The sequence below is a fragment of the Delftia sp. WSY_22 genome (genome assembly GCF_043104185.1).
Lineage (GTDB): Bacteria > Pseudomonadota > Gammaproteobacteria > Burkholderiales > Burkholderiaceae_C > Comamonas > Comamonas tsuruhatensis.
Map to the genome: position 1 here is coordinate 112,226 of NZ_JBICKN010000059.1, position 56,732 is coordinate 168,957.

Consider the following 56,732-nt stretch of genomic DNA (forward strand, 5'->3'; position numbering starts at 1 on the left):
GTTTTTACTCCAACACGACATTGGCCTTCTTGACCAGGCGCGCAAAGCGCTCCTGCTCGGAGCGCAGGAACTGGGCTGCTGCCTCGGGGCTGTTGAGCACGGTGTATTCGTCGCGCCGTGCAAAGCCGGCCTTGACCTCGGGGTCGGCAAAGGCAGAGGCGATGCCGTCGTGCAGGCGCCGCACCTGGGCGGGCGGCATGCCCTTGGGGCCTATGGCGGCCACCCAGCCGGCGATGTCCACGCCGGGAAAGCCCTGCTCGGCGACGGTGGGCACATCGGGCAGCGATGCCACGCGCTCGCGGCCCATGATGCCGATGGCACGCAGCGCGCCGGATTTGAGGTGCGCCTGCGCCGTGCCCACGGCGATCACGCCGAAGTCCACCTGCCCGCTGAGCAGGTCCACCACCATCTGGCCGACGCCCTTGTAGGGAATGTGGCGCGCCGTGGTGCCGGCCGCGTCCAGAAAGACTTCGGCCGCGAGGTGGAAGATGGTGCCGTTGCCGGACGAGGCGTAGTTGAGGTCGCCGGGCCGCGCCTTCATGAGCGCCTGCAGTTCGCGCGCATTGCGCGCCGCCACCTTGGGGTGGACGACCAGCACGAAGGGCGAGCCGCCGACGATGGACAGCGGCGTGATGTCGGCCAGGCTGTCGTAGGGCAGCTTCTTGAAGACGCTGGGGTTGACGGCGTGGTTGTTGGAGATGAAGGCGATGGTGTTGCCATCGGCCGGCGCCTTGACCAGGGCCTGCGTTCCCGTGATGCCGCCCGCGCCCGGCAGGTTCTCCATGACCACGGGCTGGCCGCCCAGCGAGCGCACCAGCGCAGTCTGGGCCGAGCGCACGATGGTGTCGGCGCCCGAGCCTGCCCCCACGGGCAGGATGACGCGCAGCGGCGTGCCATTTTGGGCGCGCACGCCCAGGGCAGCGGCCCCCAGCGATGCGCCGGCCAGGGCCAGCAGGGTGCGGCGGCGGAAGGGATGGGACGAGTGCATGGGGTTGTCTCCTTTTTGTGTTGTCTCATGCGCGCCGGGGTGGTTTTTCTGCGGCCTTCGGCGCCCGGGGATGGCTGTCAGGTCCGTGATGCAAGGGCTCCGAGGATTTCTTCGGTGTGCTCGCCAATCCCGGCCAGCGGCATGCGCACGCCGGGACGGTGGCCGTTCATGAGCAGGGGCAGCAGCACCACGTCGGTCTGGCCGCCGTCTTCGGTCTGCATGGAAGCCAGGCCGCCGCTTTGGCGCAGGTGCGGGTCGTCCACCAGTTGCTCGGGCCGCGTGATGGGCGCGTAGGGAATGCCTGCGGCCTCCAGCTGCGGCGCAAGCCGGGCCGATTCATGGCCGGCCAGGATGGCGCCCAGCTCGGCCAGCAGTTGGGGGCGCACGGCCACGCGGGCGGCGTTGTCGGCGTATTCGGGGCGCTGCAGCAGGTCGGCGCGGTCCAGCACGCGGCACAGGGTGGCGAACTGCTTGTCGCTGACGGCGCCGATGAACAGTTGCTCGCCACCGGCCAGGGTGAACACGTCGTAGACGCTCCAGGCCGACACGCGCGAGGGCATGGGCGGCGGTGCCTCTCCCGTCATCAGGTACTGCTGCATGTGCTGGGAGGACAGGAAGACGCAGTTCTCGAAAAGCGCGCTTTGCACCTCCTGGCCGCGCCCGGTGCGCTCACGCTCGCGCAGGGCCGCGAGCACGCCGATGGCGCCGAACATGCCGCCCATGATGTCGTTGACGCTGGTGCCCGCGCGCAGCGGCCGGCCCACGGGGCCGGTCATGTACGACAGGCCGCCCATCATCTGCACCACCTCGTCCAGCGCCAGGCGCTTCTCGTAGGGGCCGGGCAGAAAGCCCTTGTGGCTGACGTAGATGAGGCCGGGCGCGCGCTGCGACAGCGTGGCGTAGTCCAGGCCCAGGGACTGCATGAGGCCGGGGCGGAAGTTCTCCAGTACCACATCGCTGCCAGCGGCCAGCTCGGCAGCGGTGGCGCGGCCCGCTTCGGTGGTGATGTCCAGCACCACGCTTTTCTTGTTGCGGTTGAAGCTGCGGAAAAAGCCGATGCCCAGGCCGGGTAGCGTGCGCGTTTTGTCGCCACCCGGCGGCTCGACCTTGATGACTTCGGCGCCCAGGTCGGCCAGGATCATGCCGCAGGTGGGGCCCATGACCATGTGGGTGAATTCGATGACGCGGATGCCGGACAGCGGCAGCTGGGGTTCGGTGGCCATACAGGTGTGCTCGTGGGAAGGTAAGGGGTTCATGGGTTCATGCAGCGGCGGTGGCTGCGTCGGCGGTGACGCTGCGCGGCAGGCCCGCGCGCCACAGTGCGCCATGCAGGCTTTCGCCATCCAGCCAGGCGGCCACCTTGGCGCGCAGGCGCAGCAGGGCCTCGATGTCCAGGCCCGTGTCGATGTCCATGGTGGCCAGCATGAAGGCCAGGTCTTCGGTGGAGGCATTGCCGCTGGCGCCGGGCGCATGGGGGCAGCCGCCGATGCCGGCCAGCGTGGCGTCGAAGCGCGTGACGCCGGTTTGCAGTGCGGCATGCACATTGGCCAGCGCCAGGCCACGCGTGTCGTGGAAGTGGCCGCACCAAAAGCGTTCGCCCGCAATGCGCCGCGCCTGCTCGAACAGCGATTGCACCTGGCCCGGCCCGCCATGGCCCACGGTGTCGGCCAGGCTGACGCGGTCGGCCCCCGCGTCCAGCAGGGCCTGCATGCAGCGCAGCACCTCGGCCGGCTCCACCCTGCCCTGCAGCGTGCAGCCGAAGGCCGTGCCAATGCCGCCTTCGATCAGCATCTTCGAACCTGCGGCATCGCGTGCGGCACGCATGCGGGCCACCTCGGCCACGACCTCATCGGGCGTCTTGCGCAGGTTGGCCAGGCTGTGGGCATGGCTGGCCGACAGCGGCACCAGCATCAGGTCGGCCCCGCTGGCGATGGCGCTTTCGGCACCGCGCAGATTGGGCACCAGCACGGAGACGAACAGGCCCGGCAGCGTTCGGGCATAGGCCACCAGCTCGGCCGTGTCGGCCAGTTGGGGCAGCAGGCGCGCAGGGACGAAGGAGCCGACTTCGATCTCGCGCTGGCCGGCAGCATAGGCATCGCGTATCCATTCCTTCTTGCGCTCGGTGGACAGCACGGTCTGGATGCTTTGCAGGCCATCGCGCAGGCCGACCTCGCGGATGACGGCGGACTGCGGGGCACGGATGGGTTCTGGCATGGGAAGGTTCGCGTGGGGTGGTTTGTCTTGAATGGCACTTTAGACATTCCCAACAGCTTGCAGAAGCGATAATTTTTCGGCTCAGAGTTTCCCGAATGGAAATCCATAACCGCCATGAAAGACCTGGACCTGACCACCCTGCGGCTCTTTGTCGCGGCCTGCGACCTGGGCAACATCGCCCGCGCGGGCGAGCAGCAGCACATCGGCTCATCGGCCATCAGCAAGCGCATGGCGCTGCTGGAAGAGCAGGTGCAGGCCCCGCTGCTGGAGCGCCACCGCCGGGGCGTGGTGCCCACCGCAGCCGGGCTGATGCTGCTGGAGCATGCACGCGCCATGCTGGCCAGCGCCGACCGCGCGGCCCGCGACATGGCGGCCTACCAGCATGGCGTGAAGGGACAGGTGCGGATACTGGCCTCGGTCTCGTCGATTGCCGAGTCGCTGCCCGATGACATTGCGGCCTTTCTGCAAAAGCCCGAGCACGCGCAGATCCGCGTGGACATCGAGGAGCTGACCAGCAGCGAAATCATCCGGTCCATCCGCGAAGGCCTGGCCCTGGTGGGCGTGTGCTGGAACGCGGCCGATCTGGAGGGCCTGCAGACCCTGCCCTACCGCTGCGACACCCTGGCCGTGGCCGTGCCGGCCGGCCACCCGCTGGCCTTGCGCGACCGCTGCAGCTTCAGCGAAACGCTGGATTGCGAGCATGTGGGCCTGCCCGCCTCCACGGCCGTCTACACCATGCTGGCGCGGGCGGCGGCCATCATCGGCCGGCCCCTCAATTACCGCGCCGTGGTCAGCTCCTTCGACGCCACGATCCGCTGCGTGAGCGCCGGCCTGGGCGTGGCCATCATGCCCAGGGAGATCCTGGGCATGGCGGGCTCCGGTCAGGGCGGGCAAGGTGTGCAAGGCGTTCACATGGTGCCGCTCACCGATGCCTGGGCGCGGCGCCAGTTCGCCATCTGCTTCAGGGACGGCAGCCGGCTATCGCCTGCGGCGCGCACGCTGGTGGACTATCTGGCCGGGTGCGCCCAGGCGGGCTGAACAGGCCTTGGGAGTTATCACGATTAATTGAAGTTTGCGTGATACATCCGCTACAGGGTCCCTCCAACAATGGGACCCATGAACACCGCCCTCATCACCCCCCAACCGGCACAGCCCAAGGATGGCCAGCGCATCCACCCGCTGTGGCTGCGCCTCACGCATTGGCTCAATGCGCTGGCCGTGGTCATCCTGGTGACCAGTGGCTGGCGCATCTACAACGCGGCGCCGTTCTTTGATTTCACCTTTCCGGGCTCGATCACTCTGGGCGGCTGGCTGGGCGGGGCGCTGCAATGGCATTTCGCGGCCATGTGGCTGCTGGTGTTCAACGGGCTGCTGTACCTGCTGCTCAACATCGCCAGCGGCCGGTGGCTGCGCAAGTTCTTTCCCATCACGGTGCAGGGCGTGCGGCAGGACCTGGTGTCCGCCCTCAAGGGCCGGCTGTCGCATGCCGACCCGGCCCGCTACAACCATGTGCAAAAGCTGGCCTACCTGTTCGTGGTGCTGGACCTGGTGGTGATCGTGCTGTCGGGCCTGGTGCTGTGGAAGTCGGTGCAGTTCCCGCTGCTGCGCGAGCTGCTGGGCGGCTATGAGTCCGCAAGGCGCGTGCACTTCTTCGGCATGGCTGCGCTGGTCGCCTTTGTGGTGGTGCACCTGGCAATGGTCGCCCTGGTGCCCCGGACCTTCCTGACCATGATCCACGGCCGTGCGCCCAAGACACCATGAAAATCTTCAAAGCCCCTTCCCTGCCCGGCGTCGATGGCGCGGCCGTGATGCACGAGGCACGCTCGCTGATCGCCCGCAAGCTGGACCAGCCCGCACGCCGCGCCTTCTTGCAGCGCTCGCTCACGCTGGGCGGCCTGTCCCTGCTCACGGGCTGCAGCATCAGCGATGACAGCCACGTCGAGGCCGCGCTCAATCAGGTATCGCGCTTCAACGATCGCGTGCAGGGCCTGCTCTTCAGCCCCACGCGGCTGGCGCCCACCTATTCAGCAGCCGAGATCACGCGCCCCTTCCCCTTCAATGCCTACTACGGCGAGGACGAGGTGCGCGAGGTGGATGGGGCCAGCTGGCGCCTGGAGGTGACCGGCATGGTCGCCGACCGCCATGCCTGGAGCCTGGCCGAGCTGCGCGCCATGCCGCAGGAAGAACAGATCACGCGCCATATCTGCGTGGAGGGCTGGAGCGCCATAGGCCGCTGGGGCGGCGTGCGTTTCGCCGATTTCCTGCGCCATATAGGCGCCGACACCAGCGCCAAGTACGTCGGCTTCAAGTGCGTGGACGACTACTTCACCAGTATCGACATGGCCACGGCCCTGCATCCGCAGACGCTGATGGCATTGACTTACGACGGGCAGCCCCTGCCGCCCAAATATGGCTTTCCGATGAAGCTTCGCATGCCCACCAAGCTGGGCTACAAGAACCCGAAGCACGTCCAGGCCATGTTCGTCACCAACACCTACTCCGGCGGCTACTGGGAAGACCAGGGCTACAACTGGTTCGGAGGCAGCTGAGCGGCCTCACAAGCCGCTGTGCCGCCAACGAAGGTGCGAGGCCGGGCCATGCAAGGCCGGCCGATTGTGCAACCTGCAAACCGCTAATCCAAAGGAAGACTCAAATGACCAAGTTCACCACCACCGTGCTCGCCGCCTGCCTCGCCCTGGCCGGCGCCACCTCGGCATTCGCTGCGGATGAGATGTCCAAGGACGGCATGTCCAAGGGCGCAATGACCAAGGATTCCATGTCCAAGGATGGGATGAAGAAGGACTCCATGTCCAAGGACGGGATGAAGAAGGATTCCATGTCCAAGGATGGAATGAAGAAGGACTCCATGCACAAGGACGGCATGCACAAGGATGGCATGTCCAAGGACGCAATGAAGAAGGACTCCATGGGCAAGGACGGAATGTCCAAGTAAGCCGGGGAACTCGCCTGTCCCGGCCGATGCCGCCCGGGCGGCCGGGCTGGCGGGGCTGCCGGCCATGGGACCAGGCGCAAAGCCGGGTCCTTTCTGTGCACCCCCCATGCCCGCTCCGAGGCAAGAGCGGGCTGGCAGACCTCAGCGGCGCTGCGGTGGGCGCTGGCCCGGGGCGCCGCCGGAGCGTTGCTCAATATGACGGAACGTGAGACGGCCCTTGTTCAGGTCATAGGGCGACATCTCGAGCGTGACCTTGTCGCCGGCCAGCACGCGGATGCGGTGCTTGCGCATTTTTCCGCCGGTATAGGCGATGAGCTGGTGGCCGTTTTCCAGCGTTACGCGGAAGCGGGAATCAGGCAGCACTTCGTCTACCCGGCCTTGCATTTCGATCAGTTCTTCTTTAGCCAATGGGACTCCTGTGAGTACATGTTGAAAGGGGTGCGTCGCCGCAAGTTGCCGGTGCAGCACCATGCTGCGGCCTTGGGCCAGCGCAGGATGACCGCTGCACGCAGGCAGCGGATCATCGGAAAAAAGGGAAAGAGGCCCCTGCAGGTGGCAGGGAGAGTGCGGGCCCGGGGAAGGGTGTTGGACCCGCGTGGTGCTCGCCGATGGGAGTGACAGTTGCGGACTTCGTCACAGTGGGCGGCCAACGGCAGTCCGGGGACTGCAAGAATGTCAGACGGGCACTGAGGAGGCGAACAACAAGGACAGCACCTCCAGCAGTATAGGTCAATTGCCGGACCCGCGTTGAAGCGGCGCCGGGTACCGCACCTGTACGGGGCGGCATTTTCCCTGCCGCGACTGGGGCAATTCGCAGTCGAACCGGAAGAAGTGCACTGCCTTGGTGGTTGCCGCGGCATCGAAGCGGCCCCCGTCGGCCCGCCTCATGCCTTTCACCTATCCCAGCTTGGGCAGCAGGTTGAACAGCAGCACCATCAGCAGGCCCACAAAGGACACGATGGACTGCACCACGGTAATGGTCTTGGTGGCCTCGCCCATGCTCATGCCGAAGGACTCCTTCACCATCCAGAAGCCCGCGTGGTTGGCATAGTTGAAGAACAGCGAGCCGCAGCCGATGGCCAGCGCCAGCAGCGGCACGTTCAGCGAAGGATCGGAGGCCGCCAGCGGCGCCAGCAGGCCAGCCGCGCCCACGATGCCCACGGTGGCAGAGCCGGTGGACACCGACAGCAGCATGGCGATCATCCAGCCCAGCACCAGCGGAGGCAGGGCGAACTGCTGGGTCATGTGGACGATGGCATCGCCCACCTTGGCGCTGGTCAGGATCTGCTGGAAGGCGCCGCCGCCCGCAATGATGAGCATGATGCCGGCGATGGGCTTGAGGCTCTGGCCCAGCGCGTCGCGCAGCTTCTCTGCATCGGCGCCGCGCAGATAGCCCAGGGTGATGGAGGCAAACACCACGCCCAGCAGCATGGCCACCAGCGGATTGCCCAGGAAGGCCGCTGCATGCAGCAGGTCCGAATCCTTGGGCAGCAGCACCTCGGCCAGCGCATGCACCAGCATCAGCAGCGCGGGCAGCAAGGCGCACAGCACGCCCATGCCGATGCTGGGCGCACTGCCCTCCCCGCCTTCCTTCTTGCCTGATGTGAACTGCTCCAGCAGGGCTGCATCGGGGCGCGTGCTCATGCGCGGCGTGATGAAGGCGCCGTACAGCGGGCCGCCCAGCACCATGGCGGGGATCACGGCCAGAAAGCCGTACAGCATGGTCGGGCCGACCGTGGTGTGCAGCGTGGCAATGGCGGTGAGCGGGCCGGGGTGCGGCGGCACCATGCCGTGCATGGCGGCCAGCGCGGCGATCACGGGCACGCCCACATAGACATAGGCCGATCCCTTGAAGCGCTCATTGCTTTCCAGCTTGCGCGCCACGCTGAAGATCAGCGGCAGCATGACCACCAGCCCCACCTCGAAGAACATGGGAATGCCGATCACGAAGGCCACCAGGGTCATGGCCCAGGGAATCATGCGCTCGGACGTGCGCTGCAGGATGGCACCGGCCAGCCGCTCGGTGGTGCCGGAGTCCGCCAGGATCTTGCCCAGCATCGCGCCCAGGGCAATCACCACACCCACCGCGCCCAGCGTCTTGCCGGCCCCGTTGGTGAGGTTCTTGACGATCTCGCCCGGCGCCATGCCCGTGGCAAAGCCCACGCCGATGGAAACCACCAGCAGCGCCAGCAGGGGATGAAGACGGATGCGCGAGACGATCAGCGCGACCAGGACCAGCACGCTGGCCAGCGCGATGAGCAGCAGTTGGGTATCGAATGAAGACATAGGAGGCTTGGAGTTGTGTTTTTATGATGGACGCCCGCACGCTGGGATGCATGCGGTTTCCAATCGCTGCAAATCCTATGCCTGACCCTGAAGGGGACCTGTAGGCTCCAGGCTTGTTCGCAGGAGACTGGCTCAGAGCCGTGCCTCCCGTTCCACTACTGCAAGACCAATGAACAACCTCGGCTCCGCTGGCACTCTCGAAGTCTTTGTCAGAGCCCCCATCCAGCCGGAATTTGTGGATTTGGTGGCAGATGCGCGCGCAGCCATCGCCAGCGCCCTCGGCGAGGCGCTGGACAGCCTCTACCTGTATGGCAGCGTGGCGCGCGGCTGCGCGAGGGCGGGCTTCTCGGACCTGGACCTGACGATCGTGCTGGCCCGCCCCCTCTCCAGGCAGGAGAGCGCCCGGTTGGAACAATCGCGCCAGGACCTGCAACTACTTCACACAGAAGTCGTGAAGATCGATTTCGACCTGGGCACTCGGCAAGAGGTGCTGGACCCGGCCCATCTCTACAGCTGGGGCTACTGGCTCAAGCATGAGTGCCGCTGCATCCATGGAGAAGACTTGGCGCAGCAGTTTGAGGCGTTCGAGCCGTCCAGGGCGATTGCACAGGCCGTCAATGGCGACTACGTGCAGGTGCTGAACGACTACCTGCAGCGCATTGCCGGAACCCGGGACGACATGGAGGCCCTGCGCCTGCAACGCGAAGCCGCACGCAAGCTGATCCGGGCCACCAATGTGCTGCGCCCCTGCTCAGGGGGCTTCTGGCCGCGCACGCTGGAGGAGTTCGCCGATTGCTTTGCGCAGCTCCATCCGGAAATGGCGCAGTCCATGGCTTTCTTTCTGGCGCAGGCAAGGACGCCCGAGGCACCCAGAGCTCGTTTCAACGCAGAGCTTTCGGCCTTCATCAGCTGGATTCGGCGCCAGCGGGCTGCATCTACGGCAGCCTAGGTACCGGGCAACGCCAGGGCCTCAGCCGCCAAACGCCTGGCTGCCACAAAAGCTTCAAATCTCCGTCACCGCGCCGTCACGCGCAGCGGGTGCAATGTAAACGTTTTCAAGAAATCGTTTACATCCATGAGCATCACCGAGGTTGCACGCCGCGCGGGCCTGTCCGTCGCCACTGTTTCGCGGGTTTTCAATTCGCCGGAGGTGGTCAATGCGCAAACGCGCAGCACGGTGCTGCGCGTGGCGCAGGAAGTGGGCTATGTGGCCAATGCCAGCGCCCGCACGCTGCGCACGCGCAGCAGCAAGGTGCTGGGCGTGGTGCTGCCCACGCTCACCAATCCGGTGTTTGCCGAGTGCCTGCAGGGCATTGCCTCACAGGCGGCGCTGCGCGGCTATGCGATTTCGCCTTGCACCACCGAATACGACCACGCCGGTGAAGACGCGGCCACCACGCGGCTGCTGGCCAGCGGGGTGGATGCGCTGGTGCTGGTGGTCTCCAATCCTGGCGATTCGGCGGCGCTGGCGCGTGTGCGCCAGGCTGGCAAGCCCTATGTGCTGGCCTATCACCACACCCATGAGCATGCCTGCGTGGGCGTGGACAACACGGGCGCCGTCAGGGAGCTGGTGCTGCGCCTGGCTGCGGCAGGCCACAGCCGCATCGGCATGGTCACGGGCCAGTTGCAGGCGTCCGACCGCGCCCAGCAGCGCTGCCGCGGCTATGCGCTGGGCATGCAGGCCGCAGGCCTGTCGCCGCTGCCGGTCTGGGAGGTGCCCTTTGCCGCCACCGCCGTGCAGATGCTGCAGCAGCACCTGGCCGAGCAGGCCCCGCCCACGGCCATTGTCTGCAGCAACGATCTGCTGGCGATTCGCACCATCCGCGCGGCATCGCTGGCCGGGTTCTCCGTGCCTGCGGACCTGAGCGTGGTCGGCTTTGACGGGATTGCCATGGCCGGCGATCTCACGCCTTCGCTGGCCTCGATTTCCCAGCCCAACCACGAGATCGGCTCGGCCTGCGTGCGCCTGCTGTGCGATGCGCTGGCAGGCAAGAAAACCCTGGCCGCGCAGGACAGCCTGTGCCTGCCGCATGGCTGGCGCAGCGGCGAGTCCTGCCGGCTCTGAAACCAACAACAGCGGCCCGCGCAAGCCAAGGCCGCGCCCTTCCCTTCCCCACGCTCCCCCACCTCTTCGAGTACGCACCATGAAACTGACTGCCCTTCCCTTCAAGCTCCCCTTCAAGCCCTCCTTCAAGCGCCTTGCCCTGCTGGCCGCCACCACCGCCGTCTGCGGCACGGCGCTGGCCCAGAGCGCCATCTGCTACAACTGCCCGCCCGAATGGGCCGACTGGGGCACGCAGATCAAGGCCATCAAGGCCGATACCGGCATCACCGTGCCGCCCGACAACAAGAACTCCGGCCAGTCGCTGGCCCAGCTGGTGGCCGAGAAGGCCAGCCCCGTGGCCGATGTGACCTACCTGGGCGTGACCTTCGCCATCCAGGCGCAGAAAGACGGCGTGGTCGCCGCCTACAAGCCCGCCCACTGGGACCAGGTTCCCGCCGGCCTCAAGGACCCCAAGGGCGAGTGGGTGACCATCCATTCGGGCACGCTGGGCTTCATGGTCAACAAGGCGGCGCTGGGCGGCAAGCCCGTGCCGCAGTCCTGGGCAGACCTGCTCAAGCCCGAATACAAGGGCCTGGTGGGCTACCTGGACCCGGCCTCGGCCTTCGTGGGCTATGTGGGCGCCGTGGCCGTGAACCAGGCCATGGGCGGCACGCTGGACAACTTCCAGCCCGCCATCGACTACTTCAAGAAGCTGCAGAAGAACGAGCCCATCGTGCCCAAGCAGACCTCGTATGCGCGCCTGCTGTCGGGCGAGATCGGCATCCTGCTGGACTACGACTTCAACGCCTACCGCGCCCGCTACAAGGACAAGGCCGACGTGGACTTCGTGATCCCCAAGGAAGGCACCGTGGTCATGCCCTATGTGATGAGCCTGGTGAACAAGGCGCCGCACACGGACAACGGCAAGAAGGTGCTGGACTATGTGCTGTCCGACAAGGGCCAGTCCATCTGGGCCAACGCCTACCTGCGCCCCGTGCGCGACGTGGCCCTGCCCAAGGAGGTGGCCGGCCATTTCCTGCCCGCCAGCGAGTACGCACGCGCCACCTCGGTGGACTACCAGAAGATGGCCGATGTGCAAAAGGGCTTCTCCACGCGCTACCTGCGTGAAGTGCGTTGAGCCAGGCGGACTGCATCGTGGGCATTCCCTCCCAAGCGCCAGGCGACTGGCGCGCCCGCGCGCTGCTGCTGGCCTGCAGCGCGCCGGCCGTGGCCTTCTTCGCGGCGTTCTGGCTGCTGCCGGCCGGCCTGCTGCTGGCGCTGCCGGCGCGTGAAGGCTGGCGCACCTACTTCGCCACGCTGACCGACGCGCTGTACCTGCAAAGCCTGCTGCAGACGCTGGCCCTGTCGCTGGCCGTGACCGTGGCCACGCTGCTGATCGGCGCGGTGATGGGCATTGCGCTGGCGCGCCACCGCTTCACGGGGCGCGGCCTGCTGCTGTCGCTGCTGACGCTGCCGCTGTCGTTTCCGGGCGTGATCATCGGCTTTTTCATCATCCTGCTGGGCGGGCGCCAGGGCGCGCTGGCCGACCTGTCGGTGGCCCTGGGCAGCGAGCGGATCACCTTCGCCTACGGGCTGCTGGGCCTGTTCCTGGGCTACCTGTACTTCTCGCTGCCGCGCGCCATTGCCTCCTACACGGCAGCGGCCGAGGCGCTGGACCCGCACCTGGAGGAGGCCGCGCGCTCGCTGGGCGGCAACGGCTGGCGCGTGGCGCGCGATGTGTGGTGGCCGCAGCTGCTGCCCACCACGCTGGCCTGCGGCGCCATCGTGTTCGCCACGTCGGTCGGCGCCTTCGGCACGGCCTTCACGCTGTCGAGCAAGTTCGAGGTGCTGCCCATCACCATCTACAACGAGTTCACCAACTACGCCAACTTCGCCCTGGCCGCCAGCCTGTCGATCAGCCTGGGGCTGATCACCTGGCTGGTGCTGTGGCTGTCGCGGCGCTGGGCGGGTCCGGCCGCCACAGGAGTCTGAACATGCGGACCACACAAAAAATGCCACCGCTGATGTGGCTGGTGACCGCCACCGTCACCCTGTTCATGCTGGCGCCCATGCTGCTGTCGGTGCTGGCCGGGCTGGTGCAGAACTACGGCCAGGGCCTGTCCAGCGGATTGACCACGCGCTGGTTGGCCGAGGTCTGGGCCGGCTACGGCAATACCGTGCTGATGTCGCTGCTGCTGGCCTGCGCCTGCGTGGCCATGACCTTGGTGCTGGGCGTGCCCTGCGCCTATGCGCTGGCGCGCAGCCGCTCGCCCTGGGCCCGGCATTTCGAGGAGCTGCTGACCCTGCCCGTGGCCATTCCGGGCCTGGCCAGCGCCCTGGCCCTGCTGCTGGCCTATGGCAGCGTGGCCGCCTTCCGCCAGAGCTTTGCCTTCATCCTGGTGGGCCATGTGGTGTTCACCCTGCCCTTCATGGTGCGCATGGTGGGCTCGGCACTGCGCCGCCAGGAACTGGTGGCGCTGGAGGAGGCTGCGCGCAGCCTGGGCGCCTCGTTCGCGCAGCGCTTCCTGGGCGTGCTGGTGCCTGCCGTGCTGCCCGCCATCGTGGCTGCCTGCCTGATGGTGTTCACCCTGTCCATGGGCGAGTTCAACCTGACCTGGATGCTGCACACGCCGCTGACGCGCACCCTGCCCGTGGGCCTGGCCGACAGCTATGCGTCCATGCGCATCGAGGTGGGCTCGGCCTACACCCTCATCTTCCTCATCGTCATCCTGCCCGTGATGTGGCTGCTGCAGGCGCTGGGGCATTTCATCGAGAAGCATTATGGAAAGTAACAGCGTCGCCATCGACATCCGGCAGTGCGCCAAGACCTATGCCGACGGAACGCGCGGCCTGCAGGCCACCGACCTGCGCGTGGAGCCCGGCGAGGTGCTGGCCCTGCTAGGACCCTCGGGCTGCGGCAAGACCACGCTGCTGCGCATCATCGCGGGGCTGGAGACGCCGGATGCGGGCAGCCGCATCGCCTTCGGCGACACCGACGTCACCCGCGTGCCCATAGAAAAGCGCCAGGTGGGCATGGTGTTCCAGCACTACGCGCTGTTCCCGCAGATGAGCGTGCAGGCCAACATAGCCTACGGCCTGCGCATACGCGGCGTGTCCGAGCAGGAGCAGCGCCGCGTGGTGGGCGAACTGGTGGACCTGGTGCGCCTGAACGGCCTGGAGCACAAGCGCCCGGCCGAACTGTCCGGCGGCCAGCGCCAGCGCGTGGCCCTGGCCCGCGCCGTGGCATCGCGCCCGCGCGTGCTGCTGCTGGACGAGCCGCTGACCGCGCTGGACGCCAAGCTCAAGGAAACCCTGCGCGACGAGCTGGCACAGCTGCTGCGCCAGCTGCGCATCACCGCCGTCCATGTCACGCACGACCAGCAGGAGGCCATGGCCATTGCCGACCGCATGGCCGTCATGCAGGCAGGCCGCATCCTGCAGGTGGGCGACGGTGAGAGCCTGTACCGCCGCCCGGCCCATCCCTTTGTCGCCACCTTCCTGGGGCGCGTGAACCAGGTCGAACGCAGCGAAGACGATGCGCGCAGCAACCGGCTGGCGCTGGCCGGCATGGAGCTGGCCTGCCCGGCCGAATGCACGGGCGCGGCCCGGCTGCTGCTGCGCCCTGAAGACATCGAGGTCTGCGCCGCCGGCACGCCGGGCGCCGTGCCCGCATCGGTGGCGCGCCGCGTCTTCCTGGGCGACCGCCTGCAGCTCACGCTGGAGCTGGCGGGCCACACGCCGCTGATGGCCGACGTGGCCCGCGACCACGCCGCGCAATCGGGCGACCGCGTGGCCTTGCGCATCGCCCCCCACCAATGGATGCCCAACCATGCCCACGCCTGAAACCCTGCGCCCCTCCATGACCACCTTCCTGGCCCAGCTCACCGACCTGCATATCCGCGAACCCGGCCGCCTGACCTACCGCCGCATCGATACCGCCCAATACCTGGAGCGCTCGGTGCAAAGCGTGCTGGCCCTGCCGCAGCAGCCGCACGCCGTCGTGATCACCGGCGACCTGACCGACTTCGGCTGGCCCGCCGAATACGCCCACCTGCGCAGCCTGCTGGCGCCGCTGGGCGAGCTTCCCATCTACCTGCTGCCCGGCAACCACGATGACCGCGACGCGCTGCGCACCGCCTTTCCCGAGCACACCTGGCTGCGTAGCGAAGGCTTCATCCAGTACGCGGTGGACATCGGCGATCTGCGGCTGATCGCGCTGGACACCGTAGTGCCCGGCCACAGCGAGGGCACCTTGTGCGAGGAGCGCCTGCAATGGCTGGAGCTGCAACTGGCCGCCAGCGAAGGCCGCCCCGTGGTCATCGCCATGCACCACCCGCCCTTCGAGACCCTGATAGGCCACATGGACAAGATCGGCCTGCTGCAGGGTGCACAGGCGCTGGAAGACCTGGTGCGCCGCCACCCCAACGTGCAGCGCGTCATCTGCGGCCACCTGCACCGCAGCATCCAGGTCGCCTTTGGCGGCACGATGGCCATGACCTCGCCTGCGCCCGCCCACCAGGTCTGCCTGGACCTGGCGCCCGACGCCGCATCGGCCTGGACGCTGGAGCCGCCCGGCTTCATGCTGCACGCCCTGCCGCCCGGCGGCCGGCTGGTCAGCCATGCCGTGGCCAGCGGCCAGTTTGACGGACCGCACCCGTTCTGGGATGCGCAGGGGCGGCTGATCGACTGAGCCCGGACGCGCGCGGCCCTGGTGAAAGCCGACGAGAATATCCGCCATGGATATCAACAACATCAAGGGCCGCCTGGACTTCCTGCGCGAGGCGGAAAAGCTCAAGAGCGTGCTGCGCAGCGCCCACACCTCCACCGGCCGCACCGAAAGCACGGCCGAGCACAGCTGGCGCCTGTGCCTGATGGCGATCGCCTTCGAGGACCAGTTCGCACAGCTGGACATGCTCAAGCTGCTCAAGCTGTGCGTGATCCACGACCTGGGCGAGGCCATCCACGGCGACATCCCCGCCGTGGAAAAGAACCAGCACCCCGACAAGAGCGCGCAGGAAAAGGCCGACCTGCTGCACCTGACCCGCTCGCTGCAGCCCGGGCACCGCGACGCCATCATGGCCCTGTGGCAGGAGTACGAAGACGCCGCCACGCCCGAGGCCCGCGCCGTCAAGGCCCTGGACAAGCTGGAGACCATCCTGCAGCACAACCAGGGGATCAATCCGCAGGATTTCGACTACGGCTTCAACCTGGGCTACGGCAGGAAGTACACGGGCGCCGATCCTCTGTTCGCCCAGGTGCGCAGCCTGCTCGACGAGGACACGCGCCAGAAAATGGGCGCCGCCGCGCAGGACGCCAGCGCGACCTAGCTGCGCCAGCGGCCCGCGCCGACCCGCTGGCGCCGCCCCAGCCCCATCCATCCGATGGCTGCAGCCAGCAGGCTCAGGACCGCAAGGGCTGTGTGCTGCAGCGTCGGCACGGGGGTCACCTGGCCACCGCCGGGGGGAGCCGCCACCGTATTGATGGACGCGGAAGCCATGCACGGCACCGTTCCCACGACCTGCCCTGCCTGCATGCACTGCACCGACGGGTCCCCGGCATCCACCGTGGCCACATTGGTAATGGTTGCGGGCGCCGGGTTGGATACGCTGGCCATCACGGTGAAAACCAGCGAGTCTCCTGCCGCGAACACGGGCACCGTGACCGCCAGCGATCCGGAGCCTGACGCCACGGGACATGGCGTGCTGGCGCCGGGCGTACAGGTCCAGGTGGCGCGCTCCAGGCCGGCAGGCAGGCTGTCGGCAATCTGCGCCTGGGTGGCGGCCACGGTCCCCGTATTCCTGACGGTGATGGTGTAGCGCACCTCCTGCCCCGCCTGCACCTGGCCTGCGGGCGAGATGCTGTGGGTCAACGACAGGGCAGGATGCACGGCCTCCCTGTGCCAGGACATGACGTTCTGGTTTTGCACGGGCGCCCCGGTCCACGCAACGGACACGCCGTTGTCGGGCATCTCATAGGTGCCCAGACAGGTGTCGCTCTCACCCGAATGGCTGACCTGCTGGGATGTTTCCGAGAACAGGGAAGCGCACATCGCGTTGTTCACGGCCGCCACCTGTTCCGTGGCCATTTCAAACCGGCTCAGCATATCCACATCATTGGGAGATCCACCCGGGCCAACGCCATTGATGGAGCGGTGCGGATTGTTTCCCGTCAGCCAGCGTTGAAGGTGGATTCTGTTTCTCACGATATTGGACCCACTGTCCGTGGAAACCCTGAATATGAATGCGCGCACATCCGGGTCGGCACTGCTGTAGGTGGTCAATCCGTCCGAGAAACTATAGGAAGTGACCAGCGCCCTTATTTCGCTCTCGTCCAGGTCGGGTTGCAAGGGTGCGGCCGTTTCAAACCAGCCGGCCAGGCGGGCGGTCCTCGGAAAATCCTGGCATGAGCCGTGAGGCCCCAGGGGACAAGCCGTGCGATCCTGGAAATCCGAGTAGGAGGTTCTCATCTCCCCGAAGTAACGCGTCACTTGCGCGCTGGCGGGTGGGCAGGCCGAGATTGCTGCACCGGCCATCAAGGCAGCCATGAGGGCGTGATTTTTCATAGAACTCCCAGTGATAGATAGATTTGCACTATCAAGGTATCACTGGCATTGAATTTTAAAAATCAACAATCCCAAAAATTCACCCTTCAATGACAAATATTTGCAATACCGCCATTGGAATGGAACTGCAAGTTGCCGTCCTGCCTACTTTTCAACGGAGAGCGCCGATGAATGCGGAACTCCATAACAACCGATCTGCCGTCCAATATCCATTTGGATGGGATCGCACAATACCCCATTTGAATCAAATCTATTGTGACAAACGTTTCAAACAGTAAATAACAATGAGGAATGGGGGTAGATCCGCCCCTGGAACACCGAGGACGGCTCCCTCACCGATCCAAAGGCAGCGCCAGCGTCTCCTTGACCTCCTCCATCACCACATAGCTGTGCGACTCGGCCGGCACGGGCAGTTTCTTGAGGATGTCGCCCAGCAGGCGGCGGTACTCGCGCATGCCGCCCAGGCGGGCCTTGACCAAGTAGTCGAAGCTGCCCGAGACCAGGAAGCACTCCAGCACGTCGGGCACGTGCAGCAGTTCCTGGCGCACCTTGTCGAAGACCTCGCCCGATTTGGACGACAGCTTGATCTCCACGAACACCAGCAGCGTCTTGCCCAGCGCCTCGGGCGACAGATGGGCGTGGTAGCCGGTGATCACGCCATCACGCTCCAGGCGGCGCACGCGCTCCGAGCAGGGCGTGGCCGAGAGGCTGACCTGCTCGGCCAGCTCGGTCATGGAGATGCGGCCATCGCGCTGCAGGATGTCGAGGATCTTGCGGTCGGTGCGGTCGAGTACGCGGTTTTCACTTCTGGCGGCCATGGCGGTGCTTCCCGGGGATGATCAATCACTGGAGAGTATCAATATTTCAGTGGTTTCCACTGCCTCATCGTCAATAGACTTTGATTTCATCTTGTTGACCTGGCGGTGAATCGTATGAAAGTCCTTGTTCTTGGCGGCGGTGTCATCGGCGTGACCAGTGCGTACTACTTGGCGCGGGCCGGTGCCGAGGTCACGGTGCTGGACCGGCAGGATGCGCCCGCGTCCGAAACCAGCTTTGCCAACGCGGGCCAGGTCTCGCCCGGCTACTCCACGCCCTGGGCGGCGCCCGGCATTCCGCTCAAGGCCCTGAAGTGGATGCTGCAGGAACACGCGCCGCTGGCCGTGCGCCTGGACGGCAGCCTGTTCCAGCTGCGCTGGATGGCGCAGATGCTGCGCAACTGCTCTGCCCAGCGCTACGCCGTCAACAAGGAACGCATGATGCGCGTGGCCGAGTACAGCCGCAGCTGCCTGCAGCAGTTGCGCGCCGACACCGGCATCGCCTACGAGCAGCGCACCGGCGGCACCTTGCAACTGTTCCGCACCCAAGCCCAGCTGGACGCCGTGGAGCGCGATGTGGCCGTGCTGCGCGAATGCGCCGTGCCCTACGAACTGCTGGACCGCGACCAGTTGGCCCAGGTGGAGCCCGCCCTGGCCCAGGCGCGCGACCGGCTGACGGGCGGCCTGCGCCTGCCCAAGGACGAGACCGGCGACTGCCACCGCTTCACCAATGAATTGGCCCGCATCGCCACCGGCCTGGGCGTGGAGTTGCGCTTCAACCAGAACGTGGATGGCCTGGTGGTCGAAGGCGGCCGCATTGCCGGCGTGCGCGTCAATGGCGAACTGCTGACCGCCGACCGCTACGTGATGGCCTTCGGCAGCTACTCGCGCCAGGCGCTGGAGCCGCTGGGGCTGGACCTGCCCGTCTACCCCGTCAAGGGCTATTCGCTCACCGTGCCGCTGGGCAACCCGGCGCTGGCGCCGCAGTCCACCGTGCTGGACGAGACCTACAAGATTGCCGTCACCCGTTTTGACGACCGCATCCGCGTGGGCGGCATGGCCGAGCTGGGCGGCTTCGACCTGCGCCTGGACCCGCGCCGCCGCGCCACGCTGGAACTGGTGGTCAACGACCTGTTCCCGGGCGGCGACGTGGCGCGCGCCAGCTTCTGGACCGGGCTGCGGCCCATGACGCCGGACGGCACGCCCATCATCGGCGCCACGCGCTACTCCAACCTGTTCCTGAACACCGGCCACGGCACGCTGGGCTGGACCATGGCCTGCGGCTCGGGCCGGCTGATCGCCGACCTGATCACCGGCCGCAGCCCCGAAATCAGCACCGACGGCCTGGCCCTGGACCGCTACACGCACCGGCCGGCCCGGCATCTGGGGGGCAGCTCCACGCCCGTCTCTGCCTGAGCGCAAGACACCTTGAACATCTGAAGCCAGCCCGCACCGGCCCTGCTTTACGGGCCGCTACCCCAGCGTCAGGTCCCGCAGCGCGGACATCAGCGGCGACCAATGGGCCTTGGGGTGGCTGATGAGAAGCCAGCTGCGGCGCGTGCGCAGCTCGGGGATGGGCAGGGACTGCAGGCGCTCGGGATTGCTGCGCAGCACATGGCTGGGCACGTAGCACAGCAGGTCGGTCTGGCCCACGATGTCGATGGTGGCCTCGGTGTTGTGCTGGATCTCCAGGGCCACGGTGGGCGCGCCCAGGCCCTGGGCCGCGAAGGCCTCGTCCACCACCTTGCGCACGGCGGCGCCCGGTGCCGGCAAGGCCCAGGAGTAGCCCTGCAAATGCCCGAACCTCAGGCCCTGCTCCAGCGCCAGCTGGAACAGCGGGTGGCGCGGCCGTGCGGCGGCCCATAGCTCGTCCTCGCCGATGACCACCTGGGCGCAGCGCGTGGCATGGCCCGGGTAGGACGGCACCACGGCCAGGTCCAGGCTGCCGTCGAGCAGCGCGCGCTCCAGGTCATCGGACTTGCCCACGGTCAGCCGCACGCGCAGGCCGGGGCGGCGGCGCAGCAGCTCGGCCACGGCCCGGGTGGCGCGGCTTTCCGAGGTGGCCTGCGTGAAGCCCAGGCGGATCAGGCCCACATGCTGGGCCTGGATGTCGCTGGCGGCGCGCATCGTCTCCTCATGCCGCAAGACCAGTTGACGCGCGGGCTCCATGAACAGCTGGCCGCTGCTGGTCAGAGCCACGCCATGCGTTCCGCGCGTGAACAGGGCCGCTCCCACGCCCTGCTCCACGCGGCGCACGATCTTGGAGACGGCCGGCTGGGTCAGTTGCAGGGCAGCGGCCGCACGCCCGAAATGGCCATGCTCGGCCACGGCCAGAAAGCAGGCCAGCTCGTTATAGGCAAATCCCGTCATGCCATTCCTTGTCAACGAAGAAAAACGAGAAAGCTTGCTACCTTGCCGAGCAAAGCCATTCCAGATGTGCATCGATTTTCGCTGGTTTGGTTATCACCAAGACAGGGCTTGTGGCTAGAGTTTTGGCATGGAAACTTTTTGAGCCACATCATGAACCCACCAAACATCGTGCTCATCGTCGCGGACAACCTGGGCTGGGGCGAGCTGGGCTGCTACGGCGGCGGTGCGCTGCGCGGCGCGCCCACTCCGCGCATCGACCAGTTGGCCTCCGAGGGACTGCTGCTGCAGAACTTCAACGTGGAAAGCGACTGCGTGCCCACGCGCTCGGCCCTGATGACGGGGCGCCACCCCATCCGCACGGGTGCCCTGCAATCGGTGCCGGCCGGGCTGCCCCAGGGCCTGACGCGCGGCGAGACCACGCTGGCGCAGCTGCTGTCCGCCCAGGGATATGCCACGGCGCATTTCGGCAAATGGCATCTGGGGGACATTCCGGGCCGTTATCCCTCGGACCGGGGTTTCGATGAGTGGTACGGCATTCCGCGCACCACGGACGAAAGCCAGTTCACCGCGACCACGGGCTACGACCCCCTGGTGGCGCCCCTGCCCCACATCATGGAAGGCCGCGCGGGCGCGCTCTCGGACGATGTCAAGGTCTATGACCTGGAATCGCGGCGCAACATCGATGCCGAGCTGGTGGAGCGCTCGCTGGACTTCATGCGCCGCAACCACGCCCGGGACCGCCGCTTCTTTCTGTACCTTCCCCTGGTGCACCTGCACTTTCCCACGCTGCCGCATGCGGATTTCGCGGGCCGCACCGGCCAGGGCGACTTTGCCGACTCCATGGTGGAGATGGACCACCGCGTGGGCCAGATCTCGGACGAGATCGACCGGCTCGGCCTGCGCGAGGACACGCTGTTCATCTTCTGCAGCGACAACGGCCCCGAGTTCCGCCAGCCCTACCGCGGCACGGCCGGCCCCTGGCGCGGCACCTACCACACGGCCATGGAGGGCAGCCTGCGCGTGCCCTTCATCGCACGCTGGCCGGGCCGCATCCAGGCCGGGCGCACCAGCAACGAAATCATGCACGTGACCGACATCTTCTCCACCCTGGCGGCGGTGGCGGGCGCCGCCATGCCACAGGACCGGCCCATCGACGGCCTGGACCAGACGGCCTTCCTGCTGGGCGAGCCCCGGTCCGCGCGCGAGGGCTTTCTCTTCTACATCAAGGACCAGCTGCGGGCCGCGAAGTGGCGCGACTGGAAGCTGCATTTCTACTGGGAGCCCGAGGTCAACGAGAGCAAAGGCAAGCTGGAGTCACCCTACCTGTTCAACATCGTGCGCGATCCCAAGGAGGAGCATGACGTGCTGATCTTCAACACCTGGGTGCTCAACCCCATGCTGACCATGGTCCAGCGCTTCAACGAAAGCTGCAAGGCACACCCCAACACCGCGCCCGGCGCCCCCGACCAATGACCTGCGCACCCCTACCCGCCCCGCAGGCCAGCGGCCGCCTGCCGACCACCCGCCGCCATGCACTGCGCCCCCTGGCCGCCGCAGCCCTGCTGGCCCTTGCACTGCCCACGGCCCGCGCGGCCGAGCCGGCGGCGCACGCGCCGCAGGGCAAGCCCATCACCTGGATCGTGGGCTTTGCGCCCGGCGGCAGCCTGGACGTGCTGACCCGCCATGTGGCCCGGCAACTGGAGGCCAGGGCCGGTGTCAGCGTGGTCGTGGAAAACCGTCCGGGCGCCTCGGGCGCGATCAGCCTGCAGGCGGCGGCCAAGGCACCTGCCGATGGCCTGACCCTGGTCTCCGTGCCCGGACCGCAGCTATCCGGCCCGCGCCAGCCCGAGGTGGGCCGCGAGCTGACCGCCGTGGCCGTGATGGCCCGGGGCGCCATGGTGCTGGTGGGCCCGGCCCCGGGTGCGGCCGGCAGCCTGGGCGAACTGGTAGCCGCCATGAAAGCCAAACCTGGCCAATGGAGCTACGCCAGTTCGGGCACGGGCACCTCCCAGCATCTGGCCGGCGAACTGCTCAACGCCCTGGCGGCCACCAGCATGGTGCATGTGCCGTACAAGGGCGGCGGCCAGGCCGTGACCGATGTGGTGGGCGGGCAGATCCCCCTGGCCATGCTGGGCGTGACGCCCGTGCTGCCGCACATCCAGTCGGGCCGGCTGAAGGCCTATGCCGTGACCAGCGCCACGCGCATAGACAGCCTGCCTGATGTACCGACCATGCGCGAGGCCGGCGTGCCCGGCTACGAGGCCACCCAGTGGTATGCCGTGGCCGTGCCCTCCGGCACGCCCCCCGAGCGGCTGGCCCAGCTCAATCAGTGGATCAACCAGGCCATACAGTCGCCCGAGCTGCGCCCCACGCTGCAGGCCGCCGGGGCCGTGGCCACGCCCATGTCCCTGCCCGAAATCCAGCGCTTCATGTCGCAGGACAACGCCAAGTGGAAGAAGCTGGCTGCAGACCGGCGCCTGGCGCTGGACTGACCCCACAGCGCCGGGCCGCGCCAGGCCGGGCCACGCCGGGCCTGGCCGCCAGCCCCTTTCAATGCGCCGAGAACCCCAGCAGGTACTCGTAGCTGAGGCTGGTGGTGCGCGCATCGCCTGCCACGGGCAGGCGCACGATGGCCAGCAGCTGGTTCATGCCGGCACGCGGTGTGACGGTCACCAGGCCGTCGGCATCGGTTGCCAGTGGCGGACCGCTTTCTCCCAGCGACACGCGCACGCCGGCCCGGGGCTGGCCGCCCAGCAGCACCTGGAATTGCTGGGGCTCGCCCGCGTGGGGGGAGCGGCGGGTCTTGGCGATGATCTCCAGGGTCTGGCCCAGCTTCTCGCGGGTGACCGGGCCCCATTCGAGGATGGTCTTGTGGAACTTGAGCGCATGCACGCCGCTGGTGGCACCGGGGTTCTCGGTCATGGGCTTTTCAATCATCGGCCCCTCGCCCACGCGGCTGAAAAATCCGTTGTCGAAATGCGCGGCCAGCAGCGCGGCCTTGCGCGCCGGCGTGGCGCGGGCGCCGCCGGGCACGGGCTGCACGGCCACGTCGATGCGGCGGCCGCGCGTGTCGTAGGCCTCAACACTCTTGAGCTTGCCGGCCGCAAAGTTCTCCAGCTTGCCCTCATGGCCGCCGAATTGCACGGTGTAGGCGCCGTCGGCGTCGGGCTCCAGCCAGACGTTGTGGGCCTGGGCCAGCGGTGCGCAGGCCAGCAGCGCAGCGAACGCTGCGGCGGCGAAGGGATGGCGGGCTGTCATGTACCTGTTTCTCATTTGGGGTTTCCTCAAAACTGCGTCTGCACGCCGACCTTGAGCGTGCGCGGCGCGCCGGGCGCGAACAGCGGCACACCGCGGATGACCGAGGCCGACGTGGCATAGGCCTTGTCCCCCAGGTTGGATACCACGGCGTAGATGCGGCTGCGCGCCGAAGGCAGGCGCCAGCTCAGGCCCAGGTCCCAGGTGGCGTAGCCGCCATAGAAGACGCTGTTGTCGGCGGTGACGGCATAGCGGCCCACGCGGCGCCAGGTGAGCGAGCCTTCCCACTGCGCCAGCGGGCGCCAGGCCAGGCCCACGGTGGCCGTCTGCCGGGGCACGCCGGCCACCTGGTTGCCGACCAGGGCCGGGTTGCCGTTCTCGGTCACGCGCGAATGGGCGCTGCCCCAGGCCACTTGCAAGTCCAGGTTCTTGCGCACGGCCCACAGCGCGCTGGCCTCCACGCCCGTGCGGCGCGTTGCGCCGAAGTTCTCATAGACGCCGGGTGCCACGCTGCGGATCTCGCCCGAGGACTGCAGCCTATAGGCGGCCACATCCAGCACCAGGCCCGGCATGGGCTTGATCTGCGCGCCCACTTCAGTCTGGCGGAAGATGTTGGGATCGAGCTGCGCGGCGCCCAGCGCGTACTTGGCGAAATCGCTGGCCAGCGCAAATCCTTCGGACCAGCTGGCGCGCAGCAGCACACCCGGCGCCACCTGCGAGCGCAGGCCCAGCTTGGGGCTGGCATGCGAGGTGCGCGCCAGCGGGCCGCAGGGGTCGCTGCCCGCCTCAGGGCCGTTGGGACGGCAGCCGCCCGTGAAGCGATCCCAGCGCAGGCCGGCGGAAAGCTGCAGCAGGCGGTGAACGGGCGCATCCACCTCGGCAAAGGCCGAGAGGGTGTTGAGCCTGGAATTGCGGTCATCCAGGGCAGCGCCGGTGCGCTCGCGCCACTGCAGGCCGTCGTAGAACTGGTAGTCGGTGGACTCGCGCACGGCCTCCAGACCCGCCACCCAGTTGATCGGGGTCAGCGCCGTGGCATGGCGGCCATTGAGGCTGGTGCCTGCGCCGTAGACGGCGCGGTCATAGCTTTCCTCGCGCTGGCGCCACTGCAGTGCGTCGATGGGCCGGCTGAACCAGCGCGTGAAGCTTTGCTGCGTGGTGTAGGCATAGCCCAGCCAGGTCAGCCGTGGCGAGAGCGCGTACTGCACATCGGCGCGCAGCGTGGCGAAGTTCTTGCGCGTGCCATCGTTCATGGCGCGCGGATCGATGCCATGCGGATCGCGTGCGAACTGCCCCGCCGTCAGGTACGAAGGCGAGTCGCCCTCGCCGTGGTGCAGCCGTGCCGACAGCGCCACCTCCAGCTGCGACGAGAGCCGCTTGCTCCAGCGCAGGGATGCCGTGCTGCGCTGCATTTGCGACTGCGCGCGGAAACCGTCCGTGCGGTAGTGCTGGGCCGCCAGGTTCAGGAACTCGCCATCGCCCGGCTTCAGCCCCAGCGCCGCCTGAGCGTCCAGCGTGCCGTGCGAGGCCAGGCTCACGTCGGCCTCGCGGTAGGGGGTGTAGTCGCCCTGCTTGCGCGTCTCTATCGCCATCAGCCCTGCGCGGTTGAAGTTGCCGTACAGCGCCGACACCGGCCCCTTGTAGATGCTGATGCGCTCCATCTCCAGCGGCACGATGACGCCCAGGTCCACATAGCCGTCGGCATGCGACATGGCCTCGTTCAGTGGAATGCCGTCCAGCACCACGCCCACGTCGCCGCCGTGCCCGCCCCCGCCGAAGCCGCGCATGACGATGGCGTCACCCACGCCGGACAGCTGGTAGTTCTGCACATTCATGCCCGGCACCTGGCGCAGCAGCTCCTGCGGATGGCTGACATGGGCGTTGGCGATGTCCTCGGCCTCGATCACGCTGGTGGTGTAGGCGGCCGAGGCGCCGCGTGCGGTCTGGCCCTTGACCTCGACAGCCTGCAGGCTGGCCGTGGCGTCGCCCGCCTGCTGTGCACCGACATGGGGAATGCAACCCAGGCCCAGCAGGGCAGCTGCTGCAATCTGGTGCACGGCAAGGCGCCGGGAAGGGGAATTCAGGGGATGTGTCATGCGTTTCCAGGAGTTGTATGAAGAAAAAAGCAAACTTCATACCGACCTGCATGACAGGGCCTGCGCAAGGCGCCCAGCCCCGGGCTGGCTCAATCGTCGTGCGAATGCGGATGGTGGTGCGCGTGATCGTGCCCGCCAGGCTCTGCCCTGCGCACCATCACCACGTTGAGCTGGCCGTGGTGCACGCCGCGCTCGGCCGTGATGGTGTCGGCAAAGCGCCGCACGGCGCTGGCCGGGCCGCGCAGCATGACGGTTTCAATGCATTGCTCGTGGTCCAGGTGCACGTGCGTGGTGGCCATGTGCAGCTCATGGTGGTCGTGCTGCAGGCTGGCCAGGCGCTCGGACAGATCGCGCTCGTGGTGGTTGTAGACATAGGACAGGTTGGCCACGCACAGGCCGTCGGCGTCCTCGCGCTCGCGCACCTGGGCCAGGTGGGCACGCAGCACGTCGCGTATGGCTTCGGAGCGGTTGTCGTAGCCGCGCGCGGCGATCCAGCCGTCGAAATCACGGGCCAGGTCGTCGTCGATGGAGATGGTGAAGCGTTCCATGGGCAGCACAAGTGAAGGGAAACAGGAAGATGGCGGCAACAGCGGGGCAGGCGCAAAAGACAGGCATCACGCCGGATCTGCCGGCCATTGTCCGGCCATCCAGGCCCTTGCCCCACATCCCTCACATGCCCCCCATGCAACAGCCGCGCCAATCACTGTCGGTACGGACTGGCAATAGCGACAAACCACCACGGTCATGCTTTGTTCACATTCGCGCCATATCCGGTTACGCTGATCGAGGATGCGCGGTGCGCACCGTCGATCGCTGAAAGGGGCGCGGCATGCAGTATTCATTCGATCAGCTTCTGGACATGCTGCTGTCCCTGCTGGAGGCTGCGCCCGCCTGTTCTTCTCGCGACCAGGCCTTCGAACAGCTGCGCACGCTGTGGCTGCAGACCCACACCTATTTCGCGGCGCCCGAGTCCGAGCTGCGTCGCATCGCCGGCCGCCGGCTGGTCGAACCCCATGGCTGGAAGGACCTGGACAAGGACCCCTGCTACCTGGACCACGATCCCGGCAACGGCAGCGCCCTGCGCATCTACCTGCATCGCGATGGTGGCATGGTGATACAGCGCCTGCAGGGCGACGGCCGGCAGATCCTGTTCTCGCGCCTGGGCATGCAGCTGCAGCCTGCCAGCTGAGCCCGCGCCCGGCCAACCCATCCCACGCTCAGGCGTAGGCCAGGATGTCGGCCAGCGGCCTGCGCGCCTTCTGCGGGCGTGGCGTGCCTGCCGCGTGGCCCACGGCGACCAGCATCACGGGCAGTTCGTGGGCCTGCAGGCCAAAGCCCGCCGCCAGCGCCTGGGCGTCGAACCCCACCATGGGGCAGCTGGCCAGCCCCAGGCCCTGGGAGGACAGCATCAGCGTCATGGCCGCCAGCGAGGCCGAGCGCACGGCCTCGTCGCGCTGCAACTGCAGGTTGTCCGCATGCGCGGCATGGGCCTGCGCCACCCAGCCATCGGCCGTGCGCTGGCTCATCACGCCGCTGTCCACGCTGGGCTGCAAGAACTCCGCCAGCCGCGCATGGGCGGCCAGCGTGCCGCAGACGATGAAGACGGCAGAGGCGTCCTCCACCTTCTGCTGCCCATAGGCGGCGGCCTTCAGCCGCGCCTTGGCCTCGGGTGTGCGCACGGCAATGAAGCGCCAGTTCTGCAGGTTGTAGGCCGACGGGGACAGCGAGGCCTGGGCCACCAGCGCGGCCAGCGTCTCATCGGCCAGCGGGCGGCCCGGCTCGAAACGGTCTGCGGAAATGCGTGAAGCGATGGCCTGCCCGATGGGCATGGAGGAAAGTTCGGAAGAAGTCATGTGAAACGCTCGGTGGGCAAAAAGAGGACCCCGATGCCAGAAACTCAGGCGCCGCGCGAAGCAGACCACTGCACCACCAGCACGCTGGCCAGCACCACCAGCAGGCCCAGGAAGGACATGCCCGTCATGGACTGCGACAGCAGCGCCCAGCCCAGGACCACGGCCGTGAGCGGGCTCAACAAGCCCAATGACGACACGGCCACCGAAGGCAGGCGCCCGATGCCGCGAAACCACAGCACATAGGCCAGCAGCGCGCCGGCAAGACACAGGTAGGCATAGGCGCCCAGCTGGGTGAGAGACAGCGCGGGCAGCGGCGCATCCGCCCACCAGGCCAGCGGCAGCAGCATCAGCCCGCCAAACAGCAGTTGCCAGCCCGTCAGCGCCAGCACCGGCAAGTCCACGCGCCAGCGCCGCGTCAGCCACGTGCCGGCCGCCATGCACACCGCGCCGGCCAGCGCCGCCGCCATGCCCACGGGCTCGAACACCGTCTGCGGCGACAGCAGCAGCACTGCCATGCCCGCAATGCCCGCCACGGCGGCCCACAGCGTCAGCCGAGCGGGGGAGCGCCCGTCCACCCCCCAGGCCAGGGCCATCACCAGCAGCGGCTGCACGGCGCCCAGCACGGCTGCCAGCCCGCCCGGCAGACGGTAGGCCGCCACGAACAGCAGCGCCTGGAACACGCCGATGTTCAGCGCGCCCAGCACCGCCAGCCGCCACCAGCCCGAACCCGCTGGCAGCCGCCGCGTGAACAGCACCAGCAGCAACCCGGCCGGCAGCACGCGGATCAGCGCGGCCGTGAACGGCCGGTCCGGCGGCAGCAGTTCGGAAGTGACGATGTAGGTGGAGCCCCAGATGGCGGGCGCCAGCGCGGTCAGCAGGATGTCGCGCCATGACATGGCAGCGCTGGCTGCAGCAGGAGCCGTGGAGGCACAGGACGATGAGGAGGAGGACATGGATTTATCTTCAATTCAAGACAAACCCATTATGCACGATTTATCTTAAAATCAAGACAAATGACCCACCCCCCCTCCCACCCCCCCTCCCAACGCCTGCCCGACCATGTCGACACCATCCTGGCCCAATGGCGCCGCGAACGCCCGGACCTGGACCCCAGCCCCATGGGCCCCATAGGCCGCATCAAGCGCTGCGCCGCCCTGCTGGAGCAGCGGCTGGAAGAGTGCTTTGCGCGCTTCGGCATGACCATGTGGGAATTCGACGTGCTGGCCACGCTGCGCCGCTCGGGCGCGCCCTTCTGCCTCACGCCCACGGCCCTGTTTTCCACGCTCATGGTCACCTCGGGCACCATGACCCATCGCATGAAAAGCCTGGAGACGCGCGGCCTGGTGCAGCGTTTGCCCAACCCGCAGGACGCGCGCAGCATGCTGGTGCAGCTCACCGACCAGGGGCTGGAACTGATAGACCGCGCCGTGGAAGCGCACCTGGACAACGAGCGCGCCATGCTGGCGCCCATGCCCGTTGCCGAACTGGCCGCGCTGGACCAGCGGCTGTCCCTGCTGCTGCGCGTGCTGGAGGGCGGGCCTGACGAGGGCGCCCGCCCTGCCCCCTGAACTGGCGTCTATCCAGGTCGTTGGGACTGGCGACGGTCGTGGTGCTCACGCCCTTCGTCATGACCCGGGAACGCTTTCGGCAAAAGAGGGGCTTCCCTTGAAGCACATCGCAGGCACCCAGCCGCTTCTCGATCCGCCATGGCAGCAATTGCTTACCCGCATGTCTCAAGACCTGCGCAACAGCCCGCATCCTGGACTCGGATGGGCAATGCCAGAAAATCCTGATCACGCAAGCGCGACCCACAGAAGACCATTGGCTTTCCCACAATCTGCTGCAAAAACCTTGGTGTCGAACTTTTGTAGCCAGATGTAATGATTTCGCCAGAGATTTCCACTAAGATGTCCATTCCAACGGTGAAATGGCGATAACAGATTCTCAAACGACTTTGATACTCCCTCAACGCACCACACCATCTTGATAATGGTTTACTAATCTCCCGCCTTGGATACAAAAGGCTGCCGCAGGCTGAATGCGCGCGATTTTCAATCGTCCAATGTTCAGGCTTCTTCGGCTGATCCTTTACCGCACAATTTCTACACGAATGGCATGACGCCAGTTTATTCAGTCGGTAAACAGGCGCTTTAGCGAGTTATTCAATCTTTCAAACGGCACTGTGCAAAGCAGTCTCGCCGAGGCTTCGGCATGGAATGGCCCTATGGCATCGGCACATAAAAAATGGGAGACATACCATGGACATATCGGAAATAGCTTTGGCAAATAGCGAATGCCATCTCGATGCTGAGCATCCAACAGCAGATGAAGTCATCGCGTCTTCACTCACTGCGCGTGAAATCGATGTACTCGAAGCGATGGCCAAAGGCCTTGGTTGCAAGGATATTGCGCACACGCTGGGCATCAGCGAACACACGGTACGCAAGCACCGCAGCAATATGTGTACACGGCTGGGCCTGCGCAATGCCTTAGAACTCGTCACGCATGCCAGGCGGCAAGGCTGGTTGAGCGCTGCCCGCTCACCGCTCCCTCTGTCTCCTCGCGAGCAGGAGGTGTTGGCGCACGTGCTGGCGGGACACACCAGCAAGGAAATCGCACGTTCGCTTTACCTCAGCGACTTGACCGTGCGCAAGCATCGCGAAAACATTCTGCGCAAACTGGGCCTGACAAGCACGGCCCAGTTGCAGACATTCGCGCCAACGGCAACTCGCAATGGCGGCGACACCTGATATCCAGGCCAGCGTGCATCGCCTGTCCGTACCCACCGAATACGACATTGGAAGTATTCCACCCTCCTGGTGCAATTGGGCATGATGAGCACAACAAATCTCGGACATTGACTTTCGCGACTTTGGATCAACCGGAGGGTGAGCAATCTCCTTATGGCGGCTGCAGCAGGCACCATTGCATTTGAGGTTTGCGCGGTTGACATGGAATATCCGCGCGAGCCTTGAACAACTGCAGAGGCTCATATCTCTTCTCCTTTTAGTCTCTTCGCCTTTTATTTTTTCCGCCTCTACGGTCCGCATCCGTCGAGGCATCTTCCCGGCACCCACGTGTCGGATCCTTGCACGCAACTCAAAGGAGTATCCCGCCATGAATCATTCTTCGCGGTCACCCCCTGCGATTTCTCCCAAGCACCCCATGCCTTAGGCCCAATACCGGGCAATCATTCTCATTGGCAAAGAAAAGCGTTCATGACTTCAAACCTCATGTCGCTCCCTATCCATTCAATTTCAGGAATTGCACGCCATGTCAGATCAAGCCATGTTCAGCCAGTTGTACAACGCCCTTGTCGATAATCTCGGCACCCCGAATTTCCAGTTGCTTGGCACCCCCAAGGACTTCAGCTGGGGCACGGCTCCGACCGGGCAATGGGACCCGGCCGCCTATCAGATCGTCAGCGGCATGCCGCAGTGGTCCGCGATCGGCCAGTACGGCAGCCTCGATGCGACGCTCTTCGACGCCGTTCGTCAGATCTTTGGTCACGTGACATTCAAGGTCAGCCCCGAGCAGCAGGCCAATCAGGCGGAGCTGGCCAACCTGTGCGTCCAGAAAAGCAATGCGATGGCCAAGGCCAACAGCGACATGAACCAGTTCTACCTGAGTTCAAAGCAGAACGGCGGCTTGATATTCGCAGCCCGCTACCCTGACATCAACACCTGGCTCAACAACGCGCCGGAGGCTGCTGCCTACGTTGCCGCCATCCAGGCGGCCACCAACGCCTACAACCAGGCGGTGAAGATGAAGATGGAGCTGGAGCGGGCCAGCATGCCCAGCGATCTGCAGCGCGCCATCGACATGATGCAGATTCCGTCGGGCGACCCTGCCTCAAACAACGCACCGGCAGGCTGGACCAAGGTGCCGGATGGCTCGGGCATCCTGCGCTGGCAGCCGGACTTCCACATCGACACGACGGGCGCGGACTGGCGCGCAGCGCTCAGCAATGGCAGCGCAGGCGCGTTCTCGATCGCGATGAAATCTTCGCAATCGAGCAGCGACTTCAAGTCCTCGTTTGCCAAGGGCTCGACCAGCGTTGGCAACTTCTTCTGGAGCGTCAACGCATCGGGCGGCTGGAGCAAGTCCGACCTGTTCAACCAGGACTCGAGCTCGGCAGTGAAGATCAGCTGCGAGTCCTCCACGCGCGTGAAGGTGAATCCGGGCGACTGGTACCCGGGCGGCTTCATGAGCGAACTGGCCAAGGCCCAGCAGGGGCCGGGCGGCCAGGGCTACACCATCGTCGCCCCGTGGGTGGCCAACGGCGGCCCGGGATCGAGCTCCCTGTTCGGCCCGAACGGCATCGTCGCGGCACGGGTGTCCGAGCTGCTGGTCGTCTACAAGCCTTCGTTCGAGATCACGATGAGCGCCAACACCTATCAGCAGAACAAGCAGGCCTTCGAGGCCAGCGCGGGTGTGCGCATCGGGCCCTTCACCTTCGGTGGCACGGGCGGTCACCAGTCCGAGTACACCAAGAGCACCGCACAGGCCAATACCTTCAAGGGCAGCAGCACCTCGGTGAACCCGCAAATCATCGGCGTGATCGTCGACTTCCCGGGCATCCACTGACCTGAAGACCAGCGGGTGGGCGGGACGCCGCGGCCGGTCCTGCCCACCCCGCCCACCCCCGTCCACCGGAGACAGCGTTCATGAACGTGATCCATCAGTTCCTCGGCGGCCTGGCTGATCTGGTGCCTCCGCCCCCAAGGGCCCCAAGCGTATCGAGCGGGCCGAAAACCGGCATGGTGTTCAAGCGCTCGGCATCCATTTCGGCGCCGCTGGTGCGGGGGCAGATGCTGATGCCGGTGACCGCGTGGAACTGGCCGGATCCAGTGACCGGCACCATGGCCGACGCGCAGTTCCTCTTTGCAGATACGGTGCCCCAGTCCGCTGCCAATGGCGCGCTGTACCAAGCGTCGGGGCGCAGCTTTTCGCAGGGATACAAGACCTTTCTGCAGGTACTCGAAGCCTGCAAATTTCCCTATCAGTCGATGCTTGCAGGCGCCATGCAGAAGATGGCAACGCCTCCAGGCGAACCTGCATACTCGCCCACTCCGGTGGGATGGACCAAGGTGTACGAGACCGGCTACCTCCAGTGGAAACCGATCTGGACACTGCCCAAGAGTTCGTCGGAGTGGAGCGCAGCAGTGGCTGTCGGCACGATCGCAAACCCCGGCACCTTGCGCTTGAATCTCAACGACACATCCGGCGCAGGGCCGCAGGCTCCGGCTTCCCTGCAGGCCCTGGACGCTTCCGGCCGCGTCCTTGCGCTACCCGCCGCTTCGCTGGAGACGGTCACGATCACCTCTGAATGCTGGGACCAAGTGCCGATCTACCCCGGCAGCTGGTACGACGCCTCGATGGTGGCGCTGGGTCGCGGCCTGGTGCCGGATGCAGGCGTATTCTTCGGGCCTGGCGGCCTGATGGCGTGCCGTGTGTCAACTTTCTACGTCGCGTTGAAACCCCGCTTCGACTTCACTGCCGCAGCGCCGATCCCCGCCTCGCTGCGCCAGACGCTGGATGAGGCTGACACCGTGCAGGCCATGGGTGTGACGGTTCAGCGCGCACGCGGAGACGGACAGCCAAACCAGGCCTTGCGCCTCGTGAACACCGATCCTGCCCCCGTCATCGTGGCCGTGAGCCTTGAAACCTTGGCGTGATCCGTCACGTCCACACCACGTCACTTCCCGTCAGACAATTTGCATTGGGCACCCTCAAGACCGCAAGGCGCGGGCTGCTTGCCATGACGCAGCAAAGTGCGTGGTGGCCGCATGCGTGGCGGCCACCGGCCCTATCGCAAACCTTCCGCCTGCAGCGACTGGCGCACGGCAGGCCGCTCCCGCATCCGCCCATACCAGCCGGCAAGATGCTCCAGGCCATCGAAGCGAATGCTCGTCTTGTAGACCGACTCCAGCCACGGCGCCTGCCCCCACTGCGTAAGCGCGAACAGATAGGCATCGGCCACGGTGAAGCCATCGCCCATCAGGTAGCGCTTGCCGGCCAGTTGCGCGTTCACCCAGGCATACCGCTGCTCCAGCTTGGGCTTGGCCGTCTCCACGCCGTACTTTCCCGCCGCCACCGCATACAGCAGCGGGATGAAGCCCTTGTGGATCTCCGAATTCAGAAAGGCCAGCCACTCCAGCAGCCGATAGCGCTCCAGGCTGCCATGGGCTGGCGCCAGAAGCGATGCAGGCCGCAGGTCCGCCAGGTACTGCAGGACGGGGGGCCCTTCCCGCAGCAGGCTGCCGTCGTTCAATTCCAGCAGGGGGACATAGCCGAACGGGCTGAGCGCACGGAAGTCCCTGCCGTCTTCCGTCTGGTGGGTCTTGTGGTCCACCCGGACCAGTTGGAAATCAAGCCCCAGCTCGTTGAGGACAATGTGCGGCGCCAGCGAACAGGCGCCCGGCAGGTAATACAGCTTCATGGAATTTCTCTGGTGATGGAACAAGGGGCTGCGCGTTCAGGCACAGCCCCTGGCCAATGTCATGCACCAGGGAACAATCTGGAAGAAGGCAATAAAACTGCCCATAGGTTAAAAAAATATACCTACCGCCTGCCTATGATGAATGTGCTATGAAATCCAACATCTCCGGCTGCTCCGTGGAAGAAGCCATGCGCCTGCTGGGCGGCCGTTGGAGGCTGCTCATCGCCTCCTACCTCATCGACGGCCCCCGGCGCTTCAACGACCTGCGCCGCGACATGCCCGGCATTTCCCAACGCTCCCTCACCCTGGACCTTCGCGCGCTGGAGGAAGCGGGCCTGGTCAAGCGCACGGTCTACCCCACGGCGCCGATCAAGGTGGAGTACGAGCTGACGCCCGATGGGGAGCGGCTCAAGCCCGTGGTGGAAGTGATGAAGGAGTTTGGGTTGTGGGTGAAAGGCAAGGCGCCGGCCTGACGAGAGCTGCGCCGGCTGGTTGTCTCCATCCGCCCCCCTGCTGACAGGCAAGCCCCATCGCCGCATGCACGGTGATTTGAAGAACAACGACCATGACGAACAAGCCTTCCGAGCAGGCATCCCGCGCCGAGTACGCGCGACGGATCAATCGCGTGCTCAACTACATCGATGCCCACCTGGATCAGCCTCTGGATGGCGCGCATCTGGCCGACATCGCCAATTTCTCGCGCTTCCACTTTCACCGAATTTTCGCGGCATGGATGGGAGAAACGCTGGGCAGCTATGCGCAGCGCCGACGGCTCGAGAAAGCGGCATTCCGGCTGTCCTGCGGCAGCAAGGAAACCGTGCTTGAAACCGCCTTGGCCACCGGCTTCCAATCGGGCGAAGCATTTGCGCGCGCCTTCAAGCTCAAGTTTGGCTGCACGCCATCGGCCTGGCGCTCCACCACGCTTGAGCGGCTGAAAACCCAGGCGGCCGCCATCGGACAGCCGCCAGGCAGACAGGAGAGCAATCCTGATCAGGTCTTCGGCAATCTCCATCAGGAAGACCTGCGCGCGTTCGGCGAACCTCAGGGCTCTTGTCACCTGAAGGAAGAAATCGCCATGGACGTACGCATCATTGATCTACCCAAAGCACATGTCGCCTATCAACGCTTGATCGGCCCTTATGGGCCAGCCATAGGCCAATTCTGGCGAGGCACCATTGCGCCGTGGATGCATTCCAATGGCCTCAGCGATCAAATGTGCTACGGCATAGGCTATGACGACCCCTCTCTCACACCCGCCAGCAAATGCCGCTATGACGCCTGCGTGGAAGTCCCCGCACATTTTGTCGCCAGCGGCCAGGTGGACACCCAAACCCTGCCAGGCGGCCGTTACGCCGTGGCAAGGTTCAAGGGAAAACCCGAGGTCTTGGCCAATGCCTGGATGTGGCTGACGCGCGAATGGATGCCGTCCAGCGGCATGCAATGTGACGACCGGCCTTGCTTTGAGATGTTTTCTGCGGCCACCGCAATGGATGCCGAAACCGGCGAGTTCTGCTGCGACATCTGCATTCCAGTTCGGGCCCTGTAAACCGACTCAAGCTGGGTGAGGTTTGACGAATGTGTTGGGTTGGCTGGTTGAATCCACTACCCGCTGCAGGCGTTCGACCTTTGCCGTCAGGTGTCGGCTTTGCAGCGGTTGCGGTCTCTAGACGCAGTTAGGCGACTTCACGCTGACAGGCATCAAGCGGACGTTGGGTAATCGGCCCCGCTTCTTCGCCGATCTTTCGGCCTACGCCCTGAATAGCTGGTGGGGTTGGCGCTGGCGAATTCGCTATGGCGACCACATACTTCACCGCCGCCGCGGTGGCTGCACACATCTGTTGAGCGTCTCAGAAATCCGGCGCATCGGCGAATTTGCTTAACCTGAGTAACAAAAATATGCAAAATTGAAACAATGCGAGCAATCGAGGCCGAATACCAAGGATGCCGATTCCGATTGAGGATGGAGGCGCGATGGGCAGTCTTTCTCGACACCTTTTTGATTCCGTGGAGCTATGAACTTGAGGGTTTCGATCTCGATGGCAGGCGCTACCTTCCCGACTTCTGGATCCAGCGCTGGTATGTCTGGCTCGAAGTTAAGGGTCTAGGCCTTCGCCCGCCGACGCCTACAAATGCAGGATATTGGCGGCCTCTATGGTTCGTTGGAGTGAACATTGATAAATTCGATTCCTGTCAAAGTAGACAACGATGTTTCGGGTCTGAGCTGGGAGGTAAGTGATCCTCAAGAACTCGCCAGGCTCATCGGCGTGCTGGCGGTCGGGCAGGCCGCACATGCGGCGCGGATCCTGAAAGAGCTCGAACCAAATGCTCCTGCAGTTTCTGTGGCCGCCTTCAACAATGCCGCATGCGCTCAACTCAAGATCAAGAGCGGACTAACGGCGGCGCAGGAGATGGCAGCAGTTGCGCATCGCGATGGATTTCTCTTCGAGTGCATTGCCTGGATCGCAACCCGGCAGGGTGCGAATGACCGAACCTTCCTGAAGGATCCTCACATTAGCGCCACATCGCAGGGGCTTGATGGGCTGGTCATCGAGCTTGAGCCCAAGCGGCAGAGGATCAGGGCCGTGACGATCTGCGAGGAGAAATGCACTGGCACGCCGCGCAAACTGTTCAAGTCGCAGGTCATGCCCACCTTCACTGAACACCATACGGGAAGCAAACGAAGCCGAGAACTGCTCGCAACTGCGGTGGACATCATCAAGACGAACTTTGCAGACGCGACCGCGGCGACGCAAGCTGCTGCCAGGGTCATGGATCTGGGCTGCCGTCATTACCGCGCTGCCCTGACCGTCAGCCCGCCGATGGCCACCGCATCGGGCCGCGCAGAGCTGTTCGCAGATTACAAGGATCTGGCCGGCATCAAACAGGCTCAGCGGATCGGTGCGACTTTTGTGGTGCAGAGCGACCTGCGTGACTGGTTCGAGAAGCTTGCAAACTCCGTCATCGCGGAAATCAAGACTGGCAAGGTGAAAAAACGTGTTTGACGCGAACAGCGCGCAGCTGCTGGAGGCTGCACCCGCCGTCCCTGGGCTGGATCCGGGGGAACTGCCGGAGTTGCTGACGCGTCACTATGCGCAACTCGTTGCCCGGCGCCTGCGAAACTCCCAGGAGGAAGAGCGCAGCGACTCGCAGTGGCCGCTGGAGCGCATAGCCGACGTCTACGAGATCATTGCCTCGGTCAGCGCGGATGCCGACACTCGGCGGCCAGCCGCGTTCGTCTCCGGGACGGCGCAGCAGATACTGGCACGCGAAACGGAGTTGGCTCAGCCGAGTGCGGTCGTGGCGCTCAGCCGCGAGCAACTCGCGCCATCCATAGCGTCCGCGCTGCTGTTCTTCATCGCCGAGCAGTATGCCGACGCCTATGAGGCCGGAGGCCTGATCGACGTTGGGACCGGCAGCGTGGAGATCCGGCGCCTGGCCGCACACATTCGGGATCTCGTGCGTGGAAGGGTCCAGACCATCGCGAGCCGACGGTCGCAGGCAGATGCAGACTCGTCTCAGGAACTGAACATCGAAGAACAGGCGTTTCGCCGGCTTGCGTCCACGCTGGCCGACGGGATTGAGTTCCTTGCACTCGATGTGCTTTCTGAGCCGCCATCGGGGGACGTCAGCCATCGCCGGCAGGCAAGGATCAGGTTCCAGCAGGTGCTGACGTTGTCAGGCAACTCGGATGAATGGGAGGGGCTGGCTGGTGTTCTTCGCACCTCCTATCCGGGGCCTGCTCACCTGGCCTCGCTCCTGCTTGCAGCGAGCGATGGGCTGGATGAAGTCTGCCTGACAAAGTTGCCGCCACCGAAGGGCTCGGACGAGGACTTCTGGAAGGGCTGGCTGCGATTCCGGGCCGAGGACAACCCCTATATTTGGCATAACCATCGCGAGGCCATCGGCAGAGGTTTTCAACAGGTCGGCATGAACTCGGTCCTCGTCCTGCCGACCGGCGCCGGCAAGACAACGGTGTCGACGCTGAAGATCGCAAGTACGCTTGCTAGCGGCAAAAAGGTCGTGTTCTTGGTCCCGACCCACGCCCTGGCGGAGCAGGTTACTAGCGATCTGCAAGGTCTTTTTCCTTCTGACCGATTCGGCATGAAGGTATCCGCAGAGTTCGACTCCCTGCTCGTCGAGGGCAATTCGCTACAGGATATCGAAGTCATGACGCCCGAGGGGTGTCTGGCCATGCTGTCGTACCTGCCCGAGTCGTTCAGCGACGTCGGTCTGCTGGTCTTCGACGAGTGCCATCTGCTGAGCCCGAAAAGCGACAGGATCGGCCGCGCCCTGGATGGGATGCTGTGCCTCCTGGCATTCTGTGAGCAGGTTCCCGATGCCGATCTGCTGTTCCTGTCGGCGATGCTGAAGAACGCGGAGGAGTTCGGCGACTGGATTGCCGACCTTACGGGCCGCGACTGCGCCGTTGTGGAACTGCTCTGGAAGCCCAGCCGGCAGGCACGCGGTGTGGTGGTGTATCAGGATAGCGATATCGCCGCGGCCGAAAAGGAGGCTCTGTCGACCCAGCGCCAGCTGGATGCGGAGCGGGACAAGGTTGCCGCAAGCCTGCGAACGGATGCTAAAAAGGCACTGGTCGCCAAGCCATATGCCGTCTGGGGTTTACGACATAACTGGGCCGACGTGCCGGACGCCCGCGCTCTGACTGCTCTTTCGGACACGGCGTTCCCACTGTCCGGTAGATACGCGCGCTCACGAGTGACGGCGCTGCCCAATGCCAATGAGACGGCTGCGCAGCTGGCAGTCTCCGCCGCCCGGGGCGGTGCAAAGTCGATCGTCTTCGTCAACACAAAGCTTGTTTCGGTGACCACCGCAAAGAAGATCTGCGACGGCCTGAATCGCTCAGTGACCCTAAATGATCAGGAACAGGCCCTGTGGTCCACCATTGAGGCAGAGCTCGGCGATGTGAAGCACTCGGTGTTCGGCCAAGGCGGCCTCGCGGCGGTTCCTCACAATGCGGCGATGCTGCGCGTCGAGCGGATGCTTTCTGAGCAGTTGTTCAAGCGTGCGGGCGGTGCGATGACCATCGTTGCCACCCCGACGTTGGCCCAGGGGCTTAACCTGCCCGCTCAGATGGCCATCCTTGCAGGCGACAAACGGGCGGCTGACCAGGGCAAGGGGAGAGAGGGCCTCGAGGCCCACGAGCTGCTCAACGCTGCGGCGCGTGCAGGAAGAGCCGGACACTTGGCCAACGGAATCGTCCTTCTTGTCCCCGAACCGCTCGTCAAATTCGGCAGCAGTCGTTTCGATAAACGCCAGCTGGAGGCCAAACTGAAGTCGGTGCTCCCCGAAGATGACCGCTGCGTCACGATCACCGATCCGCTGGAAAAGATCCTGGATCTGATCGCCTGCGGCGACACGGATGCCAAGTACGTGCGCTACACGATCAACCGGCTCGCCACCCTGGCGCCATCGGATGCCGACTCCGCTCAGATGGACAAGCTGATGGCCCGGTCTTTCGGTGCCTTCATGGCGCGTCAGCGACAACAGGAAGATGCCTATCTGACAAAGACGCTGGGACTGTGGACGGAGCTTCAGGAGGCGGTGGAGGACGAATGGGAGGGCGTTGTACTGCGGCTTGCTTCGAAGACCGGGTTGCCTCTGGATGTACTGGAGCGCCTGCGCCAGAGACTTCTCGATGCCCGGGAGGCGTGGCCTGATTCCGTGGTGGGATGGATCCACTTCATCTTCCTCTGGCTGGGGGAAGACGGGAGAGCGCGAGAGCATCTTCTTCTTGATGTCAGGAAAGCGGCGCTCAGCGCGGCCGGAAGGGCCGCAACGGATACGCTTGGGGCCTCGACGCTGCGCGCACTCGAGCCGGCCGTGATCGCATGGGTGAGTGGCGAGCCTCTGAATGAGATTGAGCGGATATTGAAGGGGGATCCGGACTCCGGCATGGCAACCCTGTTGTTGTTGCCCCGGGCGCGCGATCTCACCTCAAGCTTCATCGTACGGGGCCTTTCATTCATCGCGGGGGTTGTCGCCAGGATGGTGGTCGAGCTTGATATCGAGCCGACTGCAGAAGATGAATCCCTGTCGGTGATCAATGGGTTGTCTGCGGCCATCAGGCGAGGCTTCGACTCTCCAGAGAAGCTGGCATTTGCGAATCGCCACGCTGAGGTGCTGGGCCGTGTCGAGCTGCACCGCATATTCGCGGCAGAGCAGTCGTTTGACGCGGAGGACTGGGGGGATCTGTAGCGGCGTGCTTGCCTCTCAAGCCCCAATCACCGGCACCTCTCTTTCACCGCTCCTCAAATTTCAGCTTGCTCGGAGAACTCAAGGGCGGCGTCGATTTCGATGCCGAGTTGGCGGACGGTCGATTCGATCTTGGGTTGATCACGCAACAGCGGCATAGCCCTAGACTCTTGGTCCAGTGGTAGATGCTCATCAGTGACCACGCTCGGTGTGTCAGGGCTTGAGTTGGGGGGAGACCTGCGGTGGACCTCGGGCGTCCGCTCTTCCGAGCAGCGGTAGCTCAACTTCAGAGAAGCGACCGACTGTTCACAGCCTGAAGCCGTCATCTACCGGGATGTCTGTGAGGACCGCTCCTGGCCGTCTGCTGACCCACAGGTCCTGAGCAACTGATCTGCAAAGCAACCAAACCACCTGATGTAGCTCTCGCAAATCACTGCAGAGCCCTCCAATCAACACGCCCCTGCATCATCCATCCGCTACACCTGCGTAGACGAGTTGGACAGCTCCCGCACGCCCCCACCTGCTACGATCCCCCCCGGTGCTCAACACACCTTCATAAGCGGAAGTCACTCCCGAAAGTCAGTGGCGTTTCGTCCATACGCTTTGTCTTGCCCTGCAATCCAGGGCAAGTCTTGTTTATGGCCGGGCTGCCCGCCGCTGCATAAAGCCATTGCGGCAAAGACAGACGGGCAACCCTATGACCGTGTTGACATAGGAGGCCATTCATGGCTTTGCGATCTCCCTCCCATGCTGTCCCTGCAGACGACATCACCCCCCAAACCTTCCACTTCGGTCACACCCCGATCCGCACATTCCCCAGGAATGGCGTGACCTGGCTCCTTGCCAAGGATGTGTGCACCGCCCTGGGCATCTCCCGCCACAGGGTGGCTACAGGCCAGCTCGACGAGGACCAGCGCTGCACCGTTCGCCTTTCCAGCGAACCCGGCCGCAAGCCCAGGCGCGAAGCAGTGGCGGCCATCAGTGCAGAAGGCCTGCAGGCGCTGATCCAGGCCAGCCCCTCACCTGAGGCCAAGCGCTTCAGGCGCTGGGTGAAGGACAAGGTCCTGGCCAGCATGGATGCATCGGCCAAAGACCGCAAACCCAAGTACAAGGCCAAGCACCCGCCCCAAAGCCTGATCCCGGGGCCTGCGCCCAAGGTCTTGCGCCGCATCCGCACCTGCGATGACCTGTCTTTCACACGGCGCAATGCGAAGGGGGAGCGCATTCAGTGGTTTGTGCCGCCGCGCGTGAACAGCGGGCATGAGCACTACGGGATTGGAGAGATCTGGTTCAGCGAGGTGGTGGAGCTGGCCCGCCACAACCCCAGGCATGCCTATGACGCCATGCGGTTTGCGGGGCCCGAGATGGCGCGCTACTGGAACCATGGGCACCCTGACGGGTTCTTTGACCGCATGGCACGTTGGGCGCTGGGGGCCATTCTGGCCAATGCGCAGGAGCCCGCGCTGCCGTTCGAGCTGCCCTGCCTGGGCTTTGCGCCGCTGGAGGGCATGGACGCCATGCTGGCCACCGCTGTGCCGCCCCGGCCGCTGCCCGACCATGTGCAGGAAGCCATAGACAGGCAGGCCTGGCAGGAGGCGGCCGAGTGCCAGCGGCACTACTACGAGCGCCGCCGCCGTGACTTGATGGCGCGGCACGACTGAGGCGGGCGCGGCGCCTAGAAGTTGTCCCAGTCGTCATCGGCCGTGGAGGCCATGGCGATGGGCTTGGCGGCAGCCGGTTTTGCCGAGGCAGCCGACGCGGCCGGGGTGGCAGGCTTGGCAACGGCAGGCGGGGCGGCTTGGGGCACAGATGCCTTGGCCGCGCCGGGCGCCAGCGACGGTGCACGGGGCGCCGCCTGTGCCTGGGCATTGCTGCCGCCCTGCAACCGGAAGACCGAGACCACGCGCACCAGTTGATCGGACTGGTGGCGCAGGCCGGCGGCGGCGCCGGCCATTTCCTCGACCAGGGCCGCGTTCTTCTGCGTGGTCTGGTCGATGTGGGTGATGGCCTCGGCCACCTGGGCGACGCCGCTGTTTTGCTCGGCGCTGGCGTGGCTGATGTCCGAGATGAGCTGGGTGACCTTGCGGATTTCCTCCATGGCCTGTTCCATGGTTTCCCCGGCAAACGCGGCCTCCTGGTTGCCGGTGTGGATTTCAGCGACGCTGTGGCTGATGAGCTGCTTGATTTCCTTGGCGGCCTCGGCGCTGCGGCCTGCCAGGGCGCGCACTTCCTCGGCCACCACGGCAAAGCCCCGGCCATGCTCGCCCGCCCGGGCCGCTTCCACGGCGGCGTTGAGGGCGAGGATATTGGTCTGGAAGGCAATGCCGTCAATGACGCCGATGATGTCTGCAATCTTCTTGCTGCTGGCGTCTATGCCCTGCATGGTCTGCACGACCTTGCGCACGGCCTGCCCGCCTTCGGTGACGACGCGCTGGGCCTCGCGCGTGATGCGGTCGGCCGATTGCGCGTGGTCCGCGTTGTGGGCCACGGTGGAGCCTAGTTCCTCCATGGCGGCGGCGGTCTGCTCCAGCGCACTGGCTTCGCTTTCGGTGCGGGCGGCCAGGTCCTGGTTGCCCTGGGCGATTTCCGCGCTGGCCAGGGCCACGCTGTGGGCCTGTTCGTTCACGCTGCCGACCACGCGGGTCAGGCCCGTGCTGGTGGTGTTCATGGCTTCCAGCAGGTGGCCGATTTCGTCATGGCGGTCGCTGTGCACGCGCAAGGTGAGGTCGCCATCGGCAATGGCGTAGGCCATGTGGCTGGCCTGCTTGAGCGGGCGCACGATCATGCGGCGTATGAGCCAGAACCACGCGGCCGACAGCAGCAGCACGGCGCCCAGGCCCATGAGGGCGAACTGCAGGATCAGGCTGCGGGTCTCGGAGACGAATTCGTCCACGTAGGCGCTGGTGGCGATGACCCAGTTCCAGGGCGCGTAGTGGCTGAAGACGACCAGCTTGTCGCGGGGCTGCTCCTCGCCCGGGTTGGTCCAGGGATAGGCGATGCTGCCCTGCTTGCGGTCCAGCATGTCGCGGATGAAGAAGCGGCCGTCGCCGTCCCTGGACTCGCTGATGTTCTTGCCCTCCATGGCGGGATGCACCACCAGCTGGCCGCGCTGGGGCCCGTCTTCGGCGTTGAGCACGAAGTAGTAGCCGGTCTGGCCGACCTTGAGCGCGCGGATGGAGTCCTTGAAGTGCTCCAGCAGTTGCGAGAAGTCCTGGCCCACGAAGGCAATGCCCACGGTGGCGCCCGCCGCGTCCTTGAGCGGGCGGTAGTGCGTCATGTACTGGCGGCCGAACAGGTGGGCCAGGCCCATGTAGCTTTGGCCGGCCTGGATGGCGGCGTAGGCGGGATGGGCACGGTCCAGTCGGCTGCCCAGCACGGCCCCGCCCTTGTCATCCTTGTCGTTCTTCAGGGTGGTGGCAATGCGCACGAAGTCGCCCTGCCCCTGGGCCGCGAACACGGTGGCCACGGCGCCGGTGCTGCGCGTGAAGGCCTGCAGCTGCGCATCGTTGCCGTTGAGCGGCTGGCCGTCCAGGCTCAGCACCGGCTCGCTGCCGCCGGTGTCCAGGCTGAGCGTGCCCTGCAGGCTGTGCGCCAGGCTGTCGGCCAGGAACTGGGTGCGCTGGCGCAGCTCCTTGTCGTTGGACTCGATGAAGTTGTACAGCGTCCGTATGCCCTGCTGCATGTCGCTGTTCATCCTGGACTGCAGGGACTTGCTGACATCCCAGGCAATGCCCAGGACCAGCAGGCCCAGGATGGAGGCGACCCAGACGAAATTGGTGATGGACAGTTTGGTGCCCAGCCCTTGGCGGCGCCAGAAACGTTGGCCGATGTGCATTGATGCATCTCCTGTGCGGCGTAGGGCGCCGCTGTTGTGTGCGCACGCGGTATCGGCATGGAATGCCTGCGTGCCAGGCCAGGCTGACCCAAGTCAAGCCGTGGCGATTCATGGGCCGAAGCGTATCGGCGCCGCCGCCTGGGGGATTTGAGATGGGTCAAGGAAGTAACCAAGTGTTGCAACAGCAGCGGAAACTGTCGGATTGCCGCCGGCGGCGGCATTCATTGCAACGGATATGACAGCCGACGATAAGAATCGTCTTAACCTGGATTGCGCAGGTTCTGGCAAGACTGGACAGCGGAATATCGATCCGTTTTATTTCCAGAAATGCAGCCGAAAACAACCCAGAAACTGTGCGACCCATGCTACGAATTGCTGAGCAATACATCCCTGTCCAAGCCGCACCCCGGACTGAGGTTCCGCTTTTACTCGCTGGAGCAGGATGCCAATTTCGTGAACTATGGCTGCGTGCATTGCCAGGCGCCCCTGGCGATGAAGACAAGCCGGCGCGGGGCACTTCTGGGGTTTCGCCTGATGCCGTCCGAACCGCACTATCGCCTGGGCGAGGTGGACGCCGAGGGCGGCAGCCAGGCGCAAGGCCAGGCGCTGGAAGGTTGACCGGCTGGTGCAGCCCGCAGGCCGGTCAGTCGAAGAGATGGTGCTCGGCGCAGAAGGCGGCCAGGTCCTGGTTGCTGTCCACGTTCAGCTTGCGCATGGCGGAGTTCTTCTGGAGGCTGACGGTCTTGACGCTGCGCCTCAGGCGTGCGGCGATTTCCGTGATGGATTCCCCCTTGGCGAAATGCCTGAGGACTTCGAATTCGCGCGGCGAGAGGTTGTTGGCGCGTTCGCTCAGGAAAACCGTCCTCTCCTGCCTGGGCGTGCCTGCCTGGAACGAGGGCGAGTAGTAGCGCGTGTTGAGGCGCACGCATTGCAGCGCCGCCATGATCTGGCTGAGCGGGTCTTCCTTGAGCAGCACGCCGGCGACGCCCGCGTCATACAGGGCCGAGATGATCATGGGATTGGAGACGGTCGTCAGCACCAGCACCTTGATGTGCGGGAAATGGCGTATCAGGTAGTCCACGTAGCGCAGGCCGTCTCCGTAGAGGTCATCGCCCGGCATGGAGTAGTCGGTCAGAACCACGTCCAGGGGGTTCGATCTGGCGTATTCCATCAAGGACGACGGGGTATCGAACGTGGCCACGACCTGGAGATTGGGGTCCTGCTCCAGGAAGTCCTTGACGCCAAGCAGGACCACGGCGTGGTCGTCCACGACAGCAATGCGCAGTTTCAGTTTCATGGGATCGCAAGCAAAGGGTTAGGGCTGGGGCAATTGCGCCATCATGGCGCGAAGGTCGGCCAGGAGGTCGTCCAGCAGGACTGACAGCGCGGCCTGCAGGCCGGGCTCCGGGGCGCCGTTCAGGAGCCGCTCCTCCAGCTCCTGGGTGCGGGCGGCAAGCTCCTGCATCCTGGCCAGCAGCAAGGCGCCGCGCATGCGGTGCAGGGCCTGGGCGGCCAGGTCGGGCCGGCGCTCCTGCAGGCCGCGGGCCAGCATTTCTATGTCGTCGTTCATGCACTGCACGAAGACCTGCCTGTGCGTCTGCAAAACGTTGGGCTCCGACAGGGCCGGGGGCGGGGGAATGTCCGCCGCCGCAGCGCCGGCCTGGGCAGGCGCCGGACGCAGGCGTTTTCTCGGCGCGAACTTCTCCAGGGTGCGGACCAGCGTGCGCAACTGGATGGGCTTGACCAGCCAGGCATTCATGCCGGCGTTCAGGCAGCGGTTTTCCTCGTCCAGCATGGCATTGGCGGTCACGCCGACGATGGGGCAGGCAACCCCCTCCGAACGCAGCCGCTCGGCGAGTTCGTAGCCGTTGAGGTAGGGCATGTTCACATCCGTCAGCACCAGGTCGTGCGGGCTGATGTCCCACAGCGCCAGCGCCTCCTCCCCGTCGTCGGCGACCGTGACTTCGCAGCCCAGGCTCTCGAGCTGGCCGCGCAGCGTCACCTGGTTGACGGGATTGTCCTCGGCGACCAGCACGCGCAGGTCGAACAGGGGCAGATCGGTGCCGGCGCTGGCAGAGCGCTGCGCACCGCCAAGCACCTGCGCAATGCCCTGGCCGATGCTCAGGACGTTGTGCCCGTCGATGCCCCGGTTGTCCGGCGAGGACAGGTTCAGGTGCCGCCCCTTCCACTGCGGCGCGGGGCTGTCCGCCGGCAGCAGGACATCCAGCAGCAGCTCATCGTCATGGGCCGCCACCGGGGCGGCTGCCGCCGCGCGGGCCTGGCCGCCCCAGCGCCGCAGCCAGGCGCAGATGTTGTCCGTCAGTTCCGGGTGGGGGGTGCGCACCGCGATCCGGGCGCCCTGCAGCGCGGGAGCCTGCTCCTGCTCCGGCCCCTGCTCCTGCGCGACGGTCTCCAGCCCCAGCTCGAACCAGAACCTGCTGCCCAGGCCGGGCTTGCTCCAGACCTCGATGGAACTGGACATCATCCGGGCCAGGCTCCAGCAGATGGACAGGCCCAGGCCCGCTCCACGGGCGGTGCGGCTGCTGTTCTTGACGAGATAAAAGGGCGTGAAAAGCTCGCCATGCAGGGATTTCTCTATGCCCACGCCCGTGTCGCAGACCTCGAACACCAGCCGGGCCTGCGAGGCCGTGCCCGGCATGCTGCGCAGGCGGACGATCACATGGCCGGCCTCCGTGAACTTGATGGCGTTGCTGATGAGATTGCCCAGGATCTGGCGGATGCGCACCGCGTCGCCCAGCACCGACTCGGGCACCTGCGCGTCCACGCAGGAAAACAGCAGCAGGCCGTTTTGCTGCGCCATGGCGGCGTAGGAACTGGTGCAGTTTTGCACCAGCTCCCGGGGATTGAACGGGGCCTTTTCCAGCTGCAGCTGGCCGGCCTCGATCTTGCTGGTGTCCAGGATGTCGCTGATGATCTGCAGCAAGATGGACGAGGACGCTTCGATACGGTCCACGTATTTGCTCTGCAGCTGGGTGAGCTCGGTCATGCCCAGCAGCTCCAGCGTGCCCAGCGCGCCATACAGCGGCGTGCGGATTTCGTGGCTCATGGTCGCCAGAAAGGTGGACTTGGCCTCGTTGGCCTCGTCCGCCGCGATTCTGGCCCGCTCCAGGTTGCTCTCGATCTCCGCGCGCGCGCTGACGTCGGCAAAAATGCACAGCGTCACATCCTGGCCGAGGTAGCGCGTGGGCGCATAGGCCACATGAAGCGTCCTGCCCTGCTCGGTGACCAGGCGCTCCATGGTGCCTGCGGCCCGGGCATGGACAATCTCCTCCAGCGCCGCCTTGTTCTCCGGCGAGCCGGGACGCAGGTAGCCATCGGCCGAGTGCAGCCACTCCTGCACCAGCGAGTTGCTGAAGATGATTTTCCCGCTGCCGTAGGCCACAAGGCAGATGGCCACGGGAGCGGTTTCGATCAGCGTCCTGTTGAATTCATTGCTCTCGACGATGACCCGCTGCGCCTCCTGCGCGGGCGCAATCACCTTGCGGTTGAACCACCGGGTATAGGCCACGCCGGCCAGCAGGCTCAGCAGCAGGGCCAGCACCAGGCCGGCAGAAGGGGCGAACAGCCTGCCCTGGAAAAAGGTGGCGTAGTCCACCTGGTAGTAGCCGGTCCACCGGCCGGAGGCATCCTCGGTCTTGAGGATCAGGCCATTGCGCGTGTACTGCATCCCCGTGTCGTCCACCTGCGGGACGGGGCCGGTGCCCATGAGCACGCCGAAATCCCGGTGCTCCAGCCAGAAAAGATGCCTGGGCAGCGTATGGATGGTTCTTTCTATCGCGCTGATGCGCTGGCGGCTGAAAAGGATGGCGGCGTAGATCGGGCTTGTGGCGGCTTCGTCGCCGGCTTCGAGATGGCTTGAAAAGCCGGCGGCGACCATGCCGATCATCTTCTCCGGGAACTGGGGCGACCGGAACCAGACGATTTCCTGCGCCGGCGCCGGCGCCGTGGAGCCTGCGCCCGGCCGGGCATCGGCGGCCCTGGCCCGCAGATGCGCCTTGACGGCGGCAATCGTGCTGTCGAACATTTCCTGCGTGACGCTCTCGTTGCCGATGGGCACGTCGATGGCCGGCACGCCGATGCTGATCGCCCCGTCCTCCTTGGTGAAGAAGGCAGCGGCTGCCGGGAAGTAGGAGCCTGCCCAGAAGGAGGAATAGCCTGCGGCCAGGGAGCTGCCCAGCGAGAAAAGCCGGTCCGGGAGCGTGTCGCAGGCCACGCGCGCAGAGCATTGCAGTGAAAAGGGAATGCCGCCGATGGCCTCGCGGCCACGGAACATGCGGTAGTCCGCCTGCGCAGGAGCGGGCACGTCGACGATGGTGGCTATCCTCTGGTCCGGCAGCGCTTTCCAGGACTCGTTGCGGCCCTTGAGCCGCCGAAGGAAGATTTCCTGCTCCTGCAGCGAGCCGACGATGGCGGAGAAGTTCAAGGCCAGGCGCCCCTGCTCCTGCTCGAAGATCCTCTCCGAACCCCACAGCAGCACGGCGATGAGGAAGATCGCCAGGGGAAGCGCTCCAAACAGTACCCGGTTCTGCCAGCGTGTGGTGCGTGTGATCTTGCTGAACGGGGAGTCGGGCATGGACGCCTTGCGTGCTTGGGTCAGGTGGGGTTGCCTTGGTGCCGGGGTTCGGACGCCAGCATAAGGGCAAATTCAACCGCAGGCACCGCGGCGGACAGCAGATAGCCCTGCACGCAATCGCATCCGATGCTGCGCAGCAACTCCAGGTCCCGGGTGGTCTCCACGCCTTCCGCCGTCACCGTCAGGCCCAGCTGCCGCCCCAGTTGCACCGACGACGTCAAGGCCGCAGTCCGCACCTCGTCACCTGCCGCACCGGCCACGAAGGCCCGGTCGATCTTCAATTCGGTGAAGGGCGTGGAGATGAGGCTGTACATCGAGCTGTATCCGCGCCCGTAGTCATCCTGGGCCAGGCCGAAGCCCTTGAGGCGCAAACGGCTCGCGCTCATGTAGTAGTTGGCGGGTATGCCGACGGCCTGGTCCTCCAGCAGCTCGAACGTGATGTTCTCCGCAGCAATGCCGCACCGGGCCGCCATGCCGTGCAACTCGTCCGGCAGGCCGATATCGTCCAGCAGCGGTATCGGCAGGTTGACGGACACAGGCACGACATGTCCGGCACTGCGCCAGGCCAGGTGCGCCGACATGGCATCTTCCATCATCCGCACCAGCAAGGCATGGTCCAGCCCATGGAACCGGATGGCGGACATGAACGAGCCCGGCATCATGAAGCCGAACTGCGGATCGTTCCAGCGCGCCAGCGCTTCCACGCCGACGATGTGGCCCGTGAGCAGGGATTTCTTGGGCTGGAACCAGGCCTGTATGGTTTTCTCCTGCAAAGCCTGCACCAGGTGGGCCTTGGCGAAAATCGGCCGCTCCCTGATGCCGGCAGCGGTTTCCCCCTCGTTTGCATGGACGGACCTGAGTTGGCTGACCAGCGCCTGGACATGGTCCGTGCCGAACGGCTTCTGGAACATCCCGATGACGGAAAAGCCGGACTCCTTGGCCATGAGACTGACGCTGTTCATCAGCCGGCGCGAGCAGGAGGTGGATATCACGAGCATGGGATGCAGGTCGCGCCGGCTCAATTCATCGATGAACTGCAGGCCGTCCATGTCAGGCATCTTCAGGTCGGTGATGACGAGATGGAATCCGCCGTCGCCCAGCTTCTCCAGGGCCTCCCGCGCGTTGCAGGCCATGTGCGTGTCCGTGAGTCCCGCCTCCATGAGCAGGCTGCGCGCGTGCTCGCAGCACAGGGGATGGTCGTCCAGGATGAGTACTTTGAATGGGGCCAGCATGGGTTCAGGTCCTGCCTTGCTTGATGTTGTTCAAGGTGGTGCGCAGCACCGCCAACGTGAATGGCTTGCACAGCAGGCTGTCGAAGCCGGCCGGCAGTCCGTCGCCCTGCCCCTGCCCCTGCCCCTGCCCCTGCACTTGCGATTGCTCTTGCGCCTGCGTCTGGGTCTGGGTCTGGGTCTGGGTCTGGGTCTGGGTCTGGGTCTGGGTCTGCGGCTGCGCATTGGCCGTCAGACCGACGATCGGGCGGCCATACCCGCGCTTTCTGAGCGCACGCGCCAGGGCCGGGCCGTCCAGCAACGGCATGTGCAGGTCGGTGAGAACGGCATCGAATTCGAGCAGGCCGGGCAGGGACAGCGCGTCCTGTCCATTGCTGGCCTGCTGGACCTCGCAGCCCAGCAACTGCAGCTGCTCTCGCAGGATGATCCTGTTGATGGGGTTGTCCTCGACGATGAGCACCCTCAGCCCCAGGGGCTCGTGGACCTGGGCGGCGGCGGCATACAGGTCGAGGCGCGCACCCGGCGCAATGCCCTGCTGGGCCAGGCCCAGCGCATGGCCCACTGCCGGCACGCCAGGCGCGCTGGCCTCCCACACGCAGGCCTGCACGGTCTCGCGGGGGCTCTCGCCCGGCGCCAGCGCCAGAACGCATTTGCCCGTCCATTGCGGACGGCGCAGCGACCGCGGCCAGGCTTGCACCAGCACGGCCTTTTCATTGGGACCCTGCACCTGGTCCCGGTAGGGCTGGGCCATGGCGCCCCAATGCCGCAGCCAGGCGCACAGGTTGTGCACGACTTCCGGAATGGCGCCATCCACGTAGACGGTGTGCGGCAACAGACTGGGCACTGCCTCATAGCCTGCCGCGCTCTCGCGCGGCAGGCGCAGCTCGAATGACACGCAGGTCCCCAGTCCCGGCTGGCTGGCGGCCGTCAGCCGCCCGCCCATCTCCTGGCTGAGGCGCAGGCAGATGGACAGCCCCAGGCCCGCACCCTGGACCTGCTGCTGGGTGGCCGCATGGGCACGGAAGTACGGGTCGAACAGGAAGGGCTGCTGCTCCGGGTCGATGCCGATGCCCGTGTCCTGCACCTGGAACCGCAGGTCGGTGCCTTCCTCGCTGTCGCCCATGACCTGCAGGCGCAGGGCCACGTGGCCGGAGAACGTGAACTTGATGGCATTGCCCACCAGGTTGTCCAGGATCTGCCGCAGCCGCAAGGCATCGCCCACCAGCAGGGGCGGCGTTTTCACATCGGAGACGGCATACAGCTGCAGACCCTTTTGCTCGGCACGCGACAGCAGGCCTGCGGCCACGCTGTCGAGCAATTCGGTGGCCGAGAACGCCTGGGCCTCCAGCTGCAGCCGGCCCGCCTCGATGGCCGACAGGTCCAGGCTGTCGTTGACGATGCGCAGCAAGGAGGCCGATGCCTGCTGCATGGCCCCCAGGTAGCGTGTCTGTTCGGAAGGAACCCTGGACAGGGCCAGCAGCTCCAGCGTTCCCAGGATGCCAAAGAGCGGTGTGCGTATTTCGTGGCTCATGGTCGCCAGAAACTGCGTCTTGGCCTGGCTCGCCGATTCGGCGCGCTGCTTGGCATCGACCAGCGCTGCCTGCGCCTGCCTGAGCGCCGTCACATCGCTGACCAGGCAGAAAACCACCGGTTCGCCCCCGTGGGTCGTGGGCGTGGTGCGGACCTCCACCCATCGCCCGTCCCCCAGCGCCAGCTCACGCGGGCCCTGCTGCGTGCCCCCGGCCACGGCCTGCTCGAACCAGGAAGCATCACTGCACACCCACTGCCGGGCCAGCGCATTGGACAGCAGCAGGCTGCGATCGCTGCACCGCACCAGCGCCAGGCCCACGGGTGCCGTGTCCAGCAGCTTTCGGCAGAGTGCATCACCGGCGGCGCAGGCCCCTGCCCGGCTCCAGGCCGAAGCCGGCACGCCGCGTCGCAGCCGGCCCACGCACCATGCAAGTGCAGCCATGAGGGCAAGTCCCAGCGACACGGACCACAGCAGCAGCCAGGCGTGGGCCCTGACCAGTTGCCGCACGGGCTCCCAGCGGTCTGCAAGCCATGCGGCGTTGTTCACGGATTTGCGCAGCAGCAGCGATTCGGGAAGGCCCCGGCCCACATGCATCAGCGAATACAGCGGCACGAGGTGGTCCTGCGGTGCGCTGGTGCGCCACGGCCATGCCAGACCGGCCTGGGAATGGACGGCCGCGCGGGTCGCGCCCACGGCAGCGTCCAGCAGCAGGAAATACCGGTCCATGAAAAACAGCTGCATGTCCCCCACAGGCACATGCGCGCGGCTGCGGGATGGCGGTGCCTGGGCGGCATCGTCCCTGCCGCTGTGCAAGGCGCAGGCCAGCATGGCCATGATTGCCAGTGCAAATACCGTCCAATCACGCAGCGACGCCATCCAATCGCGCAGTGCCATGGACGGGCACCACCCGTGCCGAGTCGAGCGGGAAGAAAACAGAAGGTCTTGAAACTGGCGCATTGCCAAATCATAGGAATCGGATGAAGAAACAGGGCTAAGAATTTTCTTAATCCTGCAAACCCGTGCACGCCGCTTCACCCGGGAATATCGCCCGCCTCGCTTCGTCATCAAAGACCTTGTCCGATCTCTTCAGCGATTTCAGCAGTCTTGATGATTTAAGAAAATTCTTAGACCCAAACTCGGATGCCCCGGGGATCATTGCAGGCTTGATTCATCAACAAGGGCTGCTTCATTTTCTTGGGTCAGGCCCCGGGATATTCCACACAGACGCCGCACATGCGAAATTGCAGCGCCCTTTCCAGCAATTGCGCAATCAATGCCCGCAAGGCGTTTCGGCAGTCCATTTCAGGGAAAGTAAAAAGGCAATGAGCATATACAGGCAACGATTCACTCCCACGGCGGCACGCAGGCCCCTGCGCCTGCTCGCCCTGGCATTGCTGTCGCAAGGCTGCATCGCCACGGCCCACGCATGGACCGTCGTGGTGGACAGCGCCGCCGACGCAACCGGCCCGTGCGCCAGCACCGGCCTGGGCCCCTGCACCCTGCGTGACGCCATCACCTACGCCAACGCCAACCGCAACAAAGGCGGCGACAACCGCATCGAGTTCCGCATCGGTGCGGGGGGAGAGCAGACCATCGTCACCCAAAGCAACTGGAATGGCAGGCTCATGCAGCCCATTGCACCGGCCACATCGCTCACCGTGGACGCCAGCACGCAGCCCGGCTATGAGGACCACTTGCCACGCCGCCCCCTGATCACGCTGCAGTCAGGCAGCCCCGAGTTCGGCATAGGGCTCGAGCTGGCAGGCGCCATCACGGTGCGCGGCCTGGCGATAGGCGGCTTCAATACGGCCCTGGCGGTGACCGGCGACGGCAACACCGTGCTGGGGTGCCATATAGGCGTTGACGCATCGGGAACGGTTGCCATGGGCAATCGCAGCAACATCCTTGTCCACTCCGGCAACCGCAACCGCATCGGGAATCTGGATATTGGCGGGCGAAATGTCATTTCCGCGGCGGAGAATTCCGGAATATGGCTTTCCTGGCCAGGTGCAGGTACAGGAAACATCATTCAGGGAAACTACATAGGCACCGATATCACCGGCAATGTGGCCCTGGGAAACCAGGGAAACGGCATCAGCGTGGCATCCGACTTTACCGGCACGCTGATCGACAGCAACCTCGTCTCCGGCAATGTCAGGCAAACAGGCGGCTCCTCCGCGATTTCCATTTCCGGCGCCCACACGCTGGTGACCCGCAACCGAGTCGGAACCAATGCAGCCGGCACGGCCATGATTCCCAACAATGGGCCAGGCATTGCCGTATTCTTTTCGTCGGAGGGCGGACATCGCATTGGCACAGGCCCTGAGGACGGCAACCTGATTGCCGGAAACAAGGAAACGGCCATTGAATTGAATGGAAACTACGGCGCACGCAACCCGAATACCCTGATTGCCGGGAATATCGTGGGAACCAGCCTGGATGCCAGCACCATGCTGCCCAATCAATGGGGCATCGTCATCAAGGATTCGGACGAGGTGACCGTGCGCGCAAACATCGTCGGTGGCAGCAAGGCGTCCGGCATACAGTTCCAGGGCGCCAGCAAGAACAACCTCGTGCAGGGCAACTACGTGGGCGTCAGTCCCCAGGGAACCGCCCTGCCCAATGGGGAAGGCGTTTCCTTTTTCCAGAAGGCCCATGACACCCTGGTCGGCGGTGACGACGCGGCACATGCCAACGTGATTGCGCACAACAGGCTGTTCGGCGTGGGATTGCGGGGGGACGAAGTCAAGGGCGTCTCCATGCTCGGCAATGCCATCTACGGCAATACCGAGGGAGGCATCGCACGAACCAGCCTGGCCAACGGAGATCCTGCCGAGCCGGTGCTGCTCACGGTGACGCCCGAGGGCCTGTCCGGCACGCTGGACAGCGTTGCCAACGAGAGCATGCGCATCGAGTATTTCTCGACGCCCAGGCTGCCCGACGGGCTGGTGGAGCGCGCCGCCGGCAAGGTTCTGCTCGGCTCGCAGACCGTGACCACCGATGCCTCCGGCCATGCGCCCTTGGTGTTCAAGGGCGCCATGCCCCCGGGCGACCAGGCCGCTGTCACGGCGACCGCCACCCGGATTTCCACCGGTGACACCTCGCGCTTTTCCAACGCGATGGCGGCCAACGCCGCCCCCGTGGCCCTGCCGCAAGCCGTCACGACCCCGCAGGATACGGCGCTGTCCATCACCCTCGCTGGCACGGACTTCGAGTCGGACCCGTTGCGCTTCGAGATCACCGCCGGCCCCGCCCATGGCGGCATCAGCGGCTTCGATTCCCAGACGGGTACGCTGGTCTACACGCCGGCGGCCGGCTACTCCGGGCCCGATACCTTCGCCTTCACGGTATCCGACGGGCACCAGAGCGCTGCCGCACCGGCATCCGTGACCATCGAGGTGATCGCTGCCGATCCTCCCGATCCCGGCCCGGGCACCGATCCCGACCCCGGTCCGGGCACGGACCCAGGACCCGGTCCCGGCCCCGGAAATGTCCAGGCCGTTCCCGGCCTGGGCCAGGGTGGCATGCTGGCACTGTTGTGCGGCATGGCCTATCTGGCCAGCCGCAGGATGAGGAAAAGGCAGGCCTGAGCCCGCAGCGGGCGCAGGTCCCGCGCAAACGTCAGGCCGGCAGCCAGCGCAGCCAGCGCGGCCGCCAGGTCAGCGTGAAGGCAATGGCCAGGGCGGCGGCTGCCAGCGTCATGATCCAGACCAGGGAGGCCATGGAGGCATGGTCCACCGCCAGGCACAGGCCCAGCGAGGCGGCCAGGCCTGAGGCGCCCAGCCAGCGCAGCAGCCTGACCTTGCCATCGGGCTGGGGCATGTCGCCGTGCACCTGCTCCCAGTGCACGTCCTTGGCCAGCGCAAACCAGGCCATGCCCAGCAGCGATGCCGCAAAGGCGGCGGCCAGCAGCAGTGCGTCCATCAGTCCCTCAGACATGGGCCACCTCCGCGGCGCGCGAGGGCATGGCGGGCGCGGCGCGCGTCTTGAGCTTGCGCGCCACCACCACGGCCAGCACGGCGCTGGCCAGCATGAACAGGTCCACGCCGGCCACCGGCCAGTAGCCCGCGCCCAGGGTCTTGAACAGGTGGTCGCCCGTGGTCAGCCAGTTCAGCAGCACGGCCACCACGGCCATGGCGGCCACGGCCCAGCACTGCTCGCGCCAGGCGGGGTTGGGCAGGCCCCGGGCCACGGGGGCGCTGCGCACAAAGGCATGCGCCATGGCCAGCAGCCAGGTGGCCCAGAAGAAATAGCGTTCCATGTCGCCCCGGCCCGGCCAGCCCTGGGGCATGGCCTCGGGCAGCAGGCGGTTGGCGATCAGCATGCCCAGCGTGGCCACCAGCATGCCGGTGACCGTGGTGACGGCCAGGGCATCGACCACGCGCGCGCCCTGCACGCCCTGCCTGGCATGCTGCTTCTTGCGCTTTTCCACGAAGAAGACAAAGCCGGTGGCAATGCACACGCAGCCGGCCAGGCCGCCCAGCACGTACAGCCAGCGCAGCAGCCAGTGGCGGAAGTGCTGCAGGTGCAGGCCGGTGAGGAAGGTGTTGATGCTGTCCACGGCCGTGCGCGGAGGATCTTCGCGCAGCAGCGCGCCCGTGCTGGCCTTGAAGTGGATGCCCTCGCCCGTGAGCGCGATGCGGTCGGTGCCGGCGCGGTAGACGCTGACATAGCCATTGGCATCGCCCACATGGGTGACGGACAGGAAACCCACGTCGCCGGCCATGCCCTTGGCGGCCCAGCGGCGCTGCGCCTCGGCCACCATGGCGTCCACCGAGGCCACGGGCGCGGCCACGCCAGCGCGGTCGTGCGGCAGGCCGGTTTCCTCGGCCTCCATTTTTTCGTGCAGCTCGTGCAGCGGCTCCAGCTGGGTGTGGGTGATGGGGAAGTAGATGCCCGCAAAGATCACCAGCCCCGTGAAGGCGAAGAAGAAGTGAAAGGGCAGCGCCACCACGCCCGTCATGTTGTGCAGGTCCAGCACGCTGCGCTGGGTGGCCTTCTTCGGACGGAAGGTAAACAGCTCGCGGAAGATCTTGCGGTGCATGACCACGCCGCTGACCAGGGCCACCAGCATGATGAGTGCGGCAAAGCCCACGATCCAGTAGCCAAGGCCCATCCAGTTGAGCGTCAGGCTGTAGTGCAGCGGGTAGAAGAACTGGCTGCCGATCTTGAGGTGGTCGTCCGGCAGGGACTCGCCATTGCGCGGGTCGATGGTGCGCATGGCCCAGATCAGGGTCTCGGGCTTCTTGGCGTTGGCCACCTCGTAGCCGGCGAACAGGCCCAGCACCGGGTCGCGGTGCGTGGTGTAGGCGCCCCAGCGCTGGGGCGTGTCGAAGCGCTCGGGCAGCGGGCCGTTGACCTCGCCGCGCATGGCCTCGCGCGCCTGGGCGTTGGGCTGCATGGACTCGAAGACCGGCTTGAGGATCTGGTCGTACGAGGGCATGGGCGTGGGCTC

Annotated in this window: 48 protein-coding genes (1 of these 48 cut by a window edge); 27 read left to right on the forward strand and 21 right to left on the reverse strand. The window is 65.7% G+C overall.

Annotated elements, in window-relative coordinates; genetic code table 11:
• Nucleotides 1-4: 4 nt before the first annotated feature.
• From ACF8NF_RS26230 to ACF8NF_RS26240, 3 genes are all read right to left on the reverse strand, one after another.
• The gene (locus ACF8NF_RS26230) at nt 5-988 is read right to left on the reverse strand and encodes a tripartite tricarboxylate transporter substrate binding protein (RefSeq protein ID WP_046983531.1); all 984 of its coding nucleotides are present in this window, start codon (nt 986-988) and stop codon (nt 5-7) included.
• A gap of 77 nt (nt 989-1,065) precedes the next feature.
• Nucleotides 1,066-2,211: a CaiB/BaiF CoA transferase family protein gene (locus ACF8NF_RS26235; protein ID WP_392451560.1), complete on the reverse strand. Its 1,146-nt coding sequence runs from the start codon at nt 2,209-2,211 to the stop codon at nt 1,066-1,068.
• 37 nt (nt 2,212-2,248) lie between these two features.
• Complete coding sequence (locus ACF8NF_RS26240; RefSeq protein WP_392451561.1) at nt 2,249-3,202, reverse strand: hydroxymethylglutaryl-CoA lyase; 954 nt, start codon at nt 3,200-3,202, stop codon at nt 2,249-2,251.
• A 114-nt stretch (nt 3,203-3,316) separates the two neighbouring features.
• On the opposite strand from ACF8NF_RS26240, the gene ACF8NF_RS26245 reads away from it, so the two are divergent.
• The 4 genes from ACF8NF_RS26245 (at nt 3,317) to ACF8NF_RS26260 (ending at nt 6,155) form a co-directional block, all read left to right on the forward strand.
• On the forward strand, nt 3,317-4,240 hold the full coding sequence (locus tag ACF8NF_RS26245) for a LysR family transcriptional regulator (RefSeq protein ID WP_392451562.1): 924 nt from the start codon (nt 3,317-3,319) through the stop codon (nt 4,238-4,240).
• Between the two features lie 69 nt (nt 4,241-4,309).
• Nucleotides 4,310-4,963, forward strand: a complete 654-nt coding sequence (locus tag ACF8NF_RS26250) for a cytochrome b/b6 domain-containing protein (protein WP_016448117.1) — start codon at nt 4,310-4,312, stop codon at nt 4,961-4,963.
• Complete coding sequence (locus tag ACF8NF_RS26255) at nt 4,960-5,751, forward strand: molybdopterin-dependent oxidoreductase (RefSeq protein WP_392451563.1); 792 nt, start codon at nt 4,960-4,962, stop codon at nt 5,749-5,751. Before ACF8NF_RS26250 ends, ACF8NF_RS26255 begins: the two co-directional genes overlap by 4 nt.
• Nucleotides 5,752-5,855: 104 nt before the next feature.
• Complete coding sequence (locus ACF8NF_RS26260; protein WP_016448119.1) at nt 5,856-6,155, forward strand: pentapeptide MXKDX repeat protein; 300 nt, start codon at nt 5,856-5,858, stop codon at nt 6,153-6,155.
• A gap of 141 nt (nt 6,156-6,296) precedes the next feature.
• On the opposite strand, the gene infA is transcribed toward ACF8NF_RS26260, so the two are convergent.
• Together infA and ACF8NF_RS26270 are read right to left on the reverse strand one after the other, a co-directional pair.
• Nucleotides 6,297-6,563 (reverse strand): translation initiation factor IF-1, encoded by a 267-nt coding sequence (gene infA, locus ACF8NF_RS26265; RefSeq protein WP_016448120.1) that lies wholly within the window; start codon nt 6,561-6,563, stop codon nt 6,297-6,299.
• A gap of 489 nt (nt 6,564-7,052) precedes the next feature.
• On the reverse strand, nt 7,053-8,441 hold the full coding sequence (locus tag ACF8NF_RS26270) for a GntP family permease (protein ID WP_016448121.1): 1,389 nt from the start codon (nt 8,439-8,441) through the stop codon (nt 7,053-7,055).
• Between the two features lie 169 nt (nt 8,442-8,610).
• On the opposite strand from ACF8NF_RS26270, the gene ACF8NF_RS26275 reads away from it, so the two are divergent.
• From ACF8NF_RS26275 to ACF8NF_RS26310, 8 genes are all read left to right on the forward strand, one after another.
• Nucleotides 8,611-9,390 (forward strand): nucleotidyltransferase domain-containing protein, encoded by a 780-nt coding sequence (locus ACF8NF_RS26275; protein WP_392451564.1) that lies wholly within the window; start codon nt 8,611-8,613, stop codon nt 9,388-9,390.
• Between the two features lie 126 nt (nt 9,391-9,516).
• The gene (locus ACF8NF_RS26280) at nt 9,517-10,506 is read left to right on the forward strand and encodes a LacI family DNA-binding transcriptional regulator (RefSeq protein ID WP_392451565.1); all 990 of its coding nucleotides are present in this window, start codon (nt 9,517-9,519) and stop codon (nt 10,504-10,506) included.
• A 79-nt stretch (nt 10,507-10,585) separates the two neighbouring features.
• Nucleotides 10,586-11,623: an ABC transporter substrate-binding protein gene (locus tag ACF8NF_RS26285; RefSeq protein WP_043791282.1), complete on the forward strand. Its 1,038-nt coding sequence runs from the start codon at nt 10,586-10,588 to the stop codon at nt 11,621-11,623.
• On the forward strand, nt 11,620-12,477 hold the full coding sequence (locus ACF8NF_RS26290) for an ABC transporter permease (protein ID WP_392451566.1): 858 nt from the start codon (nt 11,620-11,622) through the stop codon (nt 12,475-12,477). Before ACF8NF_RS26285 ends, ACF8NF_RS26290 begins: the two co-directional genes overlap by 4 nt.
• A 2-nt stretch (nt 12,478-12,479) precedes the next feature.
• Nucleotides 12,480-13,277: an ABC transporter permease gene (locus tag ACF8NF_RS26295; RefSeq protein ID WP_026062847.1), complete on the forward strand. Its 798-nt coding sequence runs from the start codon at nt 12,480-12,482 to the stop codon at nt 13,275-13,277.
• Nucleotides 13,267-14,328 carry an ABC transporter ATP-binding protein gene (locus tag ACF8NF_RS26300; protein WP_016448130.1) on the forward strand — a complete coding sequence of 354 codons (1,062 nt, stop codon included), beginning with the start codon at nt 13,267-13,269 and terminating at the stop codon, nt 14,326-14,328. Before ACF8NF_RS26295 ends, ACF8NF_RS26300 begins: the two co-directional genes overlap by 11 nt.
• Nucleotides 14,315-15,175, forward strand: coding sequence for a phosphodiesterase (locus ACF8NF_RS26305; RefSeq protein WP_392451567.1), 861 nt, complete (start codon nt 14,315-14,317; stop codon nt 15,173-15,175). The genes ACF8NF_RS26300 and ACF8NF_RS26305 overlap by 14 nt, the downstream gene beginning before the upstream one ends.
• Before the next feature lie 46 nt (nt 15,176-15,221).
• On the forward strand, nt 15,222-15,812 hold the full coding sequence (locus tag ACF8NF_RS26310) for an HD family hydrolase (protein ID WP_016448132.1): 591 nt from the start codon (nt 15,222-15,224) through the stop codon (nt 15,810-15,812).
• Here ACF8NF_RS26310 and ACF8NF_RS26315 read toward each other — a convergent pair.
• Nucleotides 15,809-16,570, reverse strand: a complete 762-nt coding sequence (locus ACF8NF_RS26315) for a DUF11 domain-containing protein (RefSeq protein WP_392451568.1) — start codon at nt 16,568-16,570, stop codon at nt 15,809-15,811. The genes ACF8NF_RS26310 and ACF8NF_RS26315 overlap by 4 nt on opposite strands.
• 809 nt (nt 16,571-17,379) lie before the next feature.
• On the reverse strand, nt 17,380-17,865 hold the full coding sequence (locus ACF8NF_RS26320; protein WP_017407393.1) for a winged helix-turn-helix transcriptional regulator: 486 nt from the start codon (nt 17,863-17,865) through the stop codon (nt 17,380-17,382).
• Nucleotides 17,866-17,979: 114 nt separating this feature from the next.
• Here ACF8NF_RS26320 and ACF8NF_RS26325 point away from each other — a divergent pair, with 114 nt between their 5' ends.
• On the forward strand, nt 17,980-19,278 hold the full coding sequence (locus tag ACF8NF_RS26325) for a D-amino acid dehydrogenase (RefSeq protein WP_016448135.1): 1,299 nt from the start codon (nt 17,980-17,982) through the stop codon (nt 19,276-19,278).
• Nucleotides 19,279-19,335: 57 nt separating this feature from the next.
• On the opposite strand, the gene ACF8NF_RS26330 is transcribed toward ACF8NF_RS26325, so the two are convergent.
• Nucleotides 19,336-20,232 (reverse strand): LysR family transcriptional regulator, encoded by an 897-nt coding sequence (locus ACF8NF_RS26330; protein WP_013802902.1) that lies wholly within the window; start codon nt 20,230-20,232, stop codon nt 19,336-19,338.
• A 150-nt stretch (nt 20,233-20,382) separates the two neighbouring features.
• Here ACF8NF_RS26330 and ACF8NF_RS26335 point away from each other — a divergent pair, with 150 nt between their 5' ends.
• The gene (locus ACF8NF_RS26335; RefSeq protein WP_392451570.1) at nt 20,383-21,705 is read left to right on the forward strand and encodes an arylsulfatase; all 1,323 of its coding nucleotides are present in this window, start codon (nt 20,383-20,385) and stop codon (nt 21,703-21,705) included.
• Nucleotides 21,702-22,724, forward strand: coding sequence for a tripartite tricarboxylate transporter substrate binding protein (locus ACF8NF_RS26340; protein ID WP_013802904.1), 1,023 nt, complete (start codon nt 21,702-21,704; stop codon nt 22,722-22,724). The genes ACF8NF_RS26335 and ACF8NF_RS26340 overlap by 4 nt, the downstream gene beginning before the upstream one ends.
• A 58-nt stretch (nt 22,725-22,782) precedes the next feature.
• On the opposite strand, the gene ACF8NF_RS26345 is transcribed toward ACF8NF_RS26340, so the two are convergent.
• From ACF8NF_RS26345 to nikR, 3 genes are all read right to left on the reverse strand, one after another.
• On the reverse strand, nt 22,783-23,490 hold the full coding sequence (locus ACF8NF_RS26345) for a DUF4198 domain-containing protein (protein ID WP_312840642.1): 708 nt from the start codon (nt 23,488-23,490) through the stop codon (nt 22,783-22,785).
• Nucleotides 23,491-23,516: 26 nt separating this feature from the next.
• Nucleotides 23,517-25,580, reverse strand: coding sequence for a TonB-dependent receptor (locus ACF8NF_RS26350; protein ID WP_392451571.1), 2,064 nt, complete (start codon nt 25,578-25,580; stop codon nt 23,517-23,519).
• 89 nt (nt 25,581-25,669) lie between these two features.
• The gene (gene nikR / locus ACF8NF_RS26355) at nt 25,670-26,128 is read right to left on the reverse strand and encodes a nickel-responsive transcriptional regulator NikR (RefSeq protein WP_016448139.1); all 459 of its coding nucleotides are present in this window, start codon (nt 26,126-26,128) and stop codon (nt 25,670-25,672) included.
• A gap of 281 nt (nt 26,129-26,409) precedes the next feature.
• Here nikR and ACF8NF_RS26360 point away from each other — a divergent pair, with 281 nt between their 5' ends.
• Nucleotides 26,410-26,769, forward strand: coding sequence for a hypothetical protein (locus tag ACF8NF_RS26360; RefSeq protein ID WP_016448140.1), 360 nt, complete (start codon nt 26,410-26,412; stop codon nt 26,767-26,769).
• Between the two features lie 28 nt (nt 26,770-26,797).
• Here the strand turns inward: ACF8NF_RS26360 and ACF8NF_RS26365 are convergent, their stop codons facing one another.
• Nucleotides 26,798-27,433, reverse strand: coding sequence for a nitroreductase family protein (locus tag ACF8NF_RS26365; protein WP_061287619.1), 636 nt, complete (start codon nt 27,431-27,433; stop codon nt 26,798-26,800).
• A gap of 44 nt (nt 27,434-27,477) precedes the next feature.
• Entirely contained in the window at nt 27,478-28,329 is an 852-nt protein-coding gene (locus ACF8NF_RS26370; protein ID WP_061287620.1) for an EamA family transporter, read from the reverse strand.
• Between the two features lie 117 nt (nt 28,330-28,446).
• On the opposite strand from ACF8NF_RS26370, the gene ACF8NF_RS26375 reads away from it, so the two are divergent.
• The 4 genes from ACF8NF_RS26375 to ACF8NF_RS26390 all read left to right on the forward strand — a co-directional run bounded on the left by ACF8NF_RS26375 (nt 28,447) and on the right by ACF8NF_RS26390 (nt 33,111).
• Entirely contained in the window at nt 28,447-29,001 is a 555-nt protein-coding gene (locus ACF8NF_RS26375; RefSeq protein WP_252651584.1) for a MarR family winged helix-turn-helix transcriptional regulator, read from the forward strand.
• 690 nt (nt 29,002-29,691) lie between these two features.
• Nucleotides 29,692-30,183 (forward strand): response regulator transcription factor, encoded by a 492-nt coding sequence (locus tag ACF8NF_RS26380; protein ID WP_252651586.1) that lies wholly within the window; start codon nt 29,692-29,694, stop codon nt 30,181-30,183.
• A gap of 523 nt (nt 30,184-30,706) precedes the next feature.
• A complete protein-coding gene (locus ACF8NF_RS26385) occupies nt 30,707-32,020 on the forward strand; it encodes a hypothetical protein (protein ID WP_046240757.1) in 1,314 nt (437 codons plus the stop codon).
• An 80-nt stretch (nt 32,021-32,100) separates the two neighbouring features.
• A complete protein-coding gene (locus ACF8NF_RS26390; RefSeq protein ID WP_026062936.1) occupies nt 32,101-33,111 on the forward strand; it encodes a hypothetical protein in 1,011 nt (336 codons plus the stop codon).
• A 131-nt stretch (nt 33,112-33,242) separates the two neighbouring features.
• On the opposite strand, the gene gstA is transcribed toward ACF8NF_RS26390, so the two are convergent.
• Nucleotides 33,243-33,875 (reverse strand): glutathione transferase GstA, encoded by a 633-nt coding sequence (gene gstA / locus ACF8NF_RS26395; protein ID WP_252651587.1) that lies wholly within the window; start codon nt 33,873-33,875, stop codon nt 33,243-33,245.
• 149 nt (nt 33,876-34,024) lie between these two features.
• On the opposite strand from gstA, the gene ACF8NF_RS26400 reads away from it, so the two are divergent.
• From ACF8NF_RS26400 to ACF8NF_RS26420, 5 genes are all read left to right on the forward strand, one after another.
• Nucleotides 34,025-34,348 carry a helix-turn-helix domain-containing protein gene (locus ACF8NF_RS26400; protein WP_012204939.1) on the forward strand — a complete coding sequence of 108 codons (324 nt, stop codon included), beginning with the start codon at nt 34,025-34,027 and terminating at the stop codon, nt 34,346-34,348.
• 92 nt (nt 34,349-34,440) lie between these two features.
• Nucleotides 34,441-35,421: a GyrI-like domain-containing protein gene (locus ACF8NF_RS26405; RefSeq protein WP_392451572.1), complete on the forward strand. Its 981-nt coding sequence runs from the start codon at nt 34,441-34,443 to the stop codon at nt 35,419-35,421.
• Between the two features lie 625 nt (nt 35,422-36,046).
• Nucleotides 36,047-36,877 (forward strand): hypothetical protein, encoded by an 831-nt coding sequence (locus ACF8NF_RS26410; RefSeq protein WP_392451573.1) that lies wholly within the window; start codon nt 36,047-36,049, stop codon nt 36,875-36,877.
• Entirely contained in the window at nt 36,870-40,091 is a 3,222-nt protein-coding gene (locus ACF8NF_RS26415) for a DEAD/DEAH box helicase (protein ID WP_392451574.1), read from the forward strand. The genes ACF8NF_RS26410 and ACF8NF_RS26415 overlap by 8 nt, the downstream gene beginning before the upstream one ends.
• Nucleotides 40,092-40,915: 824 nt before the next feature.
• Entirely contained in the window at nt 40,916-41,749 is an 834-nt protein-coding gene (locus ACF8NF_RS26420) for a Bro-N domain-containing protein (protein ID WP_392451575.1), read from the forward strand.
• A gap of 14 nt (nt 41,750-41,763) precedes the next feature.
• Here the strand turns inward: ACF8NF_RS26420 and ACF8NF_RS26425 are convergent, their stop codons facing one another.
• Complete coding sequence (locus ACF8NF_RS26425; protein ID WP_392451576.1) at nt 41,764-43,923, reverse strand: methyl-accepting chemotaxis protein; 2,160 nt, start codon at nt 43,921-43,923, stop codon at nt 41,764-41,766.
• 372 nt (nt 43,924-44,295) lie between these two features.
• Between ACF8NF_RS26425 and ACF8NF_RS26430 the strand changes: the two genes are divergently transcribed.
• Nucleotides 44,296-44,541, forward strand: a complete 246-nt coding sequence (locus tag ACF8NF_RS26430; protein WP_223275363.1) for a hypothetical protein — start codon at nt 44,296-44,298, stop codon at nt 44,539-44,541.
• Nucleotides 44,542-44,566: 25 nt separating this feature from the next.
• Here the strand turns inward: ACF8NF_RS26430 and ACF8NF_RS26435 are convergent, their stop codons facing one another.
• Genes ACF8NF_RS26435 through ACF8NF_RS26450 form a run of 4 tightly spaced genes read right to left on the reverse strand, consistent with a single transcriptional unit; the run spans nt 44,567 to nt 52,171 of the window.
• The gene (locus tag ACF8NF_RS26435; protein WP_016448158.1) at nt 44,567-45,220 is read right to left on the reverse strand and encodes a response regulator transcription factor; all 654 of its coding nucleotides are present in this window, start codon (nt 45,218-45,220) and stop codon (nt 44,567-44,569) included.
• An 18-nt stretch (nt 45,221-45,238) separates the two neighbouring features.
• Nucleotides 45,239-48,517, reverse strand: a complete 3,279-nt coding sequence (locus ACF8NF_RS26440; protein ID WP_392451577.1) for a response regulator — start codon at nt 48,515-48,517, stop codon at nt 45,239-45,241.
• Between the two features lie 20 nt (nt 48,518-48,537).
• Nucleotides 48,538-49,749 (reverse strand): EAL domain-containing protein, encoded by a 1,212-nt coding sequence (locus ACF8NF_RS26445; RefSeq protein ID WP_392451578.1) that lies wholly within the window; start codon nt 49,747-49,749, stop codon nt 48,538-48,540.
• Nucleotides 49,750-49,753: 4 nt separating this feature from the next.
• The gene (locus ACF8NF_RS26450) at nt 49,754-52,171 is read right to left on the reverse strand and encodes an ATP-binding protein (protein ID WP_392451579.1); all 2,418 of its coding nucleotides are present in this window, start codon (nt 52,169-52,171) and stop codon (nt 49,754-49,756) included.
• Nucleotides 52,172-52,350: 179 nt separating this feature from the next.
• Here ACF8NF_RS26450 and ACF8NF_RS26455 point away from each other — a divergent pair, with 179 nt between their 5' ends.
• Nucleotides 52,351-54,867, forward strand: coding sequence for an Ig-like domain-containing protein (locus tag ACF8NF_RS26455; RefSeq protein ID WP_392451580.1), 2,517 nt, complete (start codon nt 52,351-52,353; stop codon nt 54,865-54,867).
• 31 nt (nt 54,868-54,898) lie between these two features.
• Here ACF8NF_RS26455 and ACF8NF_RS26460 read toward each other — a convergent pair whose 3' ends face one another.
• Both ACF8NF_RS26460 and ACF8NF_RS26465 read right to left on the reverse strand, forming a co-directional pair.
• Nucleotides 54,899-55,216 (reverse strand): DUF3325 domain-containing protein, encoded by a 318-nt coding sequence (locus ACF8NF_RS26460; protein ID WP_046984647.1) that lies wholly within the window; start codon nt 55,214-55,216, stop codon nt 54,899-54,901.
• Nucleotides 55,209-56,732, reverse strand: partial view of a PepSY-associated TM helix domain-containing protein gene (locus ACF8NF_RS26465; protein WP_392451581.1) — the 3' portion only. The gene runs 150 nt beyond the window's last position; 1,524 of the gene's 1,674 nt are visible here — the last part of the coding sequence; its start codon lies off the right edge, out of view; the stop codon is at nt 55,209-55,211. Before ACF8NF_RS26465 ends, ACF8NF_RS26460 begins: the two co-directional genes overlap by 8 nt.

Bases quoted from the DNA above. Each gene is read 5' to 3' on its own strand.
- ACF8NF_RS26230 (WP_046983531.1), bottom strand. From the start codon at position 988: ATGCACTCGTCCCATCCCTTCCGCCGCCGCACCCTGCTGGCCCTGGCC.
- ACF8NF_RS26235 (WP_392451560.1), bottom strand. From the start codon at position 2,211: ATGGCCACCGAACCCCAGCTGCCGCTGTCCGGCATCCGCGTCATCGAA.
- ACF8NF_RS26240 (WP_392451561.1), bottom strand. From the start codon at position 3,202: ATGCCAGAACCCATCCGTGCCCCGCAGTCCGCCGTCATCCGCGAGGTC.
- ACF8NF_RS26245 (WP_392451562.1), top strand. From the start codon at position 3,317: ATGAAAGACCTGGACCTGACCACCCTGCGGCTCTTTGTCGCGGCCTGC.
- ACF8NF_RS26250 (WP_016448117.1), top strand. From the start codon at position 4,310: ATGGGACCCATGAACACCGCCCTCATCACCCCCCAACCGGCACAGCCC.
- ACF8NF_RS26255 (WP_392451563.1), top strand. From the start codon at position 4,960: ATGAAAATCTTCAAAGCCCCTTCCCTGCCCGGCGTCGATGGCGCGGCC.
- ACF8NF_RS26260 (WP_016448119.1), top strand. From the start codon at position 5,856: ATGACCAAGTTCACCACCACCGTGCTCGCCGCCTGCCTCGCCCTGGCC.
- ACF8NF_RS26270 (WP_016448121.1), bottom strand. From the start codon at position 8,441: ATGTCTTCATTCGATACCCAACTGCTGCTCATCGCGCTGGCCAGCGTG.
- ACF8NF_RS26275 (WP_392451564.1), top strand. From the start codon at position 8,611: ATGAACAACCTCGGCTCCGCTGGCACTCTCGAAGTCTTTGTCAGAGCC.
- ACF8NF_RS26280 (WP_392451565.1), top strand. From the start codon at position 9,517: ATGAGCATCACCGAGGTTGCACGCCGCGCGGGCCTGTCCGTCGCCACT.
- ACF8NF_RS26285 (WP_043791282.1), top strand. From the start codon at position 10,586: ATGAAACTGACTGCCCTTCCCTTCAAGCTCCCCTTCAAGCCCTCCTTC.
- ACF8NF_RS26295 (WP_026062847.1), top strand. From the start codon at position 12,480: ATGCGGACCACACAAAAAATGCCACCGCTGATGTGGCTGGTGACCGCC.
- ACF8NF_RS26300 (WP_016448130.1), top strand. From the start codon at position 13,267: ATGGAAAGTAACAGCGTCGCCATCGACATCCGGCAGTGCGCCAAGACC.
- ACF8NF_RS26305 (WP_392451567.1), top strand. From the start codon at position 14,315: ATGCCCACGCCTGAAACCCTGCGCCCCTCCATGACCACCTTCCTGGCC.
- ACF8NF_RS26310 (WP_016448132.1), top strand. From the start codon at position 15,222: ATGGATATCAACAACATCAAGGGCCGCCTGGACTTCCTGCGCGAGGCG.
- ACF8NF_RS26315 (WP_392451568.1), bottom strand. From the start codon at position 16,570: ATGGCCACGGAACAGGTGGCGGCCGTGAACAACGCGATGTGCGCTTCC.
- ACF8NF_RS26320 (WP_017407393.1), bottom strand. From the start codon at position 17,865: ATGGCCGCCAGAAGTGAAAACCGCGTACTCGACCGCACCGACCGCAAG.
- ACF8NF_RS26325 (WP_016448135.1), top strand. From the start codon at position 17,980: ATGAAAGTCCTTGTTCTTGGCGGCGGTGTCATCGGCGTGACCAGTGCG.
- ACF8NF_RS26330 (WP_013802902.1), bottom strand. From the start codon at position 20,232: ATGACGGGATTTGCCTATAACGAGCTGGCCTGCTTTCTGGCCGTGGCC.
- ACF8NF_RS26335 (WP_392451570.1), top strand. From the start codon at position 20,383: ATGAACCCACCAAACATCGTGCTCATCGTCGCGGACAACCTGGGCTGG.
- ACF8NF_RS26340 (WP_013802904.1), top strand. From the start codon at position 21,702: ATGACCTGCGCACCCCTACCCGCCCCGCAGGCCAGCGGCCGCCTGCCG.
- ACF8NF_RS26345 (WP_312840642.1), bottom strand. From the start codon at position 23,490: ATGACAGCCCGCCATCCCTTCGCCGCCGCAGCGTTCGCTGCGCTGCTG.
- ACF8NF_RS26350 (WP_392451571.1), bottom strand. From the start codon at position 25,580: ATGACACATCCCCTGAATTCCCCTTCCCGGCGCCTTGCCGTGCACCAG.
- nikR (WP_016448139.1), bottom strand. From the start codon at position 26,128: ATGGAACGCTTCACCATCTCCATCGACGACGACCTGGCCCGTGATTTC.
- ACF8NF_RS26360 (WP_016448140.1), top strand. From the start codon at position 26,410: ATGCAGTATTCATTCGATCAGCTTCTGGACATGCTGCTGTCCCTGCTG.
- ACF8NF_RS26365 (WP_061287619.1), bottom strand. From the start codon at position 27,433: ATGACTTCTTCCGAACTTTCCTCCATGCCCATCGGGCAGGCCATCGCT.
- ACF8NF_RS26370 (WP_061287620.1), bottom strand. From the start codon at position 28,329: ATGTCATGGCGCGACATCCTGCTGACCGCGCTGGCGCCCGCCATCTGG.
- ACF8NF_RS26375 (WP_252651584.1), top strand. From the start codon at position 28,447: ATGACCCACCCCCCCTCCCACCCCCCCTCCCAACGCCTGCCCGACCAT.
- ACF8NF_RS26380 (WP_252651586.1), top strand. From the start codon at position 29,692: ATGGACATATCGGAAATAGCTTTGGCAAATAGCGAATGCCATCTCGAT.
- ACF8NF_RS26385 (WP_046240757.1), top strand. From the start codon at position 30,707: ATGTCAGATCAAGCCATGTTCAGCCAGTTGTACAACGCCCTTGTCGAT.
- ACF8NF_RS26390 (WP_026062936.1), top strand. From the start codon at position 32,101: ATGAACGTGATCCATCAGTTCCTCGGCGGCCTGGCTGATCTGGTGCCT.
- gstA (WP_252651587.1), bottom strand. From the start codon at position 33,875: ATGAAGCTGTATTACCTGCCGGGCGCCTGTTCGCTGGCGCCGCACATT.
- ACF8NF_RS26400 (WP_012204939.1), top strand. From the start codon at position 34,025: ATGAAATCCAACATCTCCGGCTGCTCCGTGGAAGAAGCCATGCGCCTG.
- ACF8NF_RS26405 (WP_392451572.1), top strand. From the start codon at position 34,441: ATGACGAACAAGCCTTCCGAGCAGGCATCCCGCGCCGAGTACGCGCGA.
- ACF8NF_RS26425 (WP_392451576.1), bottom strand. From the start codon at position 43,923: ATGCACATCGGCCAACGTTTCTGGCGCCGCCAAGGGCTGGGCACCAAA.
- ACF8NF_RS26435 (WP_016448158.1), bottom strand. From the start codon at position 45,220: ATGAAACTGAAACTGCGCATTGCTGTCGTGGACGACCACGCCGTGGTC.
- ACF8NF_RS26440 (WP_392451577.1), bottom strand. From the start codon at position 48,517: ATGCCCGACTCCCCGTTCAGCAAGATCACACGCACCACACGCTGGCAG.
- ACF8NF_RS26445 (WP_392451578.1), bottom strand. From the start codon at position 49,749: ATGCTGGCCCCATTCAAAGTACTCATCCTGGACGACCATCCCCTGTGC.
- ACF8NF_RS26450 (WP_392451579.1), bottom strand. From the start codon at position 52,171: ATGGCACTGCGCGATTGGATGGCGTCGCTGCGTGATTGGACGGTATTT.
- ACF8NF_RS26460 (WP_046984647.1), bottom strand. From the start codon at position 55,216: ATGTCTGAGGGACTGATGGACGCACTGCTGCTGGCCGCCGCCTTTGCG.